Consider the following 51766-nt stretch of genomic DNA (forward strand, 5'->3'; position numbering starts at 1 on the left):
CACAGGGCCATGGCTGCAGCGAACAGCGGCGAACTCTCCGGGTACGACCTGGTGGTCCAGGGCCTGATCCCTGGCTATGCCAGCCTCGCCCGGCTCGGGGTGGCCCTGCTGGCGGCCTCCCCCCTGGCCCGCCGGGATGGAGCTGAGGTGCTGGTGGCCGGGTGCGGCACCGGCGCTGAGCTGGTGGAGGCCATTGCCCAACGCCCGGACTGGCGCCTGAGCGCGATCGATCCCTCCCAGGCGATGCTCAGCGCCGCCCAGCAGCGGCTGGGCAGCGCTGCGGCCGGCCTCAACTGGCGGCAGAGCACGGTCGAGGACCTGGATCTTGAGGCCGGCTTCGATGGGGCACTCTCAGTTCTGGTGCTGCAGTCACTCCCTGATGACGGAAGCAAGCTGGCGTTTCTCTCAGCCCTGGCCCGCTGCCTCAGGCCTGGGGGCCAGCTGGTGCTGGTTGATCTGATGCGCCCGGCTCTTCCCCTGCTCGAAGACCAGATGGCGGAGGCCTGGCGCGGGTTCCAGCGGGCCTCCCAGCTGGATGCGCCCCTCGAGCTGCTCGAACCTCTCACGCACGGCGTCCATCCTGTGGGTGTGGCGCGTCTCACGGCCCTCGTGAACGCCGCTGGCTTCGGGGATCCGGCGCGGGTGTTCCAGGCCCTCGATTACGAGGGCTTCCTGCTGCAGCGCTCCTCCTGATCGGCAAGCAGGGCCTGAACGCAGCGCTCCACCAAGGCAGGCACGGCAGCGGCGTCCTCCCAGCCGATGATTTGGAGCGCCCGCCCCTCCAGATTCTTGTAAGTCCGAAAAAACTCGGCCACTTCTTCGAGCTGATTGGCACCGATCTCGCGAATGCTGCCTAGGCCGCTCTCTCGGCCGTTGGCCTCGGGGACACACGAGAGCTTCCCGTCATGGGCGTCGCAGTCGATCATGTCGAGGTAGCCGATCGGTCGGGCAGTGATCAGGTAGCCGGCGTAGGCGGGCTCTTCCATGATCCCAATCGCGTCGAGGGGAGCGCCGTCCTCCGCAAGGGTGTTGGGAACGAAGCCGTCGTCGAAGGGTTAGCGGACCGAGGAATGGAGTATCCGATCGAGGGCCATCAGACCGGCCGCGCTGTTGTACTGGTATTTGTTACGGCTACCGGCGGGAATCTCCACCACCAGGTTCACCAATCCCAGGGATGGCGAGGGGGACAGGCTGCTGATGTCCACGGCTGATGGGAATGGAGAAGCGGGGATCAGTCCGGAAAGAGCCTCGCTCCAGCAGAACGGCAGCCACTGGAACGATCAGAGAAAGCAGAGCAATCGTGGCCCCCAGCAGCGGTGATCCGGGGTCCAGGAGTCCGTCTGGGCTGTAGGACTCATCCTTGGAGCTTCCGCTGGCTGCGGATGAACCAAGCCCTGGCACCTCAGTGGCAGGGGTCTGGAGGCTGGAAAGACCACCCGGCGCAGCAACTGAGGAGGTGCCTGCGGAGGTGGCAGTTGCGGTAGCCGGGCCGGTTCGTGGAGGTTCGGAATCCATGGATAGGGATGAGGGACCAGCTTCAGGGAGCAACGTCGGCTCGGCACTCAGGCCGTTCAGAACGCTGGTCCCGGAAGCAGCAGCAGCTGTCTGATGGGGAGAGAACCACCCCGCAGAAAGTCTGTTACCGAATTCAATATGACACCTTCTGCATGCTTCTGCCCAAGCCGCTGACGAACCGCTCAGGCAGCGGGGCGCGACTGCTCCAACTGATCCCTCTTGGTGCTGAGCACCGCCGGTGCCTGATCCAGTCCCTGCAGGCTGAGACGAATGGCCTGGAGTTCCTCGAGGATTGAGCTCAGTAGCTGCTGGGTAGCCGTTGAGGGTGAATTGAGCACCTCGACGGTCACCTCCTTGATACGCAGCACATCGCGGGCGAAACGGGCCACCTCGTTGGGGTGAAAGAGCAGTGCCTCCTTCTGATCGGTGCGGTATTCCGGGTTGAGCTTGCGCGAGTTGAAGGGTGGATTGAGGTTGCGTGGATCCGTATTGGTGTAGCGGTAGACCGAAGCCCTCGAACGGTTCAGCGCTTTCTGCACCTCGTCGATGCCGATCAGGCCTTCAGCCGATTCGGGGCTGGGATCGGGCAGGCCAGCAGGCCAGGACGGTGGCACGGTCGGTGGAAGCTCTCCATTGGAGCCGGCCGTTGGTGCAACCATAAGACTTATCTTGGACGGCTGGGAATTCATGCCGACGCTAGCAGAGGAAGCCTGGAGATCCAGGTCGCTTCAGCAACCTGCCTGGTGGGGTGATTAAAACGGCTCAGGCCCCGCTCGGCAAGACCAGCCCCGGCTCCCATCCGCCCTGAAAACATGGCCCGTGCGGTGATAGGTTCCCGGGCTGCTCAAGCTGTGGTTTCCATGCGCGTCTCCCGCCTGATGCTGGTGACGCTGCGGGATGACCCGGCGGAAGCCGAAATCCCGTCCCACAAACTGCTGCTTCGCGGCGGCTACATGCGTCGGGTGGCCTCCGGTGTGTACGCCTATCTGCCCCTGCTCTGGAGGGTGCTCACCAAGATCTCGGCGATCGTGCGTCAGGAGATGGACGCCACCGGCGCCCTGGAGACCCTCCTCCCCGCCCTGCAGCCGGCCAGCCTCTGGGAACGCAGCGGCCGCTGGCAGGGCTACACCGCCGGGGAAGGAATCATGTTTCACCTGGTCGACCGCCAGGAGCGCTCCATGGGGCTCGGTCCGACCCATGAAGAAGTGATCACGGCCCTGGCCGCCGATCTGCTCCGCTCCTACCGGCAACTTCCGGTCAGCCTCTACCAGATCCAGACCAAATTCAGGGATGAGATCCGGCCTCGCTTCGGCCTGATGCGCGGGCGTGAATTCATCATGAAGGATGCCTATTCCTTCCATGCCGACGAGGCCGATCTCAGGCTCACCTATCAGCGCATGGACGAGGCCTACCGCCGCATCTTCAGCCGCTGTGGCCTGCGCACAGTGGCAGTTGAAGCCGACAGCGGCGCCATCGGAGGCTCTGCCAGTCAGGAGTTCATGGTCACCGCCGATGCCGGGGAGGATCTGATCCTCAGCAGTGCGGATGGGCGTTATGCCGCCAATCAGGAGCGGGCCTGCTCGTTGCCGGAGCCGGCAGTGCCCCTGCCCACCGCCGGCTCCGGCGCGGTGGAACTTCACACCCCAGGGCAGCACAGCATCGAGGACCTCTGCGCCGCCCATGGCTTCGATCCCAGCCAGACGGTGAAGGTGCTGCTCCTGCTGGCCCGCTGGGCCGAAGCCAAACCACAGCCCGTGCTGGTCAGCCTGCGCGGCGATCAGCAGCTCAACCCCACCAAGCTCGCCAACGCCGTCAGCGCGTCGCTGGGGGAAGGGTCCGGGGCCCTGTTGGACCTGGAGACGATCACGCCGGAGCAGATCCGCTCCGAGGGCCTGTCTGCCTGGCCTCTGGGCTGCCTGGGTCCGCATCTGGGCGATGAACTGCTGGCGGGAGCGCGCAGCTGGCAACCCTCGTTTCTGCGCCTGGCGGATGCCACCGCAGCGGAGCTCGAAACCTTCGTCTGTGGGGCCAATCGCCAGGACACCCATCAGGTGGGAGCCCGCTGGTCGGAGCTGACGGGCGGGCGGCCGAGCGTGGCCGACCTGCGCTCAGCCCAGCCGGGGGAGCGCTGCCTGCAGGACCCCAGCCAGCGGCTTGAGGCCAGCCGCGGCATCGAGGTGGGTCACATCTTCCAGCTGGGTCGCAAATATTCCCAGGCCCTGGAGGCCACCTTCACCAATGAACAGGGTCTGGATGAGCCCCTGTGGATGGGCTGCTACGGCATCGGGGTATCCCGGCTGGCCCAGGCGGCCGTTGAGCAGCACCACGATCAGCTGGGCATTCGCTGGCCCGTGGCGATCGCCCCCTTCGAGGTGATCGTGGTGGTGGCCAGCGCCCAGGACCCCGTGCAGCTGGCTCTCGGGGAGAGGCTTCACGACGAGCTCGAGCGGGCTGGACTCGACGTGCTGCTCGATGACCGCAGCGAGCGGGCCGGGGTGAAATTCAAGGATGCCGATCTGATCGGAATTCCCTGGCGGGTGGTGGTGGGGCGCGGTGCCGCCTCTGGCCAGGTTGAACTGGTGGAGCGCGCTGGCGGAGCCAAGCGAGACGTGGCAGCCGAGGAGGTGGTGACCCTGCTGCAGGAGCACATCGGCGCCGCACGTCTGGGACTGGCTACGGGGAGCCCGTAAGATCGGCCATCGACACGCAGAGACGCTGATGACTGTTGTCTGGAGGTCCTTCTTCCGTTCGACTGGGCCAGCCATCAGCGCAGTTCTCCAGTCCTGCTGGGCCGGGCTGTTCTCACCGAGTTGGTGGAGCAGCACGCTGACGCCCCTGCTGGCCATCGGGCTCGCGCTCAGCCTCACTCTCACCAGCTGCGGCAGTGCCGGCAACAGCCTGAGCGGTTCCTATGTCGAGGACACCATGACGGTGGCTGAATCATTGCTTGGAACCATTGCCATCAGCCAGGACGATCCGGCCCGCCCCGAGGCCGAAAGCGAAGCCCGCGTCCTGATCAACGACTACATGGCCCTCTACAGGCCGAAGGCACGGATAAACGGACTGCCCTCCTTCACCACCATGCAGACCGCCCTGAACTCACTGGCCGGGCACTACACCAATTACGCCAACCGTCCCCTGCCTGACGCTCTCAAGACCCGCCTGGAAAAAGAATTGAAGAAAGCCGAAACCGCCGTCGTCCGGGGCACCTGATTTCCCTTGGGGTCAAGCGGCCGGACCAATCCAGCGGCCAGCCAGCTTGTTTTCAGGCCCCAGGGCTTTGACGAAAGGGCTGGTCATCTGAGACTCTTGACCCTTGTGCTTAGAAGCGGCTACGGGCCGCTGTGTCCTTGGCCAATGTTGTCGTCATCGGTGCACAGTGGGGCGACGAGGGGAAAGGCAAGATCACCGATCTGCTGAGCCGATCCGCCGATGTGGTGGTTCGTTATCAGGGTGGAGTCAATGCCGGCCACACGATCGTGGTCGACGACAAGGTGCTGAAGCTTCACCTCATTCCCTCTGGGATTCTCTACCCCGACACCATCTGTCTGATCGGTTCGGGCACGGTGGTCGACCCGCGCATCATGCTCGAAGAACTCGACATGCTCGGCGGCTACGGCATTGACATCTCCGGACTGAAGCTGGCCTCCACGGCTCACGTCACGATGCCGTACCACCGCCTGCTCGATCTGGCGATGGAACAGCGCCGAGGTGATCGCCGCATCGGCACCACCGGCCGGGGCATCGGTCCCACCTATGCGGATAAGTCAGATCGCAACGGCATCCGGGTGATCGACCTGCTGGATCCCGACCGCTTGCGCGAGCGCCTGATGGGGCCACTGACCGAAAAGAATCTGATCCTGGAGCGGATCTACGGCCTCGAGCCCCTTGATCCCGAGGTGGTGCTGACGGAATACCTCGCCTATGGCGAGCGTCTTGCCCCGCATGTGGTCGACTGCACCCGCACGATCCACCAGGCGGCCCGGGCCCGGCAGAACATTCTCTTCGAGGGCGCCCAGGGAACCCTGCTCGATCTCGATCACGGCACCTACCCCTACGTCACCTCATCGAATCCCGTCTCCGGCGGCGCCTGTATCGGCGCCGGCGTGGGCCCCACCCTGATCGACCGGGTCATCGGGGTCGCCAAGGCCTACACCACCCGGGTGGGAGAGGGTCCCTTCCCCACGGAACTGCAGGGCAGTATCAACGACCATCTCTGCGACCGGGGCGGGGAGTACGGCACCACCACGGGGCGCCGTCGCCGCTGCGGCTGGTTCGATGGGGTGATCGGTCGCTACGCCGTGGAGGTGAACGGACTGGATTGCCTGGCCATCACCAAGCTTGATGTGCTCGATGAACTCGATGAGATCCAGGTCGGCGTGGCCTATGAGCTCGATGGCGAACGCATCGATCACTTCCCCAGCAGCGCCGAGACATTTGCCCGCTGCCGTCCGATCTTTCAGACCCTGCCCGGCTGGCAGTGCTCCACCGCAGAGTGCCGCGCCCTTGAGGATCTGCCCGACGCCGCCATGGCCTACCTCCGGTTCCTGGCTGAGCTGATGGAAGTTCCGATCGCGATCGTTTCGCTCGGCGCCCAGCGTGATCAGACGATCGTGGTGGAGGATCCGATCCACGGACCTAAGCGCGCCCTTCTGAACGTATGACGATCCACGCCGACGGCCGATCTCTCGATGTGGTGGGCATCGGCAACGCGATCGTCGATGTGCTGGTCAGCTCAGACGACGCTTTCCTCGAGAAGCATGGACTGAACAAGGGCGGCATGGCCCTGGTGGATGCCGAGCAGGCCAGGGCGCTCTACGAAGCGGCTGGCCCTGGACTGGAAACCTCCGGAGGCTCGGCCGCCAACACCCTGGCGGGCCTGGCCCAGCTCGGTGTCCGGGCCGGGTTCATCGGCCGGGTGCGTGACGACCAGCTGGGGGCGATCTTCAGCCACGACATCCGCTCGGTTGGGGCTCGCTTCGAGACCCCGGCCGCCAGCACGGGTGCAGCCACCGCCCGTTGCCTGATCCTGGTCACACCCGATGCCCAGCGCACGATGTGCACCTATCTGGGCGCCTCGGTGGACCTTGAACCAGCCGACCTGGACCTGGATCTGGTGCGTCAGGCGGGGATGCTCTACCTGGAGGGATACCTCTGGGATGGAGAGGCCGCCAAGCGGGCCTTCCTCGCCGCCGCGGAGGTGATGCGCGCCACTGGTGGCCAGGTGGCCCTCTCCCTCTCCGATGCCTTTTGCGTCGAGCGCCACCGGCAGAGCTTCCAGGAGCTGGTCGATGGCCATGTGGATGTGCTCTTCGCCAACGAAGCCGAGATCACCGCGCTGTACCAGTGCGATGGTTTCGAGGCGGCGATGGAACAGGTGCGCGGCCGCTGCGCGATCGCCGTGCTCACACGCGGTGCCCTGGGTTCGGTGGTGCTCGGAAACGGGCAGGTCCATCGAATCGATCCCTGGGTGCTAGGCCCCCTGGTTGACACCACAGGAGCCGGTGATCTCTATGCCTCCGGTTTCCTCTACGGACTCACCCGCGGGGAGACTCTGGAGCGCTGCGGCCAGCTGGGATCTCTCTGCGCGGGCCAGGTGATCACCCAGCTGGGGCCCCGCCCGCGGGCCTCACTGCCGCAGTTGGTGGCCGAGCACCTGGGCTGATTGCGCTCCAGTGGGCTCTGGCTGTCCCACCTGTGCCAGCAACTCCTCCAGCGGCCACAGTTCTGATTCGGGCAGCGGTTCCGCCGGTCGCCTGAGCAGCAGCAGCTTCAGCCCCAGCTCGGCGCAGAGCTGCTGCCAGAGCTCCTCGGTCGGGCCGCCCGACTGGCGGCAGAGCACCGCCGAGATGCCCCAGTGCTCCATCAGCGCCCTCTCGATCGAACCGGCAGTCGTCGCCGGTGGCCCCGTGCCGGGACGGTGGCAGGCAAGGGCACCCTCACCCAGCCCCGCCGCCAGGGCCTGCCGCAGGCTTGTCGGGTTGGGCAGGATGCGGGCAAAGCAGGCACTGGTCTTGGCCAGCGCCACGGCCCTCGCCAGATGGCGGGCGCCGATCGCCAGCAGCAGACTCTCGCCGGCCAGGTCGATTCCGGCCAGATCCTCAAGCTGATCGAGCAGGATCAGCCTGGTCCCAGGCAGCTGGCGCACGGGCGGGCGCAGGAGGCGAAGCAGGGGTTGGCCGCCGCGGCTGCAGACCGCCGCCAGATCGGCGCTGATGCGGGCGGCGAAGGGATGGCTGGCATCGATCACCCAACGGAAGGGGGCGAGGGGAGCAGCAAGCAGTTCAGCTTCGATCGCCCCAGGGCCTGCCAGCGCTCCCAGGCGACTCTGCAGCCGGGGGTGGGCGGGATAGGCCCGCAGGGCGTCCTCGCTCACCAGTGAGACCTGCACACTCCAACCAGCGTCCAGCAGCCGGCTGACGATCAGCGGCCCTTCGCCGGTGCCGCCCAGCAGCCAGATCGATGGCCGCCGCCCTGGTACTGCAGCGGCGTCCGCCGCGTCAGATCCGGCGATCAAGGGTTGGGTCCGTGCATCAGGATGGGGCCCACTGTCGTCGAGGGGGTCGTGAACCACTGTTTGCTGGAGGTGGTGGTGCTGGAGGCACCCCAGGTGCGCTACACCCAGGACAACCAGACACCGGTGGCGGAGATGGCCGTCGAACTCGATGGTCTCCGCCCCGATGATCCCCCGGGACAACTGAAGGTGGTGGGTTGGGGTAATCTCGCCCAGGATCTTCAGAACCGGGTGCAGGTGGGTCAGCGGCTGATGATCGAGGGGCGGCTGCGTATGAGCACCGTCTCGCGCGCCGATGGCACCAAGGAAAAGCGCGCCGAATTCACCCTCGCCCGCCTTCACCCCCTCACGGCCCAGGGTTCCGCTCCGGCTCCATCTGCGGCGCCATCTGTGGCTCCACAGATGGCTGCAGCCATGGCTCAGGGCGCTCCGGTGCGCACGATTCCTCGGCCGGCGCCTGCCGCTCCCCGGCCGGTCACTCCGGCGCCGCGCCCTGCTGCTGCGGAGCCACCGCCCCCCACCTGGAACACCTCGCCGCTGGTGCCTGATCTGGCCGACGACGACGACGAAATCCCCTTCTGAGGCCCGGATCAGCCCGGTTCAAGCCGCTGGCGGGCCTGGTCGAGCAGCTGACCGAGCTCCCGCTCCAGTGCAGCAAGATCCAGCCTCAGATCGGGCCAGCGGCCGCCGTCGATCTGCTGCAGCAGCCAGAGGCGATCTTCAGTGAGCTGATCCAGCAGCTTCAGGGTGCTGGGGTCGTCGAGCGGGATCTCGGGGGGAGACGAAGGCGAAGCGGGATCGGCACTGGGGCTGGGGTGATCCATGGCCGGAGGGTCTGCTTGTCAACGATCGCCATCCTGGACCGCGCTGCAGGAAGATGGCGCTATGGAAGCACTCACATCCCCCGGCAGCCTGCTGACCATCCTCGGTGCGGCGCTCACCGTGATCGGCTCGATCGCCTACGTCACCGACAGCCCCAACATCAGCCTGGCGGGAGTGTTCTACGGCGTTCCGGTGCTGCTGGGAGGCCTGGCCCTGAAGTCGTCGGAGCTGCCCCCAGCCCAGCGGCTCACGCCGGCAGCGGAGCTGCGGCAGCTGCGTGAGCTGCCCGAGAACGAGCCCTTGCGCAAGCTTCTCAAAGACGTGACACGCTGGCGTTATGGCCAGAAGGCCCACCTCGAGAGCTCTCTCGAAGCGCTCAAGCTCTGGAACGACGACGCTCCGCCGGAGCTGCTGAGCGTGGCCGAGCACGATCTGGATGGCGGCTATGGCCTGGTGCTCCACTTCCGCTGCCATGGAGTTCCGCCGGAACGATGGCAGGCCAAGCAGGACCGGCTGGGTCGCTTCTTCGGCCCTGGACTGCGCGCTGAGCTGCGGCTGATCTCCGCTTCCGAGCTGGAACTGAGCCTGCTGCCCGGCGCTGATGTCGTCGAGCCCGCTCCAGCGGCCTGAGCCCTGGCCCCGGCGCCTGCCGGTCCCCACGCCCACCCTTCTCCCCTTTTCCTCTTGAGCCAGGACCCCGTCATCAGTGCTGAGGACACCCTGCGTGTGTCCGTGCTCAGTGAGGCGCTGCCTTATATCCAGCGCTTCGCCGGGCGCCGCGTGGTGGTGAAGTACGGCGGCGCGGCGATGGTGCGGGAAGATCTGCGCGACGCAGTCTTCCGCGACCTGGCCCTGCTGGCCTGCGTGGGGGTGCAGCCGGTGGTGGTGCACGGCGGCGGACCGGAGATCAACCAGTGGCTCAAGAAGCTGGAAATCCCCGCCCAGTTCCGTGATGGGCTGCGTGTCACCGACCCCGACACCATGGATGTGGTGGAAATGGTGCTGGTGGGTCGGGTCAACAAGCAGATCGTCAACGGTCTCAACCGGGTGGGGGGCCGTGCCGTGGGGCTCTCCGGCAGCGATGGGGCCCTGGTGGAGGCTCGCACCTGGGGCGAGGGTTCCCACGGACTGGTGGGTGAGGTGGCGGCGGTCAACCCCGATGTGCTCGCACCTCTGCTGCAGAGCGGCTACATCCCGGTGATCTCGAGTGTGGCTGCCGATCCCAGTGGCCAGGCTCACAACATCAATGCCGACACGGTGGCCGGGGAGCTGGCCGCTGCCCTTCAGGCCGAGAAGCTGATCCTGCTCACCGACACCCCGGGCATCCTGCAGGACCGGGAAGATCCCTCCAGCCTCTTGCGCCAGATCACCTTGCCCGAGGCCCGGGAGCTGATCCGTACCGGCGTCGTCAACGCGGGGATGACACCCAAGACGGAATGCTGCATCCGGGCCCTGGCCCAGGGGGTCGGCGCGGCCCACATCCTCGATGGCCGTGTCCCCCATGCCCTGCTGCTGGAGGTGTTCACCGATGCCGGCGTCGGCACGATGGTGGTCGGCAGCAGCCGTGCCGCCGCCCGAGCGAGTGCCCAGCGGCGTGGCTGAGGATCCACTGGCTCCGGCTCGGGCCGCGCTCGATTGCGGTGAGTACGGCCGCTGCCTGCGCTTGCTGGAGCCGATCGTGGAAGCCCATGCCATCACGGCATCGCTGGGCGGACGGGCCCGGATGCTGATGGCCACGGCGCTGATCGGCCAGGGGGAGTCTGAGAGCGCGGCCAGCTGTGTGCGCGGTCTCCAGGCCTGCGTTGATCCCGACCTGCGCCGGCAGGCCCGAGACCTGAGCTTGATTCTCGAGGCCCCCAGCCTCAAGCGGCCGGAGAACTGGTCGATCACCTTGCCGCCGATCGGCGGGGTGGAGTCGCTGCAGCAACGGGTGATGCCCCTGGGCCAGGCCCGCCCAGGCCGCACCAGAGCGGAGTCAGCGCCGCCGCCGCCGGTGGGTCCCACCCGCTCGCCATTGGGCTTTGCGATCGTCGTGCTGGCGGTGCTGCTGCTGCTCACGGGGCTGCTGGGGGGCTGCCTTCGCGTCGACACCGAGCTCAGCCTGCCGGCACCGGGTCGGCTCGAGCTGAGCCAGAGCCTCACCAGCGTCAGCGGCAACTGGATGCCCTGGCAGCGGCAGTTCGCCAGCACCCTCTCAACCGACGCTGAGCTCACTCGCTACAAGCTCTCCCTGGATCCGGATCAGGGCCGCCTCAGCCTCAGCAGCGGCGTGGTGACGCCTGCAGAAGCCTCAGGTCTGTTGCGGCGCCTGGCTCTCGATGCCGGTGCGCTCACGGGACAGCCACTGCCTGCGCCGGTGCTCAGCCTTCAGGAACGCAACTGGCTGCTCGGTGTTCGTCAGCAGCTCGGCTTCGAGCTCGACCTGCGCCAGGTGCAGCCCCTGCCGGGCCTGAGCTTCACGGTGAGACTCCGCTCACTGGGCGTCGGAGCTGTGCAAACAGCCCAGCCGCTGGCCGTGGAGCCCCGGCCCGAAGGGCTGAACTGGCCCCTGCAGCTGGGGGTCGTCAACCGGCTTGAGCTGAGCGGCTGGCGCTGGAGCCGCCTCGGCCTGGGCAGCCTGCTGGTCGCCCTGTTGCTGGTGCTCAGCCTGGTGTTGCAGCGGTTGCGGCGGCAGGCGGGTTTCGGCTGGCCTGAGTTGCCCTCCCCGTAGGAATCCCCTCAGAGCTCGATCGGATCGGGATCAATCGAGAGGCTCACGCTGCGGGCCAGGCCGGCGCGCAGCTCGGCTTCCGGAGGCAGGGGCAGGTCGGCGCCGGCGGGGCCGTGCAGCAGCAGCTGCCAGCGGTAGCGGCCCGCCACCCGTGCCACCGCGGCAGGCGCGGGGCCGATCATCTGCCAGCCGGCCTGCTCCACCTGGGGCCGCAGCTGCTCGGCCAGGGCGGCGGCGGCCGTGGCGGTGGCCGCTCCGGAGGGGCCAGCCAGGCGCAGCAGACACGCCCGGCTGAAGGGCACCAGCTGGGCCTGACGGCGCAGCTGCAGTTCCGCCTCGAGAAAGATGTCGTAGCGGCCGTCGATCAGATGCTGGATCACGGGGTGATCCGGCAGGTAGGTCTGCACGATCACCTCCCCGGGACGCTCACCCCTGCCGGCCCTGCCCGCCAGCTGCAGCAGCAGCTGCAGGCAGTGCTCCGAGGCGCGCAGATCAGGCCGGTGCAGGAGACCATCGGCTGCCAGCACCGCCGCCAGGGTGACACGGGGCAGATCCATGCCCTTGGCCAGCATCTGGGTGCCCACGAGCACATCGGCCTCCCCGGCCGCGAAACGTTCCAGCAGGCCGCGGTGCCCATCCCGGCCCCGGGTGCTGTCCCGGTCGAAGCGCAACAGGCGCAGACCCGAGAGTTCCTGCTCCAGCTGCTCCATCACCCGCTGGGTGCCGGCGCCGAAGGGCTTGAAGGCGGTGGAACCGCAGGATCCGCAGTGGGAGGTCAGGGGCTGGCGGTGGCCGCACCAGTGGCAGCGCAGGGTCTGACTGCCATCGCGCAGCCGGTGGACCGTGAGGGACACATCGCAATGAGGGCACTGAACCACCTCACCGCAACTGCGACAGCTCAGGAAACTGCTGTAGCCGCGGCGGGGCACCAGCACCACGGCCTGCTCCCCACGCTCCTGGAGCCGCTCCATCCGCTCCATCAGGGCCCGGCTGATCAGGCGGCGGTGGCCTTCCGCCAGCTCCTGACGAAGGTCCACCACCCGCACCGGCGCTGCCGCCTGCCCGCTGATGCGGCGGCTGAGGCGCAGCAGGGTGGCCATGTACCGGGGACCCCGGCATGCCAGCCACGACTCCAGGGAGGGGGTGGCGCTCCCCAGCAGCAGCCGGGCGCCCGCGGCAGTGCAGCGCAGCCGGGCCACCTCCCTGGCGTGGTAGCAGGGCATCGGACTGTCCTGTTTGTAGGAACTGTCGTGCTCCTCATCCAGCACGATCAGGCCCAGGGGCGCCAGGGGCAGGAACACCGCCGAGCGAGTGCCCACGGCGATCAGAGGCTCCGTGGGGCCGGCCTGCAGACAACGGCGCCAGGCGGCGATGCGCGCCCGTTCCGAAAGGCCGCTGTGGAACTCGAGGATGCGGCCGCCGAAGCGGGCACGGCAGCGGTCGAGCAGCTGGGGGATCAGTCCGATCTCAGGAGTGAGGATCAGCGCGCTGCGGCCGGAAGCCAGGCAGGCGGCCGCCGCCTGCAGATACACCTCCGTCTTGCCTGAGCCGGTCACTCCCCAGAGCAGGAACTCCTGGCCGCTGGACCCGGCGAGGATCTGCTCGAGGGCGGCCTCTTGGTCCGGATTCAGGGGGCGGGGCGACTCGAGCGGCCCGCCGGCCAGATCATGAGCCTGCTGGACGGCGCCTGGCTGAGGCGCACCGCCGCCAGAGAGCACCTGTCGGCTGCTGCGTAACCAGCCTTTGGCCACCAGGGCCTGCACCAAGGAGCGGCTGAAACCCCATGCCATGACCGTGGTCTGGGAAGCCGCCGAGCCGGGGCATTCCCGCAGGCGATCGATCAGCTGGCACTGGCGGCTGGTGAGTGGCTGGGGGCTCTCCACCAGCTCCAACCGGAGCTGGGTAAGTAGCTGGGGCTGGGCCCGTGCCGGCCGCTGTCCCAGCCAGCCTGGAGGCAAGGCTGTCTTGAGGGTTCGAAACAGGCTGGTGTGGCACTGACGGGCCACCTCCTGCAGCAGCGCCTGCCAGTGGGGATCCACGGCGGCGGCCTGGTGAAGACCTTCCACCGACTGGATCACCGCTGGATCGAGATCAGCCGGAACCTCAGCCAGGGTGTCGACCACCAGGCCGATCTGGGGGCGTCCCCTCAGTCGCACGCTCACCAGATCCCCGACCGCCAGGCCAAGGACCGGTGGTGCGGCGTAGGTAAAGATTCTCCCCTCCCTACCGGCCTCCACCCAGACCTGAACCCAGTGCGGGGGCAAGGACATCTCCAACACGGTCGAGATTCGCCTTGCAAACCCCATAGGGGTTTCTTAAGATAAAGGAGTTGAGCAGCTCAACTGGCTGCTGTCGGAACCAGGCAGAGTTCCGTCCAGTGGGAAGACCTGAAGTGCAGGCTGCTTGGAGAACCCCTCCAGCGCGCCTCCCGGTCTGCGAACACCCCTGACAGCACTGCCTGGCCTCCGGGTCGTTCCACGTCGTCAGGTCTTTGTTTCCTCCGCTTCAACCCGGCGCCTGATGGGGCCTGTTTTTGTTCCTGGTCGGCCATCGGCTGCACTTGGATGCTGAAGAAACGTTTTGTGTCGTGATGTTGTCATCGCGCCCAATTGACTTGGCTGAATTTCCGGCCTGAACTTGTCGGCCCAATTGTTTTCACCTGACTATTCCGTCACTCCGTCGCAGTCCCGCTATGAGCCCAGTGTCCGCCGCCAGCCCCAAGCCAGGCGTTCCTCAGATCCTGATGGTGGCCGCTCCATCGGGAGAGGAAGTGGCGGTGAAGCTCAAACCGAAGGCCAGCGCCACTAAGGCCAAAGCCTCCCCCAAGTCATCCGCAAAGTCTTCCGCCAAGTCAAAGGTCGACCTTGCTGCTGCTGACGACACCGACAAGGGCGAAACCCTGACAGCAGCGAACTCCGTCACCAGGACTCGCAAGCCAACTGCGAAGGCGGCTTCCAAGAGCACCACCGTCAAAGCCAGCCCAGCCGCCGCCAAGGCCGGCACCACCAAGGCGAAGGCAACCACCGCCAAAGCAGCGGCAGCGGCCAAACCCAAGGCTGAACCGGTCAGCACCGACCTCAGCGCCGCAGCCGACGAGCTGCTCGAGGCGGCCGACGGGGCCAAGGACAAGAAGGGCTCGGCGAAGGAAAAGGCCCTGGCCAGCATCAAGGTGGGCCCCAAGGGGGTTTACACCGAGGATTCGATCCGGGTCTACCTGCAGGAGATCGGCCGGATCCGTCTGCTCCGCCCCGATGAGGAAATCGAGCTGGCGCGCAAGATCGCTGATCTGCTACTGCTGGAGGAGCTGGCCACCCAGTTCGAGCAGGACAACGGCCACTATCCAGACAGCAAGGAATGGGCCGTGCTGGTGGACATGCCACCGCTCAAATTCCGTCGGCGCCTGATGCTGGGCCGCCGTGCCAAGGAAAAGATGGTGCAGTCGAACCTGCGCCTGGTGGTGTCGATCGCCAAGAAGTACATGAACCGTGGGCTCTCCTTCCAGGACCTGATTCAGGAAGGCAGCCTCGGCCTGATCCGCGCCGCGGAGAAATTCGACCACGAGAAAGGCTATAAATTCTCCACCTACGCCACCTGGTGGATCCGTCAGGCGATCACCCGCGCCATCGCCGACCAGAGCCGCACGATCCGCCTGCCGGTGCACCTCTACGAAACGATCTCCCGCATCAAGAAAACCACCAAGGTGCTCTCCCAGGAGTTCGGCCGCAAACCCACCGAGGAAGAGATCGCCGAGAGCATGGAGATGACGATCGAGAAGCTGCGCTTCATCGCCAAGTCAGCGCAGTTGCCCATTTCGCTGGAAACCCCGATCGGCAAGGAGGAAGATTCCCGCCTGGGCGACTTCATCGAAGCCGACATCGAGAATCCTGAGCAGGACGTGGCCAAGAATCTGCTGCGCGAAGATCTCGAAGGCGTGCTCGCCACCCTCAGCCCCCGCGAGCGGGATGTGCTGCGTCTGCGCTACGGCCTCGACGACGGCCGCATGAAGACCCTCGAGGAGATCGGGCAGATCTTTGACGTGACCCGCGAAAGAATTCGCCAGATCGAGGCCAAGGCCCTGCGCAAACTGCGGCATCCCAACCGCAACGGCGTGCTCAAGGAGTACATCAAGTAGGCCAGATTTCCTGAGGCCTCGCTCGGTCCCTTGTCGGCCCTGAGCGAGGCTGGTGGCTGGTGTTCTGTTCCTTGCCGGATGGCGTGTTGATCACTCAGGGATGGATGGCCTGGCTGGAGCGCGATCAGCGCCGGCTCTGGCTGGTGAGCGGCCTCGGCTATCTGCTGTTGTGCTGGCTGGCGTTCTTTCAGAACCTGGGCAGCCTCAGCCTGATGGACAAGACCGAGGCCCTGTTCGTGGAGGTGGGCCACCAGATGGTTGAGCGGGGGGACTGGATCACCCCGATCTGGAATGGCGAACTCTTCTTCGATTACCCCGTCTGGGGGTACTGGATGGTGGGCCTCAGCTTCCGCCTCTTCGGTGTGAACGAGTGGGCCGCCCGCCTGCCTGTGGCCCTGGCGGCCAGTGCCGTGGTGCTGGCGGGTTTCGGCCTGCTGTGGGTCAGCGCCTCTGCTGATGGGGGCCTGCGCCAGCGCTGGCAGAGGGCCGCCTTCGGTTCGGCCCTGCTGGCCTTGAACCCCGGCTGGATCGGCTGGGGCCGCAGCTCCGTCACCGACATGTTCCTGGCCAGTGCCATCGCCCTGAGCCTGTTCGGTTTCTTCCTCAGCTACAGCCAGCCCAAAGGCAGCACGGCCCGGCGGCTGGGTTTCGTGGCCATGCCCCTGTTCAGTGCCATCGCTGTGCTGGCCAAGGGGCCGGTGGGTCTGGTGCTGCCCGGGCTGGTGGCTCTGGTGTTCCTGATCGCCCAGGGCCAGCTGATCGCCTATGTGCGGCGACTGCCGTTGCTGCCGATCGTCGGGATCTTTCTGTTGGTGGTGCTGCCCTGGTATGTCCTGGCGGCCCAGGCCCATGGCATGGCCTTTCTGGGGGGATTCTTCGGGTTCAGCAACATCCAGCGGTTCACCTCGGTGCTGTACCGCCACGCCGGGCCCTGGCACTTCTATCTGCCCTGGGTGCTGCTGCTGCTGCTGCCCTGGTCGTTTCACCTGCCCGTGGCGCTGATGCGTCTGCGGTTCTGGCAGCTGAAGACCTGGCGCCGCCAGCCACCACAGGCCCAGTTGGCCCTCTTCTGCCTGGTCTGGTTTCTGGTGGTGCTGCTGTTCTTCTCCGCTGCCGCCACCAAGCTGGCCGGCTACATCCTGCCCATGGTGCCGGCCACAGCCCTGCTGCTCGCCCTCTACTGGTTTCCTCTCGAGAGTGTCCCGCCTGAGGCCAGTGGCGGCAGTGAGCTGCTGGCTGCCCACCAAAGCGACCGGCCCCAGCGTTGGAGCGGCTGGGTCAATGCCCTGGTGTTCGCCGCCCTGGCCCCAGCCGCCGCCCTGGCTCCACGCTGGGCGGCCACGGATCCGGCCTACCCCGGCTTTGCCAGTGCCCTCAGCAGCTCAGGCCTGCCGCTGCTGCTGGCCCTGATTCTGGCGGGAAGTGCCATCGGCCTGCTCGTCCTGCTGCTGCGTCCGGGCCGACCCAGGGCCCTCTGGCTGCCGGATCTGGCCGCCATGCTGCTGCTGATGGCGGTGGTGGTGCCCCCCCTGGCACCGCTGATGGAAACCCAGCGGCAGCGGCCGGTGCGGGAGCTGGCAGAGCGGGCCGGGCAGCTTGCAGCCCCCGGCGAACCGCTCTGGGTGGTGGGCTACAAGCGCTACAGCGTGGTGTTCTACAGCGGCCGCGAGGCTGTCTTCCTTGACAGCCCGGAAGGTGCCCTGGAGGCCCTGAGGGAACCCCCGGCGCCTGGTTCAGCCGCCCGCAGCGTGCTGATCTTCGGAGAGGAATTCCGCCTCAAGGACCTGCCAAAGACCTTGCCTGGGGCCGAGCTGCTGGAGAGCCGTGCCGGGCACCAGCTCTGGCGTGTTCCGCGCACGAGCTGACGCGATGACCATGCAGCATGAGTGACCCACAACACCAACGAACCGATCGGCTGATCACTTGAGTCAAACCCAATCCCCGATATTCTCCGCGCCGACTCCCACCGCAATCCGCCGCTGGTTTCGATTGTTCGGTCCGGTGCGACTGCTGCTCTGCGGCCTGGCGGCCCTGGTGGTGATCTGGATCGAGCAGGTGGTGCTGACTCAGCAGGAGCCGGCGTTCGATGAGTCCGTGCTGGCCTGGCTGGGAGATCGCATCCCCGAGAGCATCGGTCGCTTTCTGGTGATCGTGTATCAGGTGAGCGGCACACGCTTCACGGCGATGCTGGTGCTGGCGGCCTTGATCTTTCTGTTGATCAAGCGATCGTGGAACCAACTGATCTGGGTCGCCATCGGCACCAGCGGCATCCTCCTGATCGTGGATCGCTGGTTGAAACCCCAGTTTGATCGTGCCCGGCCCCTGGACCGTCTGGTGGAGGTGATCGGCCGCAGTTTTCCCAGTGGCCATGCCGCCGGAGCCGTGGTGTTCTATTTCCTGATGTGCACGATTCTGGCGGAGCGTTACCCGCAGCTGCGCCGCCCACTGGTGCTGGGCTCCTCCCTCTGGGTGGGCCTGATCTGGGTCAGCACGCTCTATTGCCGGGTGCACTGGCTCACCGACATCATCGCGGGGGCAGCCGTGGGCTTCATCTGGCTGAGCATCTGCCTGACCAGCCTGCGCTTCTGCGCGGGCCGTCAGAGTGGCTGAGCCAGAACAGGCCGTCATGAACGCCAGCAACAGCGCAGCCGCCATTGATCTCACCAGCCTGATGGGCCTGCGCAGCGCCCCCAGCCTCGATGCCGCCCAGCGTCAGGCTCTGGACCAGGAGCTGAAGCAGCGCCTGGCGGCCTGTGACTGGTTCACGATCGGCGTGATGGCCCCATCGGCCCAGGCGGCCCTGACCGCGCTGCGGGCCTGCGAGGCCGCCCAGGACTGGAGCCCGCTGCAGGGCGAGAGTGAGGAGCCTGTGGAGGGGCCCGTCTTCCTGAAGGGGAATCAGCGCACGGGCCGCTTCCTGCTGCGGGCCGAGACCGGTCTGGGGGAGGGGTTGCTGATTGGCGGTCAGAGCGACAGCCATCCGGAGGCCACCGGCACCTGGGGGCCCCTGCCCCTCGACTTTTTCGGCTGATCACGGTGCGGCCTGCGCCGGCCTTGTGTGGGCCGGTCGGTCCTTAGGCTTGACCGCTGTTCTACGGCCACGCGGCCGGGCTGAGGAATCGATTGATGGCCGGCACCACTCTGCGAATCGCCTCCCGCCGCAGCCAGCTGGCGATGGTGCAGACCCACTGGGTGCGCGATGAACTGAACCGGGCGAATCCGGACCTGGAGATCAGCATCGAAGCGATGGCCACCCAAGGCGACAAGATCCTGGATGTGGCGCTCGCCAAGATCGGCGACAAGGGCCTGTTCACCAAGGAACTGGAGGCCCAGATGCTGGTGGATCAAGCCGACATCGCCGTGCACAGTCTCAAGGACCTGCCCACCAACCTCCCCGAAGGCCTGATGCTCGGCTGCATCACCGAGCGCGAAGATCCCGCCGATGCACTGGTGCTGCACGAACGCCACCGGGGCTGCAGCCTTGAAACCCTTCCGGAGGGCAGCGTGGTGGGCACCAGCTCGCTGCGGCGCCTGGCCCAGCTGCGCCACCACTTCCCCCACTTCCAGTTCAAGGACGTGCGCGGCAATGTGATCACCCGCCTCGAGAAGCTCGATAGCGGTGGCTACGACTGCCTGATCCTGGCGGCCGCCGGCCTGGGACGCCTCGGCCTTGGCCACCGCATCGACGCCCTGATCGATCCCTCGATATCGCTGCATGCGGTGGGCCAGGGGGCCCTGGGAATCGAATGCCGCCTTGGCGACAGCGCGGTTCTTGAGCAGATCAAGGTGCTGGAACACACCCCCACTGCCCGCCGCTGTCTGGCGGAGCGGGCCTTCCTGCGTCAGCTCGAGGGAGGTTGCCAGGTGCCGATCGGAGTGAACAGCCGTTTCGAGGGGGATGAACTGGTGCTCACGGGCATGGTTGCCAGCCTGGATGGCCTGCGCCTGATCCGGGATGAGGCCCGGGGGCCCCAGCAGGATCCCGAAGCGATCGGCATCAGCCTCGCCCAGCTTCTGCGCAGCCAGGGCGCCGGTGAAATTCTGGAGGAGATCTTTGCAGCTGTCAGGCCCGAAGCCTGAGACAGGCCCGATGCCTGAGACAGGCTCAGCCGCGCCTCTGGAGGGCGACACCCGCGGGCTTCCCTTTCAGTGGAGCCTGCTGGCCTGGGCCGCGCTGGTGGGGATCCTCACCGGGGTGGCCGTTGTGGGCTTCCACTACCTGCTGGGATTCATCAACAATTTTCTGTTCGGGACCCTGGTGGAGTGGGTGCTCGATCTGGTGAGTTCTCAGCAGCTCGATACCACCACAGTGGAGGTGTTCACCGCGCCGGATCCCGACTCCGGCACACCCCTGAAGGCTCTGCTGCAGCTGGGTCTGGGAGGGGTTGGCTTTCTGCCGCCGCCGCCGCCGCCCCTGCCGGAGCCCACCCCCCTGCCACCGGTCGGACCCAGCGGTTGGCTGGCTTCCTGGCCCGTGGTCATCGCTCCCCTACTCGGCGGCGTGGCGGTGGGGCTGTTGCGCCAGGTGGGCCGCGACCTGGGTCCCAGCCTGCCCAGCCTGATGGCGATGGCCGACGGGGGGGCTCCTGCCCTGCCGCGCCTGCCCGGACTGCGGCTGGTGGCCGCCTCCCTGAGTCTGGGCAGTGGCGCTTCGCTGGGCCCTGAGGGGCCGAGCGTGGAGAGCGGCGGCAACCTTGGCCTGTGGGTGGCGCTGCGGGGGCGACTACCGCCCGAATCCCAGAAGGCCCTGGTGGCCGCGGGCGTGGCGGCGGGGCTGGCGGCCGGCTTCAAGGCCCCGATCGCCGGGGTGTTCTTTGCCTTCGAAGGGGCTTACAGCGCAATTCCCGGGCGACCCAGTCTGCGGGCGGTGCTGGTGGCGGCGGTGGCGTCTTCGCTGGTCACCCAGCTGTGCCTGGGTGATGAGCCGATCTTCCGCCTGCCGGTCTATGAGGTTCGCTCACCCCTGGAGTTGCCGCTTTACCTGGGACTGGGGTTGGTGGCCAGCCTGATGTCGTGGGCGTTGGTGAGTCTGCTGGCGGCCGGGCGCAGTGAGCCGGTGCAACAACGGTTCGCCCGTCTGCCCCTGTGGCTGCTCAATGGGCTCGGCGGCCTGGGCGTGGGTGTGATGGCCCTTGGCTTCCCCCAGGTGCTAGGAGTGGGCTACGACACGATCGAGGCCCTGCTCGGCAGCGAGGGGGGGGTGGCACTCACCACCCTGGCGGCCCTGCTGGTGGTGAAGCTGCTGGCCACAGGCCTCAGCAATGCCACGGGTTTCGTGGGCGGCGGCTTTGCACCGGCCCTGTTTCTGGGGGCAGTGCTGGGCAATCTTTACGGCCAGCTGCTGGGGGACAGCGGCTTCGGTCTGCCGGTGGCGGAACCGCCGGCCTACGCCATGGTGGGCATGGCGGCCGTGCTTGCCGGCAGTGCCAGAGCACCGCTGACGGCACTGCTGTTGCTGTTCGAGCTCACCCACGACATTCGCATCGTGCTGCCGTTGATGGCGGCCGCCGGCCTCAGCGCCGTGCTGGTGGAACGCTGGCAGGGACTGGCTGACCCGGGAATGCTGGGGCCGGATCCCGCCGAGGAGGAACGGCGACAAGGGCTGGCTGCCCTGCCGGTGATCGAGGCGCTGGAGGCGGAATCCCCGCTGGTACTCAAGGCAAGTACCCCGGCCAGGGCGGCCCTGGGCCAGCTGATCGAAGCCCACGGCCACTGCCTGGTGGTGGAGCGCGATGGCTGGGTGATCGGTGTGGTGACCCTGATCGATCTGCAACGGGCGATCAGCGCCGGCCACGGGGGTGAAGGGTTGCCGCTGGAGGAGTGCCGCCGCTCCGATCTGCTCTGGCTGCCGGCTCAGGCGAATCTCGCCCAGCTGGAGGACCAGCTGGTGCCCAATGGGCTGCGCCAGGTGCCGGTTTTCGACCTCGACGGTCCTGGGCTGGCCCAGTTACCCGCCGGCTTGCCGAACAGCGGCTTGCCGGCTCATGCCCTGCTGGGCCTGGCCAGCCGGGATGGCATGGCCAGGGCCCTCGCCCGCAAACTTCGGATCTGAAATCAGCGCACCACCACCACGGGCGTGCCCACCTCCACCATCTCGAACAGCTTGTGGACGTCAGCGCGATGCATCCGCACACAGCCATGGGTGACGGCAGCCCTTGAACTCACAGCCCAGCCCCAGGCAGCAGGAGTGCCATGGATACCGAACTGGTCCTTGGTGGTGGAGTGGAAGCCGATCCAACGGTCGCCAAGGGGTCCATCCGGACCGATGACGCCCTTCTTCTGGCCCGACTTGGTGCTGACGTACTGGGGATTGACCACCTTGTTGGTCACATTGAAGGTGCCGGTGGGTGTGGGGGTAGCGGGATCACCGATCGCCACCGGCCAGGGGCCATAGACCTTGCCGTCGCGCTCGAGGCGGATCTCCCGCTTGCCCAGTGCCAGCAGGATCCTGGAGGTATTGACCGGAGCCGCCTGGGGGGCAGCCGGAGCAGCTCCCGGAGCCAGGGAAGGAACGGGGGGTGGATCATTCTGGAGCACTGCTGCAGGGCTGCCGATCGCCGGAGCGCTGGGGATCGGAGCGGTGGGAGTGATGATGCCGCCGCTGTTGGCGAGAGCCACGGAGGAGCCGGCGACCCAGAGGGTGGCGAAACCGGTGAACAGGCCTGCTGCAACCCGGGCGGGAGCCAGCGATGAACGGGGGATGGTAAAGCGCATGCGGTTGATCGAAGCTATGGACAGAAAAGGCGACCGTAGGGGGCGGTTCAGTTCACCAGTTTGGCGTCAATCTGCTCGAGATAGCGTGCCTCGCACTCCTTGATGATCCGAACAGCCTCCTGGGTGTTGAGAAAGCCATTGACTTTGCAGGTGCCGGGCTTTTTCAGATCCTTGTAGTGCTCCCAGTAGTACTGGGTTTCCTTGAGCCAGTGGGCGCCGAGCTGCTCGTAGCTGGTGATGTGATCCATGCGCTTGTCATCGGCCAGCACGGCGATCACCTTGTCGTCCACCTCACCGCCGTCATCGAAGGTCATGATGCCGATGATTCGAGCCTCCACCAGGCTGCCGGGCACCAGCGGTTCGGTGACGCCCACGATCTCGATGTCGAGCGGATCGCCGTCCTCGTCCCAGGTGCGGGGGATACAGCCGTAGGCGAAGGGGTAGGAGAGCGAGGAGTAGCCCACCCGATCGAGCTTGAGATGGCCGGTTTCGGTGATCAGCTCGTATTTATTGATGGTCATCGAGTTGAGCTCGACGATCGCATTCAGCCGCAGTTCCTCTTCATCGGCGAACGCTGGCAGCACATGCAGCAGGTTGAGCATGGTGCGGCTGGGGGCGTGGTCGATGTTCGCCATGGGGCGTCGCGAAGCGGCTGCGGCGGCATCTTACGGACGCCGGGCTGAGCGGAAGCCACGCCTGACTCAGGGGGTCTCCAGCAGCCGGTCGACCTTGCCGCTCAGATAACGCAGGAACGGGCTGGCGCTCAGGGGCGCCCCGGTGACCTGGGCCACCAGCTCCTCTCCATTCACCGAGCGACCCAGCGGCCAGACGTTCTCAGCCAGCCAGCGCTGAAGCCGTGATTCCTCGCCGGCGCCCACCGCCGTTTCGATCGGCCCGAGCTGGCGCTCCATCGACTCGGCCAGCTGGGCACTGATCAGGTGGCCCAGGGCATAGGAGGGGAAATAGCCGAACAGGCCTTCGGCCCAGTGGATGTCCTGCAGGCAACCCTCGGCATCCCGCTGGGGCCTGATCCCCAGCAGCTCGCCCATGCGCCGGTTCCACTGCTCGGGCAGCTCCGACACCGGCAAGCCCTGCTCCACCAGGGCCAGCTCCAGCTCGAAGCGGAGCACGATGTGCAGTCCATAGGTGAGCTCGTCGGCTTCCACCCGGATCAGCCCCGGCCGCATCGGGTTGAGCCCTCGCCAGAAGGAATGGCTGCCACCCCAGGGATCACTGCCCAGTGCCCCGCTGAAGCGGGTGTGCCAGCGGCTGGCAAAGGCCTGGCTGCGCGCCACCCGGCACTCCCAGAACAACGACTGCGACTCATGGACCCCCATCGAGGTGGCCTCTCCCAGGGGCCAGGGGAAGTAGTGGTCGTCGCCGCGGGGCAGCCCCTGTTCATAGAGGGAGTGGCCCCATTCATGGGCGGTGGCCAGGAAAGCGGAAAAGGGTTGATCCGGCACCACCCGGCTGGTGATGCGGTAGTCGGCCGGGCCCAGGGTGCAGGAGAAGGGGTGGGCCGAGCGCGAGCGCTGGCAGCGGCTGGGGTCGTAGCCCCAGCTGTCGAGCAGCTCGGCGCAGAGGGTCTCCTGCAGCTCCTCCGGGATGGCGGCGGCTGGGGCCGAGGGCCCGGCCGCAGCAGCAGGCGGTGAGGCCCGCACCCGCTCCAGCAGTGGCGGGATCCCTTCAGAGAGGGGCGTGAACAGCTCCTGGAGGCGGTCCTTGCTGACATCGGGCTCGAAGGGCTGGGCCAGGATCTCCCAGGGGCTGCGCCCGGCTGGCTCGATCGGCGCCAGCTGGGCGGCCTGCTCACGACGCAGCTGCAGCAGCTCCTCGAGCGCCGGGGCAAAGACCGCGAAGTCATTGCTGCGCCGGGCCTCCTGCCAGACGGCATTGCCCCGGGACTGGGCTACGGCAAGGCGGGCCACCAGCTGGGGATCCAGGCTGCGCTGCCGCTCCAGTTCCTGCCTCAGCAGCTGCAGATTCCGCCGCGTGGAGGCGGGGGCGGAGTGATCAAGCTCGGCCTCGGCCGCTGCCACCAGGCCCGTGTAGGTCTCGCTGCTCTGCCGCTCATGCAGCTGGCTCGCCAGCAGGGACAGCTGCTTACCCCGCCAGTCGGCGCCAGCCGGTGGCATCACGGTGTTCTGGTCGTAGTAGAGCGCGCTGCTGATGGAACCCAGGAGCCGGGTCTGATGCAGATGCTCACGGAGGCGCACAAGGGCCTGACCCGGCTGGGGCATGGGACGGGAGCAGGGTGACGGGTCCAAGCATGGCGCTGAGCATCAACCAGCCGTTGGCCTGAGCGTCTCCCAGTGCAGGTCCATCGCCACCGAGCCCTCGAGGCTGCGTTTCACCGGGCAACCCTCGGCAGCGCGCTGCAGCAGACGGATCTGATCATCGTCCAGGCCTGCCGGCAGGGACACCCAGACCGTGAGCCGCTCGATCTGGCGGACTCCGGCGTTGGTCATCGTTTTCTCCACCCGGGCCGTGCAGCCCTGAAGCGGGATGGTGTGGCGTTCCGCCACGATGCCCATGATCGTCAGGATGCAGGTGGCCAGGGCTGTGGCCACCAGGTCGGTGGGCGAGAACCGTTCCCCCAGCCCCTGGTTGTCCGTGGGGGCATCGGTGCTGAGATCCGAGCCCGATGGACCATGGCTGGCCGTGCAGCGCAGTGCCCCCTCGTACTGGCACAGGATCGTGGTCATCGATTCCGGGGCGGCTGGATCACTTCCCCAGCATCCTGTGATTCTGACGGCGCGCCGTTACGACTGAAAACGAGGGGAAGCATGGACTCGGGCGGATTCATTGAGCGGCAGGTGCAGTCGCGCCGTGAGGTGATGGCCATGCTGGAGAGCAGGAGCCTGATGGTGGTCAGCGGCCGCCGGCTGGTGATCTCTCTGCTCACCGGGGTGATCGCCGATCGCTGTCAGTGGTTCGGCTCCGCCACCAGTGAAGCTGAGGCGCTGGAGCTGTTGAGCGAGCGGCAGCCGGACTTGCTGTTCGTGACCCACCCTTTGCGTCCCGGCAGCGGCCTCGAGCTGGTTCGCCGTGCCAAGGCTCTGCATCCGACACTGCCCTGCCTGCTGCTGCTGGAAGAGGAATCCCCGCCGCTGGTGCGCGCCGCCTTGGAGGTCCACTGCGACGGCATCTGCGCCGATCGGGGCGTGGGATTCGGCAATCTGGTGGCGGCCACCAGGGCCGTGCTCGGCGGCGGCTTCTACATGGACCCCCAACTGAGGGATCTGCTCACCCAGGCCAGCCGCACCAGCCATGCTCCGGCGGGGCCGGGCCTGAGTGAGCGGGAACAGGAGCTGCTTGAGCTGGTGGTGCGGGGATATCAGAATCCCCAGATCGCATCCCGGTTGCACATTTCGGTGGAAACGGTTCGCAGTCATCTGAAATCAGCGTTTCAGAAGCTGGGAGCCGCGGGACGCACCCAGGCGGCGGTGATGGCGGTCTGTCAGGGGCTGGTGAGCTGGCACCTGGATGAGCTTCCCTGATCCGAACCGGCCCACTTCAATCGGCTTACTTGCGCCGGCAGTAGCCACCGCCCACATTCATCCAGCCAGAGGGGCAGGCCTCGCCGTTGCTGGGAGCCACCGAATAGGTGGTGACCCCGAGGGTGCTGCACTTGCCGTTGAAGAGATCGACATAGCCGAGTGGACACATGTCCCTGAGTTTGGGCACCACTTTCTGGGCCTGGGCCGGGACCTCCATGCACGCGATCGTCAGCGGGATGGCGAGGCTCAACAGCAGCAACCGATGAAGCCAGCGTGAGGGAGGCGGGGCTGGGGACATCGGTGCGGGGCTGGAAACTCAGCATGAGCCTAGGTTTGATGGGCTTTGTGAGGGGTCCAGCGAGCGGCTGTCTCTGCAACAAGACGCGACTCAGATGCAACAGCCCTGCAACCCGCTGTCCTCTTTTGCCCCCTTCAACCCTGATGCTGCGTCAGCACCTCGACCGGCTTGAGCTCGCCACCACTGGGGAGGGCTTCCATGACCTGACGGCCCAGCTCGGGACCTGCCTGGCGGCCACCGGCCTGCAGCTGGGGGTGTTGCACCTGAGCGTGCTTCACACAAGCTGCAGCCTCACCATCAACGAGAACGCCGATCCGCGGGTGCTGCTCGATCTGGCCGCCTATCTGAGAGCGCTGGTGCCCGAGGAAGGCGTGCGTCCGATCAGCGGGGCAGGCCCTCTGCGCGCCTGGGTCCACGACGACGAAGGGGCCGATGACATGCCGGCCCACATCCGCACCGCCCTGACCGCCACCAGCCTCAGCCTGTCCTTCGAGCGGGGCCGCTTGCTGATCGGGACCTGGCAGGCGATTTACCTGTGGGAACACCGTCGCCGTCCCCACCGGCGCCAGTTGTGCGCCCACTGGATCGGCAGTTGAGCTCGGCTCCAGCAGCTCGATCCCAGCACTCCCATAGCTCCATCAGCACGCCTGTCTCGTCGAGGTCGTCGTGGGAGTGGACCACCAGGCGGCGCAGCTTCTCGGCGGAGCTGAGCGGTTCGGCCGTGAGCTGCTGCTCCAGCAGCACCGCCAGGTCGGCGTCACTGGGGTCGTCATCCAGGCGCTCGCGCCGCTCCAGCCGCTGCTGCAGCAGGGCCTGATCGGCCCGCACCTCCAGCAGCAGGGGCACCGCCCCCAGGCGCCGGGCCAGCTGGGTGGCCCGCTCCCGGCTGCCGGCCCTCAGGTGGGTGGCATCGAGCAGCACCCATCGACCCTTCCGCAGGCTGGCCTCGGCAGCGGCGAGCAGGGCGTCTTCCGTGCGTTGGTGGGCCTCGGGGCTGTAAATGGTGTGGCGCTGCTCGCCGCTGGGGCGCTGCAGGGGAGTCAGGCCGTAAAGGCGCTTGCGGATCAGGTCGCTGCGCTGGTGATCCGCGAGGAGCCAGGGGGCGAGGCTGGCGCCCAGGTGGCTCTTGCCGCTGCCCGACACCCCATGGAGCAGGATCAGGGCCGGCGGCCCCAGCCCACAGCCGACGTAGGCCAGGGCCAGGCTCAGGTAACGGCGCGCCATCGCCCTGGCGGCCTGGCGCTGCTGGGCGGGGATCTCCTGCTCGCCGCTGGTAGCCGCTTCCACCTTCGCTCTGACATGGGCGCGGTAGGAGCAGAAAAGCTGGAGCACAGCCGGCTCGATCGCCTCTCCATAGCCGGCCAAAAGGGCCTCGACGCGCTCGCCATGACCGGCCGCCTGCAGGTCCATCACCAGAAAGGCCAGATCCGAGGCCCGGTCCACCTGGCGCAGATCGGCGTTGAACTCCACCCCATCCACCACCGCCAGCTGCGGCTCCAGCAGCACGTGCTCCAGGCGCAGATCACCGTGGCCATCCACCGCCTGCCCCGCCGCCAAGCGCTGGCGCAGACGGTTCCTGCAGCGGCGCAGGGCCAGGGCCAGACCGCTCACCAGCAGCCCATGCACCCCTGCGGGAAACAGCTCCGGCACCGAGCGGCGGGTGGCGCGCACGTTGTTGCGCAGCACCGCCGCGAAACGCCTCTCGGCACCGAAGGCCAGCTCAGCTGCCAGGGGGTGCTGATCGTGAAAACGGGCGATGAACTGCCCCAGTTGCTGGAGCTGCGTGTCGCTGACGCGATCGGCCGCCAGGCGGGCCGCCAGGGTGGCGCCGGCGGCGAAGCGGTGCATCACCACCACGTGCTCACCCCCCTCCAGCTCCTCGCCAACGGCAGCGATTCGCACCTCACCGCTGGCGAGCTGGAGCACGGCAGCCACACCAAGATAGAGATCGGGCGCCAGGCGGCTGTTGAGGCGCACCTCCTCGCGGCACCAGTGCAAGCGTCGCTCGGCGCTGCCGTAGTCGAGCAGACCCCAGAAGCGCAGGGGCTTCTTGAGCTTGAAGGCACGGCGACTGGTGAGAAAGATCACGCTGATGTGGGTCTGGATCAGCTCCACGCGGCGTTGATCGGCCGGCTCCTCCCCCCAGGCCTCGTCGGGGTAGGCCCCGGGACGGGAGAGGGCGCTGATCAGGGCGGCGAGCTCCAGCGGCGTTGATGAGCTGGGATCTGAGCCTGGTGAAAGATCGGGGGTAGCGGATGTCACATCAGGTGGAAGCAATTGAACGCAGTGCCGCCCGCCTGGCTCCGTACGTTGCCTGGACGACATGTCTTCGTCCGTGACCCAGCATCGCCCCCCCCGGCTCCGGTTCCGGGCACTCGCCCTTGGCGCTGCTATGGGGCTGGCCTTGCTGACGGGCTGCAGCAACGCCCGTAAACAGGAGGTCAATGTCTATTCGGGGCGTCACTACAACACCGACAAGGAGCTCTACAAGCAGTTCACGGCCCAGACCGGCATCAAGGTGAACCTGCTGGAGGGGAAGGACGATGAACTGATCGTGCGTCTCAAGAGTGAAGGGTCGGGCAGCCCCGCCGATGTGCTCGTGCTGGTGGATGCCGCCCGCATTCAGAGGGCCCGCCAGGAGGAGCTGTTCCAGCCGATCCGCTCCGAGGCCCTCAACCGCGACGTGCCCGCCAACCTGCGCGATCCCGCCGGCAACTGGTTCGCCCTCACCCGCCGGGCCCGCCCGATCATGGTGAATCCGGCCCTGGTGGACCCGGCCAGCCTGGGAACCTACGCCGATCTGGCCAGGCCGGAGCTGAAGGGCAAGCTCTGCCTGCGCAACCGCGCCAGTGTCTACAACCAGTCGCTGGTGGCCGACATCCTCCAGCAGAAGGGTGCCGCCACCACCAGAACCTGGCTGCAGGGCCTGGTGGCCAATGTGAAAGCACCCTTCTTCACCAGCGACACGCCGATGCTGCGGGCGCTTGGCCGGGGTGAATGCGGCGTGACGGTCGCCAATCAGTACTACCTGGCGAGGATGCTCTCGGATGAGGCCAAGCCGGAGGACCGGGCCCTGGCGCAGAAGATCAAGGTGGTCTTCCCCAGGCCCACCCACGTGAACATCACCGCGGCCGGTGTCACCCGCCATGCCCGCCACAAGGAGGCCGCCACCAAGCTGATTGAATTTCTGGTCTCCCCCAGCTCCGGCAAGGGCTACGCGGCCGCCAACAACGAATACCCCCTGAAGGGATTCGGCGATAACCCGATCCTCAACAGCTTCGGCCGCTTCGAGCCATCGCCTGTGAGTGCCGACCAGCTGGCCCGGGGCAACCGTGAGGCCAGTGCGCTGATGGTGGAAACAGGCTGGAAGTGACCCTGCTCGCCCCCAGGCCGCTTCCGCGCGTCACCCCCTCCAGCCGGCCAGTGCTCACCGCCGTGGTGGTGGTGATCGGTGTGTTCGCCCTGCTGCCGCTGGCGGCCTTGCTGCTCGACGCCGCCTTCCAGCCGGCCATGGCGGGGGGACTGGGACTGGGGTTCGACGGCGGCGAGCAGATCCGCGGCACCCTGGTGCTGGTGCTGGGGGAAGGGGTCTGCGGGGCGGTACTGGGTACCGCCATCGGCTGGCTCACAGCCGCGTGCCGCTTCCCTGGCCGGCGCTGGCTGCGGATCGCCCAGCTGCTGCCGCTCGCCTTTCCGGCCTATCTGCTGGCCGCCAGCCTGATCGACTGGGGCAGCAGCCACGGTCTGCGCATCCACGGCATGGGCTGGGCGGTGCTGCTGCTCAGCCTGGCCAACTACACCTATGTCTTCCTGCTGAGCACCGAGAGTTTCTCGATCACCGGTGGCCAGCTGCTGGAGGCCAGCCGCAGCCTGGGGGTAGGCCCCTGGCAGGCGTTCCGCCGCGTGGCCCTGCCGATCGCCCTGCCGGCGATCGGTGCCGGGGTGGCCCTGAGCGCGATGGAGGTGGTGAATGAGCTGGGGGCGGTACGGCTGCTCGGGGTACCGAGCCTCTCGGCGGGCATCCTCGATCGCTGGCAGGTGGAGGGCGATCCCCGAGGGGCCGCGCTGCTGTCGCTGATCGCGCTGGCGATCGTGGTGCTGCTGGTGGCCGCCGAGCGCTCCTTGCGCCAGCGCAGCCGCCGCTGGAATCTCGGCCATGCCAACGCGGTGGCCCAGGCCTATGTGCTCAGCGGCTGGCGCGCCCTGCTGGCCCAGCTGGTCGCAGCGCTGCCGCCCCTGCTGGCGCTGGCCATTCCCCTTGTGTGGGTGGCGGAGGGCTGGCGCAATCTGCTGCTGGAGCCGCTCGCTGAGCAGCTCACCCTGGCCGGACGCAGCCTCGCTCTGGCCCTCTTGGCCACCCTGCTCACAGCGGTGGCGGCCTTGCTGCTGTCGATCATCCGGCGCTGGAGCCCCCAGCTGGTGGTGCGCCAGCTCAGTTTTCTGGCGGGGATGGGCTACGCCGTTCCGGGCAGCGTGATGGCCCTGGGGCTGATGCTGATCGGTGGCCCCTGGGCACTCAGCCCGCTGCTGCTGCTGATCTGGGGCTACGGGGTGCGCTTCATGGCCGTGTCGAAGCAGGGCCTCGATGCCGGCCTGGAGCGCATCCCCCCCAGCATCGATGAATCGGCCACCAGCCTGGGCTGCAGCTGGACCCAGGTGCTCAGGCGGGTGCACCTGCCGCTGCTGCGCGGGCCGGTGCTGGTGGGGGCGCTGATGGTGTTCGTGGATGTGGTGAAGGAGCTGCCGCTGACGCTCTCCCTGCGCCCCTTCGATTTCGACACCCTGGCCGTGCGCGTGTTCCAGTACGCCAGTGATGAGCGGGTGGGGGCGGCGATGGCGCCGGCCCTGGTGATCATGGCCCTGGGAGTGGTGGCCTCACTGGCCCTGATCCCCACCCTCGAGAGCCGCGACTGAGCCGGTGCTGCTGGGAATTACTTGCTGTTGCTGCTGCAGCCGGCCTGCCGGCGCGGGGCGAGGCGGGCCAGGCGGTTGGCCTGGAGTGGATTGAAGTTGTCGTCGCTCACCAGAAGCAGGGTGGGACGGCCATCGGACAGGGGAGCCCCCAGGGCCAGTCCCTCCCAGTTGTCTGGGGGCAGACCGGCGGCCAGCAGATCCCAGCGCGCCAGCGGCGCCTGCAACAACCCCTCCGGGCCAGGCGGGGAAAAATGCAACAGCTGGGTCCACCAGCTGGCGGGCGGCTCGAAGCCCCGCACCAGACCCAGCAGCCCACCGCCCGGGGGAGCGAACAACTCGGTGAGCCCCCAGTAGGGGGCGGGCAACAGCAGCTGCAGGGAACCCACGGGCCGGAAGCCCCCTGGTCCGTGCTCCAGCAGACGCAGCTGATCGGGGGGATCCTGCAGCAAGGGGCGCTCGGCCGCCAGCAGCAGGGTGAGGGGTGAGCCCGGCAGACGGGTGAGCGATTCGGGCCCTTGATTGACAGCCAGGCCCTGGCCGGGGGCGGCTCTCCATGGCTGGGGCAGAGGCAGAGCCTGGAGCAGGTGGCCGCTGCGCCGATCGAAGCGCAGCAGCTGGGCGGGGCGATCGGCGCTGCGGCGCTCCTCCGTCACGATCCAGAGGTCGTTGCCCTCCAGCACCAGGCCCTCGGCATCGAGGGGGGCCGGGAAGGGTTTGCCCGTGGCGTTGCGCAGGGGCAGACGCTCACCCAGGCGCAGGGGTCGCCTGCCAAGAGCGTCCAGATCCCAGATCGGAACCAGCTCGGGTTCGTCGCGGTCGCTCAGCAGCCAGAGGCGCCCATCGCGGGGATCACTGGCAATGGCGGAAAAGCCCCCGAGGCTGCGGCCATCGCGGCCTTTGGCAGGAAGCACGCCGTGGGCCACCAGCTCCCAGCCAGCCGAAAGCGGGCAGGGCAGCAGCGGCGGCGGCTGTGGTGGCGGTGGCGCGGGAAGGGGAATCAGGCGGCGGCCAGGGGGGCTGATTCCACCAGGGAGGGTGCCAGGCGCAGCCCGGGTTCGCCGGCAGGGGCTTCCAGGAGCTGAGCCTGGCGAATCCTGGAGATCAAGCGGGTGGTGGTCACCCGGGTGGTGCCGATCAACTCACCGATGCGCTCGTGGGTGAGGCGGAAGGGCAGATCGCACCAGGGACCGCAACGGCGGCCGAGGCGACGCACCAGCAGACCGAAGAGGGCATGCAGGCGCTGCTCGGCGGAGCCGAGATGGCGAATGCGCAGCAGTTGCAGGGTCCATTCGTTGACCGGATCAAAGCCGTTGCCGTCGCTGGCTTCGGCTTCGGAGCGGAAGCAGAGGGGGGTGAGGGCCTCCACGCAGACGCCTTCACTGCAGAGGCGGTCGGTGCGCAGCTGATCGCCGGGCTGGAGGAAGGCCAGGGTCATGCCTTCGGTTTCCTCGCAGGGGCAGTAGACGCGGGCGATGCCTTCGAGCACCTGGATCGACGTGCCGCCTGGGCGGAGAGCGGGATCGAGCAGCACGGTCTGGCCGGCCGGCATCCGCACGCAGGAGAGGGGCTGATCGGGCAGGAAACGGAAGCTCACGAGACCGTCGCTATTGCGAATGACTCGCAATCTAAACAGCAAGCCTGCCCTTTTGCAATCAGTTCTCAATAACGAGCTTTGTTGCAAGCCCGGCCACTTTCGCCACCCGTCGCCGAAGGGTCACTGGTCTGTGCCTTTTCACTCCCCCATCGGTGACCGTTGGGCCCGGAGCTCCAAACCGCAGGGCCCAGCCTTGGGATCGTTCTCGCACCTCAGCCATGCTCAGGCTCCACGGCGATCGCGCCACCCTGCTCGCTGCCCTCAGCGCCCACTGGGCCGACCACCAGCTGGGGCTGGAGTCGCCGTTCAGGCGGATTCGCCGGCCGCGCAACGAGGACACAGGGCCCGCACGTTGAGCACGCACTCGATCAGGCGAAAGCCATGGCTGCCGGCGGCCTGGCGGCCTTCGGCCAGCACCACGGCACTTTCGAACTCCTCGGTGCGGCCGCAGCCCACACAGACCAGGTGGTGGTGATCGCGATGGGCGTCGCTGGCCAGCTCGAAGCGGCGGCCCCCTTCCGGCAACTCCAGTTCCCGCAGCAGCTCCATCGAGCTGAGCAGGCGCAGGGTGCGGTACACCGTGGCCAGGGAGACCCGCTCCTCGGCCCGCAGCAGGCGTTGATGCACCTCCTCGGCACTGAGGTGGCTGCCTTCGCCGATGCGCTCGAACAGAGAAAGCACCGTCTGGCGCTGGGGCGTAAGCCGCTGGCCTCGCCCATGCAGGCTGGAGCGCAGTTCGGTTGCCGGCCCCGTTGGGGCTGGCGAACCTTCCTGCAATCGGGATGCCATTGGATCACCCCGAACATCAACGACACTTTAGCCGCTGTTCTCAACAGTTCCAGCAATTGCGAAGAGGAGAGGCGCCTCAGGCTGCAACCCGGTTTCCTGGCCGGCGCGGCTGGTCGAGGGCCCCATCCAGCCGGGCGGTGAGGGCTGCCAGCAGATCAGCCGCCGTGACCACCAGGCGGTAGCTGAGCGCCACGGCCAGCAGCGGGGCTTCCGCCACCTGCCCGCCCAGCTGCAGCAGCAGCACCGCCTCGAACACCCCAAGGCCGCCGGGGGCGCCGGGCACCACGAGGCCCGCTGTCCAGGCCAGGGAGAAGCCCAGCAGCCAGCCGACCCAGGGCAGGGACAACTGCTGATCAAAGGCCAGCACGCAGGCCGCAAACCCCCCGAAGCGCGCCAGCACGAACAGCGCCAGTGCCAGCAACGGCAGCAGCGGGTAACCGGGCAGCACGAACCCGGCTGATTCAGGGCTGGTTGTAGCCGTCGGCTCCGCTTCAGCGGACCGCTGAGCCCGGGCCAGCTGGCGCTCGCGCGAGCGCTCGAGACGCTGGAGCAGGGGCTGGAACCAGCGCGGCACCAGCAGCAGCAGGGGCAGCAGACCCAGCAGGGGCCAGCCAGCCGTCCAGCCCACTGCCGCTGCGAGCGCCAGGGCTGCGCTGGCAGCCAGCAGCGGATCCAGCAGGGTGGCCGCCAGGGCCAGGGGGGTGGCCACCGATGAATGGGGGCCATCGAGCAGGCGCCCGTCCTGGCCGAGCAGGCGCACCCGCGCCGCCAGGTGCCAGATGCCGCCGGGCAGGTACTTGAGCAGGTTGGTGCTCAGGTAGGCGCGCACACTCAGGCCCCAGCGGGGCCTGAGCCGGAACCAGCGCAGGCACACAGCCCAGGCCAGGCCGTTGATCACGAGGCTGAGCAGGCTCACCCCCACCCCGATCACCAGCCATAGCCAGCCCTGGGGATCGAGGCGCTGGGCCAGCAGCTGCTCACCGTTGCCCTTGAGGGCCGCCAGCAGGAAGCCCAGGCTCAGCAGCGTCACCCAAAGGCGTGCACCACCCGGCAGGGGCGGCAGTGGCGGCAAGCGGGCGATCAGCGCTGACCACAGCTGCTGGGGGGACGTCATCAGCTGGTGGGGGGTTGAACCCAGGCATTGTCCCCGACCGCGGCCTCGTCCACCACCTGGCGCACCTGGGCGAGGCTGAGGCCATGGCGGCGGGCGAGGGCCGCCAGGTCGTCGTGTTCGGCCTTGTAGCGATGGGGGCCGCCGGGAACTTCGGCCTGCTTGACCTGCACCACCCCCAGGCGCGTGCGCAGCGCGCGGCTCGAGCGCGGCAGGACCCAGCGTTGCTGCAGCTGCTCGCGCACCCCGAGGCTGCTGCCGTGGCGCCACCAGATCCGGCGCAGCTCTTCGGCCTGATCCGGCCGGGCCAGCACGGTGAGCAGCACCCCCTGGCGACCCTTCTTCATCTGGATGGCAGCGGTGAACACCTCGAGGGCACCGACGCGGCGCAGTTCCTCCACCAGGAAGGCCAGGTCCTCGGGACTGGCGTCATCGATCTGGGCCTGCTGCTGCAGCACCGTTTCCAGCTGGGCAGCATTGGCCGACGTAGTGGCCAACGACTCAGCTCCGGAGCCGGTTGCCCCCAGCCAGAGACGGAGCAGGTTGGGGCGGTCCAGCACCCGGTGGCCCAGGCCGATCCCCACCTGCAGCGGCACCAGGCTGGGTGCCTGGCCGAAACGCTCGGCCCAGCTGGCTATCAGGGCCAGGCCTGTGGGGGTGGTGAGCTCCCCTGGCGGGAACCCTTCTGCGCTCGCCAGGGGAATGGCGCCGCGCCTGGCCAGCTCCAGCACCGCCGGGGCCGGCAGGGGCAAGCGGCCATGGGCCGTGCTGACGCTGCCATGGCCGGCGGGCGGGGGGGCGCAGATCATCTGCTCCACCTGAAAGTGCAGCAGGCCGGCGCAGACCCCCACCACATCCACCAGGGCATCGAGCGCCCCCACCTCATGGAAGTGCACCTGCTCGGGGGCGTGGCCGTGCACCGCCCCCTCGGCGTCCGCCAGCAGGCTGAACACCGCCAGCACCCGCTCGCGCAGACGCGGCTCGAGGGCACTGGTGCTGATGGTCTGGCGCAGGCCGCCCCAGGAGCGGTGGGGGGGATCCGGCTCGAGCGTCTCCACCGTGAGCCGGCGCCCCCGCAGGCCGCCACTGCGGGTGTCCTGGTGGTGCAGGCGGTAGCGGCCCTCCAGCCCGAGCAGGGCCAGGGGCTCGTGGATCACGGCCTCAGGCAGGCCCAGATCGAGCAGGGCCGCCAGGAGCATGTCGCCGGCCAGGCCGGTGGGGCAATCCAGAAAGGCCAGCACCATGGAGCTCAGGCGGTGGCGCGCAGCAAGCGGGGGGCCGCCAGCACCAGGGCCTCGGCGCGGGCCTCCAGCTCGCTCTGGCGGCGGCGCAGCAGTTGCTCCACCTCACGGCGGGCGCGCCGCTGCTCGCGCTGGGCGGTGTCGACATCGAAGCCAGAGAGCCCCCAGAGGCGCCCGAGCAGGGCCCGGTCGTCGGCGCCTCCACGGGCCTGCTCGTAGAGAAGCCGCTCGGCGAGCATGCCGGCCTGCAGCACCCGGCTCCAGCGGCGCAGGTCGTCGGGGGGGAGCTTGGCGTGCTCGGGGGGCTCGAACTCAGTGCTGCCGCTGGCCCCGACGCCAGCCCGCAGGCAGGCCAGGCTGCCCACCAGCACCTGCTTCACCGCCAAGCCTTCCTGCTCTGCCACCAGGGCATGGCCAGCCTCGTGGATGGCGATGCGCCGCAGGCGGGCGAGCCCACCGGGGAGTGTTTCCGCCAGCAGGTGGCCGCCGCGGCCGCCGAAACGGGCCGAATCAACGGTGAGCCCGGTCAATCCACCGCCAGCGGCCAGGGCCACCAGCCAGGGAGAGAGGCCCAGGGCGGGGCCGAGCACGGCCAGCAGGGTGCCGCCAGCCACCACGGCACCGACACGCAGCGCCTCGGAGGAGCCATCACCGAGCTGGGGCCGGGCTTCCATCTCAGTGGGCGGGACGGCTCACGGGCGTGCGGTGGCCGCCCCGTTCCGTGCGTCCCTTGCCACCGCGGCTGCCGCGCTGGGCCACCGGTCCGATCACCTCAAAGCGCTCCACCTGCAGGTTCTGGCCTTGGCGGCGCAGGTCAAGGGCCACGAAGTGACGCAGATGCTCCAGGGGCACCTTGCCGCTGAGGGGCAATTTGAACGGTTGGGGGCGGCTGCCATCCGGACGGGGACGCTGGCGCACCTTCACCACCAGCTCGTTGGAGTCGGGGCGGGTGTAGATGAGCTCGCCACGCACCGAGAAGTAGTCGTCGCCTTCGGGGAGAGCGTCGGAGGCTGGCTCCGCCTGATCGGCTGGCGCTGCATCTGGATCAGCATCAGGATCCGGCTCGCTGAGGGTGCTGGGCTCCCAGACGCCCACCATCTGCAGGTGGAGGGAGCCGGCTTCCCGGCAGCGCGGGTAGACCACCCAGAGGTGAGAGCGGTCCAGGTCGAGGTGGCGGCGCACCAGGCTGAGCACACGGCCCAGCACGACGGCGTCGATCTCGCTGCCGTCGTCGGTGCGGATCAGCCCACGGGTGAGCTGCTCGGAGTCGGTGGGGACGTACTGACCACGCACCACGCCGATGGCCCGGTACTGCAGGGGTTCGGTGACCGGGGAAATGGGATGGTGACGCATCGTCGGTGGGGGCATCCATTGGCCCGGGCCGCAATCTAGCGAGGGCACCAGGGGCCAGACTTGCTGGGCCTGGTTCAGGATCGATGCCCTCCCGCCCCTCCGCTGCCGCTCTGGGCGCCCGGCCACGGGCGTTGCTGGTGCTGGGTGCGGCGGCCCTGACGGCCCTTTCCCTGATGGCGGGGTGGTGGTTGGGGCAGCGCAGCCTGGGCAGCCGGCCGCTGGACCGCTCCCGGATCGAGCTGGAGAAGCAGGCGATCGGCCTGCGGGCGGAGGTGAGCCGGGGGCAGGCCAGCGAGAGCCAGCAGCAACGGCTGCTGCAGCTGCTGCTGGCCCTCGACAACAAGGCCGAGGCCACGGCCCTGCTGGAGCGCATGGCCGATCAACAGCCGGAGCGCTGGAGTCTGCGGCTGATGCTGGCGGAACTGCGCCGCGACCAGAAGGATCCGAGCGGCGCCGAGCGGGAGCTGCGCCAGCTGCTCAACTTCAGACCCGACCAGATCGAGGCGTTGCAGCTGATGGCTTTGCTGCAGCTGGAGCAGGGCCGGGGAGCGGAAGCCGAGGCCCTGCTCACCAAGTCCTACCAGAAAGCCAGCCGAGAGAAAGCCAGTGAGCAGGCATTGGGGCTGGGGCTGCTGCTGGCCGACCTGCAGCAGCGGCGGGGGCAGACCAAGGCCGCCGATGACCTCTACCGCAAGCTCGCAGCAGCTCACCCCGTCGACCCACGGCCGGTGCTGGGCCAGGCCCTGTTGCGGCAGCAGCAGGGGCAGACCCCCCAGGCCCTGGAGTTGCTCGATCGAGCCCGGCGTCTGAATCCCAATCAGCCCGATCTTCGCCTCGATGACGTGGCGGCGGCCTGGGGACTGGAACCGCTGCGGCGAATCAAAGGGGCGAAGGGAAAAACCAATCCGTCTGAGCAGCCGTCTTCTTCGACTGCACCGTCTGAGAAGCAGCCAGCGGCTGGGCAGCCCCCTGAACCTATGGAGCTGCCTGAGCCTCCAGGTCCTTGATCGCCTGATCGATGGCGTCACCGGGCTGGGTGGCGTTGTCGAGGGCACTGTTGCGCCGCAGCTTGTTCATCAGCTCAAGCGGATTGCCAGATTCGAGGATGCCGTTGCTGGGGCGGCCGGTGGGGCTGTTGTCGTAGATCTGCTGCTCCTGAATCGACTGCCCGAAGCTGCCGGACGACGACTGGGCCTGAACCGGCGGGACGAACAGGGGAGCGGCCAGCAGGGCAAAGGCCGCAAGGGCCAGGGGGCGGGCCATGGCAGGCGTGCGACGGGACAGGATGGTGCCTTGATGCTAAGGGCCACCAGCGGTGGCTGAAAGTTGCGGCATGCAGATCGCCACCTGGAACGTCAATTCCGTGCGCAGCCGGCTGGAGCAGCTGGTGGCCTGGCTGGACCGGGAAAGCCCTGAGGTGCTCTGCCTGCAGGAAACGAAGGTGGAAGACGGGGCCTTCCCGATGGAGGCCTTCACGGCCCTGGGCTACAGCGGCGTGATCAGCGGCCAGAAGGCCTACAACGGCGTGGCGATCCTCAGCCGTTTGCCGCTCGAGGATGTGCGCGTCGGCTTCGACGCCCTGCTGGCCGATGAAGCGGCCCTGGCGTTGGCGGAGCAGAAGCGGGTGATCAGCGCCCGGATCGAGGGGGTGCGGATACTCAACCTCTACGTACCCAACGGCTCATCGCTGCGTTCCGACAAGTACGGCTACAAGCTGGAATGGCTTGCCTGCCTGCGCCGCTACCTCGACGCTCAGGACAACGACGGCGACCCCCTCTGCATGGTGGGGGACTTCAACATCGCCCTCGACGACCGCGACATCCACGACCCCAAGCGGCTCAGTGGCGGGATCATGGCCAGCGAGGCCGAGCGGCAGGCCCTGCGCCTGGCCCTCGATGGGCGGCTGGAGGATGTGTTCCGCGTCTTCGAGCCCGGATCGGGCCACTGGAGCTGGTGGGACTACCGCAGCGGCGCCTGGGACCGCGACAGCGGCTGGCGCATCGACCACATCTATCTCTGCGAGGAACTACGGGAGCGGGCCACCGGCTGCGTGATCCACAAGGCGGTGCGGGCCAACGAAAAACCCAGCGACCATGCACCGGTGGTGGTCACCCTGCAGTGGCCGCCGGAGGGTGACGACGACGAGGAGCAGGACGGCGACGGCTGGGCTGCCTAGGAGGTACGTGGCAGGAGGCTTGACCAGAGACTGGGCAAGAGACAACAGATCTCAGTGTTCCTAAGGGTGTCAGTAGTGGTAGCGGCCTTGTAGAAACTCGACCCGATCGGCCTTCACCATGTAGACGCAACGATGCTCCTGGGTGATGCGGCGCGACCACACATCACTGCCCAGGTAGCGCAGCGGTTCAGGCTTGCCGATACCGCTGATGGGATCGCGGAGCACTGCCTTCAGGAGATCCAGCAACCGGCTGGCCGTTCGCCGGTCGGTGCTGATCCAGTGCTGCAAGTCCTCGAGGAATTCCGGATGACACACGGCCTGTCCTCGGCTGTTCATGGGTCAGTCGGTGATGCCAGATCAGGGAGCGGCATGGTGGGCAAGCTGTGGCTTCGGGCTCGCTCAAGGGCGCTCAGCAGTCGCTCGGCATTGCGTGGTGAACGGAGCAGATGGGCCGTTTCGAGCAGCCCTTCCAACTCGTCAGCGGCGACCAGTGCCACGTCACCACCCTTGCGGCGACGCACCAGCACCACATCCCAATCCTGAACCACCCGATCCATGAGGCTCTTGAGCTGTTCGCGGGCGGCGCTGTAGGTGGCTTCGATGGCCACGCTCAAGGTTATACAGACTTACTGGACATCTTAGCGCGAGGAGCGGGACTGGCACCACCGCAGCAGCGATATCTTCAAGCAGTACTCCTGATCGGAAAACTATTACATCTGCGGGCGTTGACACCACCTCAATTTAATGCTGGCAAGTGCAAGGGATCCTGCTCTGCCAGCTTGAGATTCGCCATATCCTTGGCTGAAAGCTGCAGCTCAACCCCGTCCGACAAGTCGGGCCAGGCGATACCCACCGCCGGATCATTCCAGGCGATGCCCTGTTCTGAGGCGGGATGGTAATAGTTGCTGCAGAGATAGCAGAAATCAGCCACTTCACTGAGCACCAGGAAACCATGGGCAAATCCCGGCGGCACCCAGAGCTGGTGGTGGCTCACATCATCAAGGATGGCGCCCACCCAGTGGCCGAAGGTGAGTGAGCCACGGCGCACATCCACGGCCACATCAAAGACCGAACCGCGGGAGCAGCGCACCAGCTTCCCCTGGGGCTGCACCAGTTGGTAATGCAACCCACGCAGAACACCGCAGCGGGAGCGTGATTGGTTGTGCTGGATCAGGGGCGGAATGCCAGCTTCATCCAGCACATTCTGGCGGGCCGTTTCCACGAAAAAGCCTCGTTCATCGCCGAACACCTTTGGCACGAACAGGAGCACTTCTAGAATTGACTGGGGAACGATCTGCATCAGATCAAGCGTGGGATCAACAATCAGGCGAGCCGTGAGGCGTATTGGGAGTCCATGTAGCTGGCGTACTCATCGGAGAGCAGCGGCTGCCACCAGTCGCGGTTGGTGAGGTACCAATGCACAGTGCGGCGCAGGCCCCCCTGCACCGTCATCTGGGGCTGCCAGCCCAGCTCCTCGCGGATGCGGCTGGCATCGATGGCGTAGCGCTGGTCGTGGCCGGGGCGGTCGGTCACGAAACGAATCAGCTCCCGGCTGGGGCGCAGCGGCAGCTCCGACGCCAGCTCATCCATAAGGGCGCAGAGCATGTGCACCAGATCGAGGTTGGCAACCTCGTTGCAGCCGCCGATGCAGTAAGTACGGCCAGGTTCACCGGCGAGCAGGATGCGATCGAGGGCGCGGCAGTGATCCTCCACGAACAGCCAGTCGCGCACGTTGGAGCCATCGCCATAGACCGGAATGGGCCGCCCCAGCAGGATATTGATCAAAGTGAGCGGGATCAGCTTCTCGGGGAAGTGATAAGGGCCGTAGTTGTTTGAGCAGTTGCTCACCAGCACCGGCAGGCCGTAGGTGTGCTGCCAGGCGCGGGCGAGGTGATCGCTGGCGGCCTTGCTGGCGGCATAGGGAGAGCGGGGGCTGTAGGCGGTGGTTTCGCAGAAGGGCGGATCACTGGGCTCGAGGCTGCCGAACACTTCATCGGTGCTCACGTGCAGAAAACGCCAGTCGGTTGGTGATCCAGCCGCGAGCCAATGGGCGCGATACGCCTCCAGCAGTGTGAATGTGCCGTTCACGTTGGTGGCGAGAAAGGCGCCTGGCCCTGTGATCGAGCGATCGACGTGGGACTCGGCCGCCAGGTGGGCCACATGGGTGATGGCGTGCTCGGCCAAAAGGCCATCCACCAGCGCCCGATCACCGATATCGCCGTGCACGAAGCTGATGCGGCCGGAATCGATCAGGGGCGCGATCGTGGCGCGGTTGCCGGCGTAGGTGAGGGCATCTAGAACCACGATCCGGTCGGCAGGGTGGGCGGCGGCCCAGTGGTGCACCAGATTGCCGGCGATGAAGCCGGCGCCGCCGGTGACGAGCAGATGGCGGGTCATTTGGCCAGTGACAGGGGACTGTTGAGACTCTTGGGATTCAGATTGACTCGCTGATCAGGCCCATGCGCGCAGGCAACTGCGCAGATCCTCGCGCCAATCGGGCAGGGGGATCTCAAAGGCGGCACGGAAATGGCTGCAGTCGAGCCGGGAATTGGGGGGGCGCGCCGCTGGGGTGGGGTAAGCACTGGTGGGGATGGCCGTGAGCGCGGGAGCCTGCTTCAGCAAGCCCAGGGCGACAGCCTGCTCAAAGATCTCGGCGGCGAAGCCATGCCAGCTCACGGCCGGTTCGCCGGCGTAGTGATAGGTGCCCCAGGGGAACGGCTTGGCAGGGTCCAGCGGTGACTGGTTGGAGATGGCCGCTTCGGCGAGCTGCAGCCAAGTGGTGGCAATCGCTTCAGCACTGGTGGGGCCGCCGATCTGATCGGCCACCACTGAGAGGCCGGGGCGCTCAGCGCCCAGACGCAGCATGGTGCGCACGAAATTCGCCCCCTCCTCGCCGAACACCCAGCTCACCCGCAGCAGCAGATGGGGCCCGCCAGCGGCTCTGAGGGCCTCCTCTCCTGCCAGCTTGCTGGCGCCGTAGACCCCAAGCGGGCCGGTGGGATCGTCCTCCCGCCATGGGCGTTCGCCATCACCGGCGAAGACATAGTCGGTGGAGAGGTGGAACAGGGGCAATGAGCGTGCGGCACAGGCGCGAGCAAGCACGCCCACGGCGGTGCTGTTGATGGCCGCCGCCTGCTCTGGTTCACTCTCGGCCTTATCCACGGCGGTGTAGGCAGCGGCATTGAGCACCAGGGCGGGCTGGTGTTGCTCCAAAAGCTGCTCGATGGTGGCGTCCAGCTCTGGGGCGGGGGCCGCCAGATCCAGCTCAGGCCTGGCTGCCAGCAGCAGCGGCCGCTGGGGCAGCAGCACCGGGGCCAAGCGCTGCAGGGCCGAAGCCACCTGGCCTGAGCGGCCGATCACGAGCAGAGGGGAAAGGCTGGGCATGGCCTCAGAGACCCTCCTGGAGCAGTGCTTCGAGGTAAGCCCCATAGCCCGACTTACGCAGCGGCGCCGCCAGGGATTCGAGCTGTTCTGAGCTGATCCAGCCCTGACGCCAGGCCACTTCCTCGGGGCAGCCGATCTTCAGGCCCTGGCGGTGCTCCAGGGTGCGGATGTAACTGCCGGCTTCGTGGAGGGAATCGCAGGTGCCGGTGTCGAGCCAGGCCATGCCCCGGCCCAGCAATTCAACGCGCAGATCACCGCGATCGAGATAGAGCTGGTTGAGGCTGGTGATCTCCAGCTCGCCACGGGCGGAGGGCGTCACCTGGCGGGCCAGCTCCACCACATCGGGATCGTAGAAATAGAGGCCGGTGACGGCGTAGTTGGAAGCGGGCTGCAGGGGCTTCTCTTCCAGCGACACCACCCGCCGCTGCTCATCGAATCCCACCACGCCATAGCGCTGGGGATCGGCCACGCGGTATGCGAAGACGGAGGCGCCAGTGGCCTGGGCGTTGGCGGCCTGCAGGTTGCGCGAGAGGTCGCCGCCATAGAAGAGGTTGTCGCCCAGGATCAGGGCGGCGGAGTGGCCGGCCAGGAACTCGGCGCCGATCAAGAAGGCCTGGGCCAGACCATCGGGGCTGGGTTGTTCGGCGTAGGAGAGCGAGATGCCCCAGGCGCTGCCATCACCGAGCAGGGCTCGGAACTGGGGCAGATCGCGGGGGGTGGAGATGACCAGAATCTCGCGCAGGCCCGCCAGCATCAGGGTGCTGAGCGGGTAGTAGATCATCGGCTTGTCGTAGACCGGCAGCAGCTGCTTGCTCACCGCCTGGGTGATCGGATGCAGCCGGGTGCCCGATCCCCCGGCGAGGATGACACCGCGGCGCCTGGTTACAGGGACGTGGTGAGGGGCCATGCAGGAGGAGCCATTGCGCCGCTCTCATACCACGAACCTCCCTGCTGCTTGCTGCTTGGTCTGATCAGGCGACAACCCATGGTTGCCGCTCCGATGTAAAAAACTCAGGATCACCAGGGCCTAGAGCAGCGAAAGCGGCCAGCCGAAACGCAGGACATCCAGGAAGCGATCGTTGCCGGGTGAGTACACCATCAGGTTCGTCTTGATAACTGATCGGCGTGAGGAAGCACTGGCTGGCGGCGAACATCACCACATCGATGACCATCAGCGCCGCGCTGAGGTCGCCTGTCTCGCGTCTAGCCCCTTGGCCGTTGGCCAGATTCAGCAGTTGCAGCAGCCCGCTGGGGTTGATGCGCACTAAGATGCGCACACTGCACACGAAGGGGCATGCGGACCACCCTGGAGCTTCCGGATCCGTTGTTCGCGCGATTGAAGTCGCGGGCGGCCAGCGAGCGCGTCACGCTCAAGCAGCTCTTGCAGAGCTTTGTGGAGCAGGGTCTCAGCACGGCTCCTCCAGAGTCGCCAATACCGCGATCTGCGGCCACCCTGCCCAGGCTGGAGGGCCCCCTTGCCATGGCCAGCGAACAGCTCAGCAACGCATCGCTGTTCGAGCTGCTCGAGCCTTGAGCACCAATGCAGACCTGCCTGATCTGAACGTGTGGCTGGCGTTGGCCTGGGTGAACCATGCCCATCACCGCCAGGCGTTGCACTACTGGGAGGAACAAGCCGCTGGACAGGTGCTGTTTTGCACGCTCACCGCCCTCGGGCTGGTGCGGCTGCTGAGCCAGCCGAAGCTGATGGGCACGTCTGTGAAGAGCGGAGCCGAGGCCTCGGAGTTCCTGCAGGGGTTTTGCCGCCAACCCGGCGTGACCATGGCCGCACCAGACCATGACGGCTGGGAGATCTTCCATGCGTTGCTGCGCACGGGAGAGCTGGCCCCACGGCACTGCACCGATGCCTATCTGGCGGCCCTGGCGATGGCCAATGGCTGGAGGCTGGTGAGCTTCGATCGGGATTTTCAGCGTTTTGGCGATCTGCACTGGCTGGCTCTGCCCTAGCCACCTTCACCTGGATCGGCGGGGTGGGTGAGCGGGCGTGACCAAACCCAGCGGGCATCGCTCCGCAGCTCGGTGGCGAATCGGGATCCAGCCGCCATCAGCTCCTCGTGTTCGCTGGGGGTGAGCACAAGCGCATCGCAGCTGAGGGGCAGCAGCTCCAGGGGCCAGCGCAGCAACCTCTCGTGCTGAGGCCCGCTGGCGTGTGCGTCGATCAGCAGAAGATCCAGGTCGCTGCCGACTCCAGCGGTGCCCCGTCCATAACTGCCGAAAACCGCCACTTTCTCCAGGGAAGGCACACGAGCTGCCTGCACGCCAGTCCAGGCTCTGACCTGGCGCATCACCTGATCGGGCTCAGGCCAGCGCATCACGGATTGCGTCAACGAGCGCACGGGCATGGCGAAGAGCGTCGTCGCTTTGCAGACGACCGAAATGGTCGGTTGGGGCCCCATCGGAAAGGCTATCTGGGTTGCGGGTGGGGATGTAGAGGGCATCGAGAATGCGAAGTCGATCCTCCAGATCCGTCACGGCTTTTCCCAGCTGGGCAGAGGCGGAGGGAGGCAGATCGCGGAAGGATCGGCCCAGTCCATGACCCCAGACCTGCTGGCTGAGGCTGAGGTGAAGTGCCTTCAGGGCCTTCTCCACCGACTGGTGGCAGCCGAAACAAGCCCATTCATGGTGCCCCGCCTTGGCGCTCACCAGGGCCTGGTCGAGATCTGCGTGCGCCTGGTGCAGCCAGTCGGCGGAACGGTTCATGACGGCATTTTGGCTGGCTTGCAGGGAGCCGAACTCGCCGCTGGATCTCTCAAGGCACTGGCCAGCAACCCTCCACAAGAAACTGCTCCCTTGTGAAGTGCCTCGCCAGGCCCCCAGCGAAGCAAACAGCAGTCACACCCTCGGAGGTGATCTCAAGAGTCCAGTCCTGGAAATCGAAGGGTGTGCTGCTGAAGGCATAGGGAGTGAGCACCCCCACAACTGGAGGTGTCTGAGGCGAGCGGGCAGAAGGCAGCTCAAACGCCTGGACACTGCGCTCACGCATGGCATCACCGCAGCGCTGGCTGGCGGCATAGCTGCAGGGATCGGTGATGGCAGCAAGGGCCTCGGCTGCCAGGCTGCGCTGCAGCGCCAGGCCACGCAGCGTGGAGAGCTGCACGCTGAAGGCAGTCTGCAGGCGTTGAATTCGGGCACCCGTTGGCAGCGGTGAGCCCTCCAGCAGCCGCAGGGCATGAAAGGCCCGTTCTGCCAGAGCCGTTTCCAGCGCCCGCGCTGCGGCTTGACAGTCTCGATCAGCTGCTCCAGGCGCGCCTGCTGCCGCAGACCATCAACCAAGTCGGCTGTGCCGCTCTCGCCCTGACGGTCGGTGATCCGATGAATCGCACCGGAGAAGGGAACTAATGGGGCCGCTGCGCAATCAGCCGCGAAGGGCATCGAGGTAGTTGGCAACGCGGGTGAGCCCTTCAATTCGCGCCAGCAACAGCCGCGGTGGCTGCTCGCCGAGGTGGTGATTGGGCTGCTGCATCCAGTGGCGCATCAGGGTCTGATCACCACCGAACAGGGAATGGAGGCTGCGGTAGACCCGCACAAACAGCAGTGCGAGCTCACCTTCCTTGGTTTCGGGGTCGAGGCCGGTGCGTTCGATGCTGGTGCGGTGTTTGCCCACCACGGCGCTCAGCTCATCGCGGCTCAGGCCGAGGGCCTGGGCGGCGCGGCGACAGGCCTCGGCCACCAACTGGGCATCGGGAGTCGTGACGGGCTGCTGAGAGATCGGAGCGAGGCCAGGTGCCATGGCAAAGACAACCGAAAACCTGGAGTGCTACTACTCGCATCATGACCTGAATCGAGCATTCGCACATTTGGGTCGGCTGCTGGCCAGGGTGAACCGCGGAGGCAGCCTGCCCGCTCAGGCCAACCACTCCTGGGCGAGAGCGTCGATGGCCTGAAACTCCGGGTCCATATGCATGAGGGTGGCGCCACCTTGCAGAGCAGCCGCAGCAATCCAGGCGGCCGAAAGGGACAGGGCATGGGTGGCCATGATCTGCGCCGCACTGATCAGCAGGGGCTCACTGGCTTCCAGCCAGCCGGCCGGCCCGTTCACCCTCGTCCTTCCAGACGCGGTGGAGCACCTCCATCCGGGTGATGAAACAAGCCATGCAACGCACAGGAGCTTCGAGGGCCTGCTAGACCTGATCGGGACCGGGCTCATCATCTCGCAGGGTGAGCAATGCCGACGTGTCGAGGCAGACCCGGGCTATCACGCCTCCAGCGCAGCATCAGCCAGCCGATCGGCCAGCTGGCGCTGGGAGGGGCCGAGCGCGAAACGCTCGCAGATCGCCGCCGGGATCACGGTCTGACCGCGGGACGTGATCGTGCTTCTCATAGCAATCACCATCGCCTTGAATTACCATTCAGCTTGTCTGGTAATTGGGTGGTCGCTCAGCCCTTCTCCGCCAGGTGAGCCGCCGACCTGCTCGCCCGCTAAGCGATTCCTTAAGGGTGGCACACCAACCACCGCCGGGAGCTGAATTTTGCCGAGTAGTTCGGGATCAGCGAGAGCTTCGAGCCGTTCACCTTGTGGGCGCGGCGGAGCGGCTGAGCCGCTCGCGCGCAAAACGCAACACGCCATTGCCAGAACATTGTTGCTGAGAGGATCATGCAGGCAGGCCCGGGTTCGAATAGGGCAGACTTCAGCCAACCTCAGGATTCAGACGGCTTGATCTCTTCTATCAATACGGCCACCGCTTCACTCAATTGGAGCCGGTTGCGGGAGGTGTCTGCGAGGATGAATCGGCACTGAGCAACAAGGCATCGAGCCTGGATTCGAGATCGGCGAGCCGTTTGTTCTCTGTCTCGAGCTGCACGATCTCGCTCTCGAGCAGCTGCGTACGCCTCTCGCTTTCGAGCGCTCTGATCTGCGCATCGATCGTTGGATGCCAGTTTAACTTCGCCAACCAGCGCCGCCACGGCGGTAAAGAGGAAAGGAATTCCGATTTGCTGATTGACGCTGAAGCGGATCCCGAGGAGATCGACATGGCTGTAGGAGGTAAAGAACGTGATCAGAACGACCAGGCAGCCGCCGACAAGGGATGCATAGCCGGCGCGATCGAGGAAGGGAAACGGATCGGGCCGACCCGAGGAAACCGGCGCTTCGTTATCTGCCATGACCGTAGCGACGACAAGCCCGAACCGATTTATGAATAGTACGTCTGTACGATTAGGCAGTGCATCCGTGGTTTCACGGAGCAGCCACAAGCGCAATGTCGCGAGCGGGCACCGTGGGACGCGCTACCTGCGGCGCTGAAGCGGATCACGAGCAGCTGGCTGCTTCAGGAGCCTCACTCGATCAGGCTGAAAGGGCGATGCACTGATGTGTTGATGCTTACAGCACCTGAGGAGTTCGCTGCTGTCTGCGCCGCCAACCCAGAAGCAGTGGAGATCTGGCAGGAGATCTGGCAGACCTGAACTCCGGGGCGGGGCCAAGCCTCTGCGGCAGCCTCCAGAATCAGGCCGTGCGGCACACCATATGTGGTGTCCTGCGGTGTCGCTGGGCTGATACGTTTCGGCAACCCATCCCCTGCATACAGCCCCGCCCGAGTTCGGGGCTCCCCGCTGAGCCGTGGCGTGACACCGCCGAAACGACCTCCGGTCGGCAAGTGGCCGAAACATGGCCATCGAGCTGAGCTTGTCGATCCAGCCGACGCTGCCACAGCAGACCTCCGCACCCAACTCTGCCACTGCCGTTTCAGTCGCTGCTGAACTTGCGCAAAAGACGGCCTGCTGCAATGGTTCACCCACCGACAAGGCGCTGCACCAATGCCGAAAACCGCTCTGATCACGGGTATCTCCGGACAGGACGGCTCCTATCTGGCTGAGTTGCTGCTTGAGAAGGGCTATGTGGTGCACGGCATCAAGCGGCGGGCCAGCAGCCTGAACACCCAGCGGATCGACCATCTGTATCAGGATCCCCACGAAAGCGATCCACGCCTGGTTCTGCACTACGGGGATCTCACCGACAGCACCAATGTGATCCGCATCGTGCAGCAGGTGCAGCCCGATGAGATCTACAACCTCGGTGCCCAGAGCCACGTTGCGGTGAGCTTCGAGAGCCCGGAATACACCGCCAACTGCGATGCGCTGGGCACGCTGCGGATCCTGGAGGCGGTGCGCATCCTGGACCTCACCCACAAGACACGCATCTACCAGGCCAGTACCAGTGAGCTGTACGGGCTGGTGCAGGAAATCCCCCAGAAGGAAACCACGCCCTTCTATCCGCGCAGCCCCTATGGGGTGGCCAAGCTCTATGCCTACTGGATCACGGTTAACTACCGCGAGGCCTATGGCATGTATGCCTGCAACGGCATCCTGTTCAACCACGAATCACCGCGCCGGGGCGAAACGTTCGTGACTCGCAAGATCACCCGCGGGCTGGCACGCATCGATGCCGGCCTCGACGACTGCCTGTTCATGGGCAACATCGATTCCCTGCGCGACTGGGGCCACGCCCGCGACTACGTGGAGATGCAGTGGCGGATGCTGCAGCAGGAGAGTCCGGAGGATTTCGTTATCGCCACCGGCCGTCAGGAGAGCGTGCGCCGCTTCATCGAGCTGGCGGCCGCTGAGCTGGGCTGGGGGCCGATCGAGTGGCAAGGCGAGGGGGTGGACGAGATCGGCAGGCGCAGCACCGGCGAGGTGGTGGTGCGCATCGACCCGCGCTACTTCCGTCCCGCCGAGGTGGAAACGCTGCTGGGCGATCCCAGCAAGGCCCACACCAAGCTGGGCTGGACACCCACCACCAGCCTCGGCGAGCTGGTGGCGGAGATGGTGGCCCACGACAAGGAGGAGGCGCGCAAGGAGGCGCTGCTGCGCCTCAAGGGCTTCAAGGTGGTGGGCGGTCGTGAGTGAAGCGCTGATCACCCCAGAAGACCGCATATGTGTGGCCGGCCATCGCGGCATGGCGGGCAGCGCCATCTGCCGGGCGCTGCAACGGGCGGGCTATGGCTCCTTGCTCACCCCCGGGCGAGAGGAACTCGACCTGCGCGACGCGGCGGCTGTGGAGGGCTGGTTTGCGACGCACCGGCCGACTGTGGTGGTGCTGGCGGCGGCGAAGGTGGGCGGCATCCATGCCAATGCGGCCTACCCGGCCGATTTTCTGCTCGACAACCTCAAGATCGAGACCCATGTGATCGAGAACGCCTGGCGGCACGGGGCGCGGCGGTTGCTGTTCCTGGGCAGCAGCTGCATCTATCCGAAGTTCGCGGCGCAGCCGATCCGTGAGGAGGCGCTGCTCACCGGCGCGCTGGAGCCCAGCAATGAGTGGTATGCGATCGCCAAGATCGCCGGCATCAAGCTCTGCGAGGCGCTGCGGCAACAGCACGGCTTCGATGCCATCAGCCTGATGCCCACCAATCTGTATGGGCCGGGCGATAACTACCACCCGGTCAACAGCCACGTGCTGCCGGCGCTGATCCGCCGCTTCCATGAAGCCGCCGAACGTGGCGACGAGTGTGTGAGCTGCTGGGGCACGGGCACGCCCCTGCGCGAGTTCCTGCACGTCGACGATCTGGGCGAGGCCTCCCTTTTCGCCCTGGAGCACTGGAAGCCCGATGGGCCGGCTGGGCTGAGCTTCCTGAACGTGGGCACCGGAGTGGACCTCACCATCCGCGAGCTGGCGGAAGCGGTGGCGGCGGCCACGGGTTTTGCCGGCACGATCGAGTGGGACAGCAGCAAGCCCGACGGCACCCCGAAGAAACAGCTGGACGTGAGCCGGCTGGCGGCGCTGGGCTGGCGGGCGCGCATCCCCCTGACCGAGGGCCTGGCCGCCACCGTGGCCGACTTCCGCGAGCGGCTGGCGAACGGCGAGCTGCGGGCGGTGTGAATAGGCTCAATCCATGTTGGTGAGCCCCTCCCAGCGCCTGATCTGGCCCCAGCGCCGGCAGGAGGCGATCGCCTCGGTCCAGGCCCGGGAGCGGGCGGCCCGCAGCTTGGCCGCTCAGGCAGCGGGGCGACTGCGGCAGGGTTGGCCGGGCATCGAGGGCGTCTGGCTGTTCGGCTCGGTGGCCGAGGGGCGCACCCAGAGCAGCTCTGATGTGGACCTGGCGGTGGCGGGTCTGCCGCCGGAGGCGCTGCTCACTGCCAGTGCCGAGCTCGACAGCCTGGATCCGGCCATCCCGATCGATCTGGTGCGCCTGGAAAGCCTGCCGCCCCACTGGCAGCAGCGCATCCGGGAGCGGGCCATCGTGTTGTGAGGCTCGAGCTCTGATGGCCTCCCTCGATCCCTGGCAGCGGCGGCTGCTGGATCGCATGGCCATCGGCACCGAGACGAGGCCGGCGGTGCTCAGCCCGGCAGTGCGGTTGGGATTGACCGAACTGCTGGCTTTCCGCCATGTGGTGCGCCACCTGTACGCCTACGAACTGGAGGCGGATCGGGTGAAGCTGCTGCTCCAGCGGGCCATCGCCCTGTGGCCGCAGATCACTGCGGATCTGGAGAGCTTCCAGGCGTGGCTGGAGGAACTGGTAACCGCGTGAGCCTGTGGGCTGCTGCAGACCCCTGCTACCCGCCCCGCCGCTCCAGCAGGGTGAACGGCTCGAAGGTGACGCTGATGCCGAGCTCCTCGGCGAACTCGAGCACCCGGCACCAGGCGCGATCGACCCTGAGGATGCCGCGCAGGATCACCGGCGCGTTGCCGCTCTGGAGGGTGATCTCGAACAGCGGCCAGCCCACCGACGGCTGCACCTGATCCTCGCGGATGCTGGGCACCACATCAAGGCTGCCGATCAGGATGCGGCGCCGGTTGGCGTCCCATTCGTAAGGGATTTCGTAGCGGTCGAGCAGATCGGCGGCCAAGGCCCAGGTCCGCCGGCGCCAGAAGCAGGCTGATGCTGCAGCCAAACAGGCCGAGCAAGGCGACGACAACAGCAAAGAAAAGCTCAGCAGCCGGGCGAACCAGAAGCAGCAACGCGCCGATACCGCACGAGCGCTGGCACTGCAGAAGCTCCAGGAGACGGGAATCGATCCGGAAACGGTGGGTCTGGGGGAACCT

At 67.1% G+C, this 51766-nt stretch carries 61 protein-coding genes and 1 pseudogene; 29 read left to right on the top strand and 33 right to left on the bottom strand.

Annotation, left to right across the window (positions count from 1 at the left end):
• Positions 1-9 precede the first annotated feature (9 nt).
• On the top strand, positions 10-693 hold the full coding sequence (locus tag CJZ82_RS04260) for a class I SAM-dependent methyltransferase (protein WP_094554537.1): 684 nt from the start codon (positions 10-12) through the stop codon (positions 691-693).
• Here the strand turns inward: CJZ82_RS04260 and CJZ82_RS04265 are convergent.
• Positions 660-1205, bottom strand: a pseudogene (locus CJZ82_RS04265) (inorganic diphosphatase). The gene CJZ82_RS04260 and the pseudogene CJZ82_RS04265 sit on opposite strands and share 34 nt — an antisense overlap.
• A gap of 492 nt (positions 1206-1697) precedes the next feature.
• On the bottom strand, positions 1698-2174 hold the full coding sequence (locus CJZ82_RS04270; protein WP_094554538.1) for a hypothetical protein: 477 nt from the start codon (positions 2172-2174) through the stop codon (positions 1698-1700).
• 201 nt (positions 2175-2375) lie between these two features.
• Here CJZ82_RS04270 and CJZ82_RS04275 point away from each other — a divergent pair, with 201 nt between their 5' ends.
• The 4 genes from CJZ82_RS04275 to CJZ82_RS04290 all read left to right on the top strand — a co-directional run bounded on the left by CJZ82_RS04275 (position 2376) and on the right by CJZ82_RS04290 (position 7180).
• A complete protein-coding gene (locus CJZ82_RS04275; RefSeq protein WP_094554539.1) occupies positions 2376-4205 on the top strand; it encodes a proline--tRNA ligase in 1830 nt (609 codons plus the stop codon).
• A gap of 28 nt (positions 4206-4233) precedes the next feature.
• Positions 4234-4728: a photosystem II protein Psb27 gene (psb27, locus tag CJZ82_RS04280; protein WP_094554540.1), complete on the top strand. Its 495-nt coding sequence runs from the start codon at positions 4234-4236 to the stop codon at positions 4726-4728.
• Between the two features lie 131 nt (positions 4729-4859).
• A complete protein-coding gene (locus tag CJZ82_RS04285) occupies positions 4860-6179 on the top strand; it encodes an adenylosuccinate synthase (protein ID WP_198949654.1) in 1320 nt (439 codons plus the stop codon).
• The gene (locus CJZ82_RS04290) at positions 6176-7180 is read left to right on the top strand and encodes an adenosine kinase (protein ID WP_094554541.1); all 1005 of its coding nucleotides are present in this window, start codon (positions 6176-6178) and stop codon (positions 7178-7180) included. Before CJZ82_RS04285 ends, CJZ82_RS04290 begins: the two co-directional genes overlap by 4 nt.
• Here CJZ82_RS04290 and CJZ82_RS04295 read toward each other — a convergent pair.
• Complete coding sequence (locus CJZ82_RS04295) at positions 7145-8032, bottom strand: precorrin-6A/cobalt-precorrin-6A reductase (protein ID WP_233130038.1); 888 nt, start codon at positions 8030-8032, stop codon at positions 7145-7147. The two genes, CJZ82_RS04290 and CJZ82_RS04295, sit on opposite strands and share 36 nt — an antisense overlap.
• 48 nt (positions 8033-8080) lie before the next feature.
• On the opposite strand from CJZ82_RS04295, the gene CJZ82_RS04300 reads away from it, so the two are divergent.
• On the top strand, positions 8081-8611 hold the full coding sequence (locus CJZ82_RS04300) for a single-stranded DNA-binding protein (protein WP_094554542.1): 531 nt from the start codon (positions 8081-8083) through the stop codon (positions 8609-8611).
• A gap of 8 nt (positions 8612-8619) precedes the next feature.
• Here CJZ82_RS04300 and CJZ82_RS04305 read toward each other — a convergent pair whose 3' ends face one another.
• Complete coding sequence (locus tag CJZ82_RS04305) at positions 8620-8853, bottom strand: hypothetical protein (protein ID WP_233130039.1); 234 nt, start codon at positions 8851-8853, stop codon at positions 8620-8622.
• Positions 8854-8914: 61 nt separating this feature from the next.
• Here CJZ82_RS04305 and CJZ82_RS04310 point away from each other — a divergent pair, with 61 nt between their 5' ends.
• From CJZ82_RS04310 to CJZ82_RS04320, 3 genes are read left to right on the top strand one after another with little or no spacing between them, the layout of a single operon-like run.
• A complete protein-coding gene (locus CJZ82_RS04310) occupies positions 8915-9481 on the top strand; it encodes a DUF2854 domain-containing protein (RefSeq protein WP_094554543.1) in 567 nt (188 codons plus the stop codon).
• A gap of 54 nt (positions 9482-9535) precedes the next feature.
• A complete protein-coding gene (gene argB / locus CJZ82_RS04315) occupies positions 9536-10453 on the top strand; it encodes an acetylglutamate kinase (RefSeq protein ID WP_094554544.1) in 918 nt (305 codons plus the stop codon).
• Positions 10446-11561: a DUF3153 domain-containing protein gene (locus CJZ82_RS04320; RefSeq protein ID WP_233130040.1), complete on the top strand. Its 1116-nt coding sequence runs from the start codon at positions 10446-10448 to the stop codon at positions 11559-11561. The genes argB and CJZ82_RS04320 overlap by 8 nt, the downstream gene beginning before the upstream one ends.
• 8 nt (positions 11562-11569) lie before the next feature.
• On the opposite strand, the gene priA is transcribed toward CJZ82_RS04320, so the two are convergent.
• On the bottom strand, positions 11570-13831 hold the full coding sequence (gene priA, locus CJZ82_RS04325) for a primosomal protein N' (RefSeq protein WP_233130041.1): 2262 nt from the start codon (positions 13829-13831) through the stop codon (positions 11570-11572).
• 422 nt (positions 13832-14253) lie between these two features.
• Here priA and rpoD point away from each other — a divergent pair, with 422 nt between their 5' ends.
• The 6 genes from rpoD (at position 14254) to CJZ82_RS04355 (ending at position 21745) form a co-directional block, all read left to right on the top strand.
• On the top strand, positions 14254-15693 hold the full coding sequence (rpoD, locus tag CJZ82_RS04330) for an RNA polymerase sigma factor RpoD (RefSeq protein ID WP_094554547.1): 1440 nt from the start codon (positions 14254-14256) through the stop codon (positions 15691-15693).
• A gap of 59 nt (positions 15694-15752) precedes the next feature.
• A complete protein-coding gene (locus tag CJZ82_RS04335) occupies positions 15753-17558 on the top strand; it encodes a glycosyltransferase family 39 protein (protein ID WP_233130042.1) in 1806 nt (601 codons plus the stop codon).
• Between the two features lie 58 nt (positions 17559-17616).
• Complete coding sequence (locus tag CJZ82_RS04340; RefSeq protein ID WP_094554548.1) at positions 17617-18303, top strand: phosphatase PAP2 family protein; 687 nt, start codon at positions 17617-17619, stop codon at positions 18301-18303.
• 16 nt (positions 18304-18319) lie between these two features.
• Entirely contained in the window at positions 18320-18724 is a 405-nt protein-coding gene (locus tag CJZ82_RS04345) for a DUF1824 family protein (RefSeq protein ID WP_198949655.1), read from the top strand.
• 95 nt (positions 18725-18819) lie between these two features.
• Positions 18820-19773 carry a hydroxymethylbilane synthase gene (gene hemC / locus CJZ82_RS04350; protein WP_094554550.1) on the top strand — a complete coding sequence of 318 codons (954 nt, stop codon included), beginning with the start codon at positions 18820-18822 and terminating at the stop codon, positions 19771-19773.
• Positions 19774-19783: 10 nt separating this feature from the next.
• A complete protein-coding gene (locus CJZ82_RS04355) occupies positions 19784-21745 on the top strand; it encodes a chloride channel protein (RefSeq protein WP_094554551.1) in 1962 nt (653 codons plus the stop codon).
• A 2-nt stretch (positions 21746-21747) separates the two neighbouring features.
• On the opposite strand, the gene CJZ82_RS04360 is transcribed toward CJZ82_RS04355, so the two are convergent.
• From CJZ82_RS04360 to CJZ82_RS17680, 4 genes are all read right to left on the bottom strand, one after another.
• Positions 21748-22407, bottom strand: a complete 660-nt coding sequence (locus tag CJZ82_RS04360; protein WP_198949656.1) for a L,D-transpeptidase — start codon at positions 22405-22407, stop codon at positions 21748-21750.
• 47 nt (positions 22408-22454) lie between these two features.
• Positions 22455-23042, bottom strand: a complete 588-nt coding sequence (locus CJZ82_RS04365; RefSeq protein WP_094554552.1) for an inorganic diphosphatase — start codon at positions 23040-23042, stop codon at positions 22455-22457.
• 66 nt (positions 23043-23108) lie between these two features.
• A complete protein-coding gene (locus CJZ82_RS04370) occupies positions 23109-24647 on the bottom strand; it encodes a carboxypeptidase M32 (RefSeq protein ID WP_094554553.1) in 1539 nt (512 codons plus the stop codon).
• 42 nt (positions 24648-24689) lie between these two features.
• Positions 24690-25112, bottom strand: coding sequence for an OsmC family protein (locus CJZ82_RS17680; protein ID WP_143593534.1), 423 nt, complete (start codon positions 25110-25112; stop codon positions 24690-24692).
• Between the two features lie 81 nt (positions 25113-25193).
• On the opposite strand from CJZ82_RS17680, the gene CJZ82_RS04375 reads away from it, so the two are divergent.
• On the top strand, positions 25194-25907 hold the full coding sequence (locus tag CJZ82_RS04375; RefSeq protein WP_158218483.1) for a response regulator transcription factor: 714 nt from the start codon (positions 25194-25196) through the stop codon (positions 25905-25907).
• Between the two features lie 25 nt (positions 25908-25932).
• Here the strand turns inward: CJZ82_RS04375 and CJZ82_RS04380 are convergent, their stop codons facing one another.
• Positions 25933-26205, bottom strand: coding sequence for a hypothetical protein (locus CJZ82_RS04380; RefSeq protein WP_369820017.1), 273 nt, complete (start codon positions 26203-26205; stop codon positions 25933-25935).
• Between the two features lie 143 nt (positions 26206-26348).
• Between CJZ82_RS04380 and CJZ82_RS04385 the strand changes: the two genes are divergently transcribed.
• The gene (locus CJZ82_RS04385; RefSeq protein WP_094554555.1) at positions 26349-26801 is read left to right on the top strand and encodes a secondary thiamine-phosphate synthase enzyme YjbQ; all 453 of its coding nucleotides are present in this window, start codon (positions 26349-26351) and stop codon (positions 26799-26801) included.
• On the opposite strand, the gene CJZ82_RS04390 is transcribed toward CJZ82_RS04385, so the two are convergent.
• Complete coding sequence (locus tag CJZ82_RS04390; RefSeq protein WP_158218484.1) at positions 26683-28467, bottom strand: bifunctional aminoglycoside phosphotransferase/ATP-binding protein; 1785 nt, start codon at positions 28465-28467, stop codon at positions 26683-26685. The two genes, CJZ82_RS04385 and CJZ82_RS04390, sit on opposite strands and share 119 nt — an antisense overlap.
• A gap of 73 nt (positions 28468-28540) precedes the next feature.
• On the opposite strand from CJZ82_RS04390, the gene CJZ82_RS04395 reads away from it, so the two are divergent.
• Both CJZ82_RS04395 and CJZ82_RS04400 read left to right on the top strand, forming a co-directional pair.
• Positions 28541-29578 (top strand): extracellular solute-binding protein, encoded by a 1038-nt coding sequence (locus tag CJZ82_RS04395; RefSeq protein ID WP_094554557.1) that lies wholly within the window; start codon positions 28541-28543, stop codon positions 29576-29578.
• Positions 29575-31119, top strand: a complete 1545-nt coding sequence (locus CJZ82_RS04400; RefSeq protein ID WP_094554558.1) for an iron ABC transporter permease — start codon at positions 29575-29577, stop codon at positions 31117-31119. The genes CJZ82_RS04395 and CJZ82_RS04400 overlap by 4 nt, the downstream gene beginning before the upstream one ends.
• A gap of 17 nt (positions 31120-31136) precedes the next feature.
• Here the strand turns inward: CJZ82_RS04400 and CJZ82_RS04405 are convergent, their stop codons facing one another.
• The 7 genes from CJZ82_RS04405 to CJZ82_RS04435 all read right to left on the bottom strand — a co-directional run bounded on the left by CJZ82_RS04405 (position 31137) and on the right by CJZ82_RS04435 (position 37222).
• On the bottom strand, positions 31137-32030 hold the full coding sequence (locus CJZ82_RS04405; RefSeq protein WP_233130043.1) for an esterase-like activity of phytase family protein: 894 nt from the start codon (positions 32028-32030) through the stop codon (positions 31137-31139).
• Positions 32031-32116: 86 nt separating this feature from the next.
• Positions 32117-32713 carry a Crp/Fnr family transcriptional regulator gene (locus CJZ82_RS04410; protein WP_094554560.1) on the bottom strand — a complete coding sequence of 199 codons (597 nt, stop codon included), beginning with the start codon at positions 32711-32713 and terminating at the stop codon, positions 32117-32119.
• Between the two features lie 306 nt (positions 32714-33019).
• Entirely contained in the window at positions 33020-33502 is a 483-nt protein-coding gene (locus CJZ82_RS04415; protein ID WP_094554561.1) for a Fur family transcriptional regulator, read from the bottom strand.
• A 76-nt stretch (positions 33503-33578) separates the two neighbouring features.
• Complete coding sequence (locus CJZ82_RS04420) at positions 33579-34616, bottom strand: lysylphosphatidylglycerol synthase domain-containing protein (RefSeq protein WP_094554562.1); 1038 nt, start codon at positions 34614-34616, stop codon at positions 33579-33581.
• A complete protein-coding gene (gene larC, locus CJZ82_RS04425; RefSeq protein ID WP_094554563.1) occupies positions 34616-35857 on the bottom strand; it encodes a nickel pincer cofactor biosynthesis protein LarC in 1242 nt (413 codons plus the stop codon). Before larC ends, CJZ82_RS04420 begins: the two co-directional genes overlap by 1 nt.
• A 5-nt stretch (positions 35858-35862) precedes the next feature.
• Positions 35863-36528, bottom strand: a complete 666-nt coding sequence (locus tag CJZ82_RS04430) for a hypothetical protein (protein WP_094554564.1) — start codon at positions 36526-36528, stop codon at positions 35863-35865.
• A gap of 1 nt (position 36529) precedes the next feature.
• The gene (locus CJZ82_RS04435) at positions 36530-37222 is read right to left on the bottom strand and encodes a hypothetical protein (protein WP_369820018.1); all 693 of its coding nucleotides are present in this window, start codon (positions 37220-37222) and stop codon (positions 36530-36532) included.
• 68 nt (positions 37223-37290) lie between these two features.
• On the opposite strand from CJZ82_RS04435, the gene CJZ82_RS04440 reads away from it, so the two are divergent.
• The gene (locus CJZ82_RS04440; protein ID WP_143593536.1) at positions 37291-38214 is read left to right on the top strand and encodes a lipopolysaccharide assembly protein LapB; all 924 of its coding nucleotides are present in this window, start codon (positions 37291-37293) and stop codon (positions 38212-38214) included.
• On the opposite strand, the gene CJZ82_RS04445 is transcribed toward CJZ82_RS04440, so the two are convergent.
• The gene (locus CJZ82_RS04445) at positions 38183-38470 is read right to left on the bottom strand and encodes a hypothetical protein (RefSeq protein ID WP_094554566.1); all 288 of its coding nucleotides are present in this window, start codon (positions 38468-38470) and stop codon (positions 38183-38185) included. The genes CJZ82_RS04440 and CJZ82_RS04445 overlap by 32 nt on opposite strands.
• Before the next feature lie 70 nt (positions 38471-38540).
• On the opposite strand from CJZ82_RS04445, the gene xth reads away from it, so the two are divergent.
• Positions 38541-39383, top strand: coding sequence for an exodeoxyribonuclease III (gene xth / locus CJZ82_RS04450; RefSeq protein WP_094554567.1), 843 nt, complete (start codon positions 38541-38543; stop codon positions 39381-39383).
• 69 nt (positions 39384-39452) lie between these two features.
• Here xth and CJZ82_RS04455 read toward each other — a convergent pair whose 3' ends face one another.
• The 7 genes from CJZ82_RS04455 to CJZ82_RS18600 form a co-directional block, all read right to left on the bottom strand.
• Entirely contained in the window at positions 39453-39698 is a 246-nt protein-coding gene (locus CJZ82_RS04455; RefSeq protein ID WP_233130044.1) for a Txe/YoeB family addiction module toxin, read from the bottom strand.
• A 17-nt stretch (positions 39699-39715) separates the two neighbouring features.
• On the bottom strand, positions 39716-39991 hold the full coding sequence (locus tag CJZ82_RS04460; protein ID WP_094554628.1) for a type II toxin-antitoxin system Phd/YefM family antitoxin: 276 nt from the start codon (positions 39989-39991) through the stop codon (positions 39716-39718).
• A 128-nt stretch (positions 39992-40119) separates the two neighbouring features.
• Entirely contained in the window at positions 40120-40683 is a 564-nt protein-coding gene (rfbC, locus tag CJZ82_RS04465; protein ID WP_094554569.1) for a dTDP-4-dehydrorhamnose 3,5-epimerase, read from the bottom strand.
• A gap of 23 nt (positions 40684-40706) precedes the next feature.
• Complete coding sequence (rfbB, locus tag CJZ82_RS04470) at positions 40707-41780, bottom strand: dTDP-glucose 4,6-dehydratase (protein ID WP_094554570.1); 1074 nt, start codon at positions 41778-41780, stop codon at positions 40707-40709.
• A gap of 54 nt (positions 41781-41834) precedes the next feature.
• The gene (rfbD, locus tag CJZ82_RS04475; protein ID WP_094554571.1) at positions 41835-42767 is read right to left on the bottom strand and encodes a dTDP-4-dehydrorhamnose reductase; all 933 of its coding nucleotides are present in this window, start codon (positions 42765-42767) and stop codon (positions 41835-41837) included.
• Between the two features lie 4 nt (positions 42768-42771).
• The gene (gene rfbA / locus CJZ82_RS04480) at positions 42772-43674 is read right to left on the bottom strand and encodes a glucose-1-phosphate thymidylyltransferase RfbA (RefSeq protein ID WP_094554572.1); all 903 of its coding nucleotides are present in this window, start codon (positions 43672-43674) and stop codon (positions 42772-42774) included.
• Positions 43675-43738: 64 nt separating this feature from the next.
• Positions 43739-44032: a hypothetical protein gene (locus CJZ82_RS18600; protein ID WP_198949662.1), complete on the bottom strand. Its 294-nt coding sequence runs from the start codon at positions 44030-44032 to the stop codon at positions 43739-43741.
• Between the two features lie 29 nt (positions 44033-44061).
• Here CJZ82_RS18600 and CJZ82_RS04485 point away from each other — a divergent pair, with 29 nt between their 5' ends.
• On the top strand, positions 44062-44301 hold the full coding sequence (locus CJZ82_RS04485) for a hypothetical protein (RefSeq protein ID WP_094554573.1): 240 nt from the start codon (positions 44062-44064) through the stop codon (positions 44299-44301).
• Positions 44298-44732 (top strand): TA system VapC family ribonuclease toxin, encoded by a 435-nt coding sequence (locus tag CJZ82_RS04490; RefSeq protein WP_094554574.1) that lies wholly within the window; start codon positions 44298-44300, stop codon positions 44730-44732. The genes CJZ82_RS04485 and CJZ82_RS04490 overlap by 4 nt, the downstream gene beginning before the upstream one ends.
• Here the strand turns inward: CJZ82_RS04490 and CJZ82_RS04495 are convergent.
• The 6 genes from CJZ82_RS04495 to CJZ82_RS18840 form a co-directional block, all read right to left on the bottom strand.
• The gene (locus CJZ82_RS04495) at positions 44729-45097 is read right to left on the bottom strand and encodes a nucleotidyltransferase domain-containing protein (protein WP_233130045.1); all 369 of its coding nucleotides are present in this window, start codon (positions 45095-45097) and stop codon (positions 44729-44731) included. The two genes, CJZ82_RS04490 and CJZ82_RS04495, sit on opposite strands and share 4 nt — an antisense overlap.
• Positions 45084-45485 carry a HEPN domain-containing protein gene (locus CJZ82_RS04500; protein WP_094554576.1) on the bottom strand — a complete coding sequence of 134 codons (402 nt, stop codon included), beginning with the start codon at positions 45483-45485 and terminating at the stop codon, positions 45084-45086. The genes CJZ82_RS04495 and CJZ82_RS04500 overlap by 14 nt, the downstream gene beginning before the upstream one ends.
• A 49-nt stretch (positions 45486-45534) precedes the next feature.
• Positions 45535-45987, bottom strand: coding sequence for an RES domain-containing protein (locus tag CJZ82_RS04505; protein WP_094554577.1), 453 nt, complete (start codon positions 45985-45987; stop codon positions 45535-45537).
• 153 nt (positions 45988-46140) lie between these two features.
• Positions 46141-46515 carry an MbcA/ParS/Xre antitoxin family protein gene (locus CJZ82_RS04515; RefSeq protein ID WP_094554579.1) on the bottom strand — a complete coding sequence of 125 codons (375 nt, stop codon included), beginning with the start codon at positions 46513-46515 and terminating at the stop codon, positions 46141-46143.
• 114 nt (positions 46516-46629) lie between these two features.
• A complete protein-coding gene (locus CJZ82_RS18835) occupies positions 46630-46824 on the bottom strand; it encodes a PIN domain-containing protein (protein WP_233130046.1) in 195 nt (64 codons plus the stop codon).
• A 156-nt stretch (positions 46825-46980) separates the two neighbouring features.
• Complete coding sequence (locus CJZ82_RS18840; RefSeq protein ID WP_233130047.1) at positions 46981-47106, bottom strand: type II toxin-antitoxin system PrlF family antitoxin; 126 nt, start codon at positions 47104-47106, stop codon at positions 46981-46983.
• A 371-nt stretch (positions 47107-47477) separates the two neighbouring features.
• Here CJZ82_RS18840 and CJZ82_RS04525 point away from each other — a divergent pair, with 371 nt between their 5' ends.
• The 6 genes from CJZ82_RS04525 (at position 47478) to CJZ82_RS04550 (ending at position 51251) form a co-directional block, all read left to right on the top strand.
• Positions 47478-47927, top strand: coding sequence for a hypothetical protein (locus CJZ82_RS04525; protein WP_094554580.1), 450 nt, complete (start codon positions 47478-47480; stop codon positions 47925-47927).
• 463 nt (positions 47928-48390) lie between these two features.
• Positions 48391-48558 (top strand): hypothetical protein, encoded by a 168-nt coding sequence (locus tag CJZ82_RS18245; protein ID WP_158218485.1) that lies wholly within the window; start codon positions 48391-48393, stop codon positions 48556-48558.
• On the top strand, positions 48540-49628 hold the full coding sequence (gmd, locus tag CJZ82_RS04535; protein WP_094554582.1) for a GDP-mannose 4,6-dehydratase: 1089 nt from the start codon (positions 48540-48542) through the stop codon (positions 49626-49628). The genes CJZ82_RS18245 and gmd overlap by 19 nt, the downstream gene beginning before the upstream one ends.
• Positions 49621-50601, top strand: coding sequence for a GDP-L-fucose synthase (locus CJZ82_RS04540; protein ID WP_255380779.1), 981 nt, complete (start codon positions 49621-49623; stop codon positions 50599-50601). Before gmd ends, CJZ82_RS04540 begins: the two co-directional genes overlap by 8 nt.
• Before the next feature lie 13 nt (positions 50602-50614).
• A complete protein-coding gene (locus CJZ82_RS04545) occupies positions 50615-50971 on the top strand; it encodes a nucleotidyltransferase family protein (RefSeq protein WP_094554583.1) in 357 nt (118 codons plus the stop codon).
• Between the two features lie 13 nt (positions 50972-50984).
• Entirely contained in the window at positions 50985-51251 is a 267-nt protein-coding gene (locus CJZ82_RS04550; protein WP_198949658.1) for a hypothetical protein, read from the top strand.
• 25 nt (positions 51252-51276) lie between these two features.
• Here the strand turns inward: CJZ82_RS04550 and CJZ82_RS04555 are convergent, their stop codons facing one another.
• Complete coding sequence (locus CJZ82_RS04555; protein ID WP_369820019.1) at positions 51277-51570, bottom strand: hypothetical protein; 294 nt, start codon at positions 51568-51570, stop codon at positions 51277-51279.
• Positions 51571-51766: the final 196 nt, after the last annotated feature.

The organism is Synechococcus sp. 1G10 (genome assembly GCF_002252625.1).
Taxonomy (GTDB): Bacteria; Cyanobacteriota; Cyanobacteriia; order PCC-6307; family Cyanobiaceae; genus Regnicoccus_A.

Bases quoted from the DNA above. Each gene is read 5' to 3' on its own strand.
- CJZ82_RS04260 (WP_094554537.1), top strand. From the start codon at position 10: ATGGCTGCAGCGAACAGCGGCGAACTCTCCGGGTACGACCTGGTGGTC.
- CJZ82_RS04270 (WP_094554538.1), bottom strand. From the start codon at position 2,174: ATGGTTGCACCAACGGCCGGCTCCAATGGAGAGCTTCCACCGACCGTG.
- CJZ82_RS04275 (WP_094554539.1), top strand. From the start codon at position 2,376: ATGCGCGTCTCCCGCCTGATGCTGGTGACGCTGCGGGATGACCCGGCG.
- psb27 (WP_094554540.1), top strand. From the start codon at position 4,234: ATGACTGTTGTCTGGAGGTCCTTCTTCCGTTCGACTGGGCCAGCCATC.
- CJZ82_RS04290 (WP_094554541.1), top strand. From the start codon at position 6,176: ATGACGATCCACGCCGACGGCCGATCTCTCGATGTGGTGGGCATCGGC.
- CJZ82_RS04305 (WP_233130039.1), bottom strand. From the start codon at position 8,853: ATGGATCACCCCAGCCCCAGTGCCGATCCCGCTTCGCCTTCGTCTCCC.
- CJZ82_RS04310 (WP_094554543.1), top strand. From the start codon at position 8,915: ATGGAAGCACTCACATCCCCCGGCAGCCTGCTGACCATCCTCGGTGCG.
- priA (WP_233130041.1), bottom strand. From the start codon at position 13,831: ATGTCCTTGCCCCCGCACTGGGTTCAGGTCTGGGTGGAGGCCGGTAGG.
- rpoD (WP_094554547.1), top strand. From the start codon at position 14,254: ATGAGCCCAGTGTCCGCCGCCAGCCCCAAGCCAGGCGTTCCTCAGATC.
- CJZ82_RS04345 (WP_198949655.1), top strand. From the start codon at position 18,320: ATGAACGCCAGCAACAGCGCAGCCGCCATTGATCTCACCAGCCTGATG.
- hemC (WP_094554550.1), top strand. From the start codon at position 18,820: ATGGCCGGCACCACTCTGCGAATCGCCTCCCGCCGCAGCCAGCTGGCG.
- CJZ82_RS04355 (WP_094554551.1), top strand. From the start codon at position 19,784: ATGCCTGAGACAGGCTCAGCCGCGCCTCTGGAGGGCGACACCCGCGGG.
- CJZ82_RS04360 (WP_198949656.1), bottom strand. From the start codon at position 22,407: ATGCGCTTTACCATCCCCCGTTCATCGCTGGCTCCCGCCCGGGTTGCA.
- CJZ82_RS04365 (WP_094554552.1), bottom strand. From the start codon at position 23,042: ATGGCGAACATCGACCACGCCCCCAGCCGCACCATGCTCAACCTGCTG.
- CJZ82_RS04370 (WP_094554553.1), bottom strand. From the start codon at position 24,647: ATGCCCCAGCCGGGTCAGGCCCTTGTGCGCCTCCGTGAGCATCTGCAT.
- CJZ82_RS17680 (WP_143593534.1), bottom strand. From the start codon at position 25,112: ATGACCACGATCCTGTGCCAGTACGAGGGGGCACTGCGCTGCACGGCC.
- CJZ82_RS04375 (WP_158218483.1), top strand. From the start codon at position 25,194: ATGGACTCGGGCGGATTCATTGAGCGGCAGGTGCAGTCGCGCCGTGAG.
- CJZ82_RS04380 (WP_369820017.1), bottom strand. From the start codon at position 26,205: ATGTCCCCAGCCCCGCCTCCCTCACGCTGGCTTCATCGGTTGCTGCTG.
- CJZ82_RS04385 (WP_094554555.1), top strand. From the start codon at position 26,349: ATGCTGCGTCAGCACCTCGACCGGCTTGAGCTCGCCACCACTGGGGAG.
- CJZ82_RS04415 (WP_094554561.1), bottom strand. From the start codon at position 33,502: ATGGCATCCCGATTGCAGGAAGGTTCGCCAGCCCCAACGGGGCCGGCA.
- CJZ82_RS04420 (WP_094554562.1), bottom strand. From the start codon at position 34,616: ATGACGTCCCCCCAGCAGCTGTGGTCAGCGCTGATCGCCCGCTTGCCG.
- larC (WP_094554563.1), bottom strand. From the start codon at position 35,857: ATGGTGCTGGCCTTTCTGGATTGCCCCACCGGCCTGGCCGGCGACATG.
- CJZ82_RS04430 (WP_094554564.1), bottom strand. From the start codon at position 36,528: ATGGAAGCCCGGCCCCAGCTCGGTGATGGCTCCTCCGAGGCGCTGCGT.
- CJZ82_RS04435 (WP_369820018.1), bottom strand. From the start codon at position 37,222: ATGCCCCCACCGACGATGCGTCACCATCCCATTTCCCCGGTCACCGAA.
- CJZ82_RS04440 (WP_143593536.1), top strand. From the start codon at position 37,291: ATGCCCTCCCGCCCCTCCGCTGCCGCTCTGGGCGCCCGGCCACGGGCG.
- CJZ82_RS04445 (WP_094554566.1), bottom strand. From the start codon at position 38,470: ATGGCCCGCCCCCTGGCCCTTGCGGCCTTTGCCCTGCTGGCCGCTCCC.
- xth (WP_094554567.1), top strand. From the start codon at position 38,541: ATGCAGATCGCCACCTGGAACGTCAATTCCGTGCGCAGCCGGCTGGAG.
- rfbC (WP_094554569.1), bottom strand. From the start codon at position 40,683: ATGCAGATCGTTCCCCAGTCAATTCTAGAAGTGCTCCTGTTCGTGCCA.
- rfbB (WP_094554570.1), bottom strand. From the start codon at position 41,780: ATGACCCGCCATCTGCTCGTCACCGGCGGCGCCGGCTTCATCGCCGGC.
- rfbD (WP_094554571.1), bottom strand. From the start codon at position 42,767: ATGCCCAGCCTTTCCCCTCTGCTCGTGATCGGCCGCTCAGGCCAGGTG.
- rfbA (WP_094554572.1), bottom strand. From the start codon at position 43,674: ATGGCCCCTCACCACGTCCCTGTAACCAGGCGCCGCGGTGTCATCCTC.
- CJZ82_RS04485 (WP_094554573.1), top strand. From the start codon at position 44,062: ATGCGGACCACCCTGGAGCTTCCGGATCCGTTGTTCGCGCGATTGAAG.
- CJZ82_RS04495 (WP_233130045.1), bottom strand. From the start codon at position 45,097: ATGCGCTGGCCTGAGCCCGATCAGGTGATGCGCCAGGTCAGAGCCTGG.
- CJZ82_RS04500 (WP_094554576.1), bottom strand. From the start codon at position 45,485: ATGAACCGTTCCGCCGACTGGCTGCACCAGGCGCACGCAGATCTCGAC.
- CJZ82_RS04515 (WP_094554579.1), bottom strand. From the start codon at position 46,515: ATGGCACCTGGCCTCGCTCCGATCTCTCAGCAGCCCGTCACGACTCCC.
- CJZ82_RS18840 (WP_233130047.1), bottom strand. From the start codon at position 47,106: ATGAGAAGCACGATCACGTCCCGCGGTCAGACCGTGATCCCGGCGGCG.
- CJZ82_RS18245 (WP_158218485.1), top strand. From the start codon at position 48,391: ATGGCCATCGAGCTGAGCTTGTCGATCCAGCCGACGCTGCCACAGCAG.
- gmd (WP_094554582.1), top strand. From the start codon at position 48,540: ATGCCGAAAACCGCTCTGATCACGGGTATCTCCGGACAGGACGGCTCC.
- CJZ82_RS04545 (WP_094554583.1), top strand. From the start codon at position 50,615: ATGTTGGTGAGCCCCTCCCAGCGCCTGATCTGGCCCCAGCGCCGGCAG.
- CJZ82_RS04550 (WP_198949658.1), top strand. From the start codon at position 50,985: ATGGCCTCCCTCGATCCCTGGCAGCGGCGGCTGCTGGATCGCATGGCC.